The organism is Streptomyces sp. CC0208, assembly GCF_003443735.1.
Lineage (GTDB): Bacteria > Actinomycetota > Actinomycetes > Streptomycetales > Streptomycetaceae > Streptomyces > Streptomyces sviceus.
Genome location: NZ_CP031969.1, coordinates 5,935,028 through 5,992,698 on the forward strand (window position 1 = coordinate 5,935,028; position 57,671 = coordinate 5,992,698).

The 57,671-nt window shown below is 71.1% G+C and carries 49 protein-coding genes, 2 tRNA genes and 1 pseudogene (2 of these 52 running past the window's edge); 41 read left to right on the forward strand and 11 right to left on the reverse strand.

All coding sequences use genetic code 11. From position 1 onward, the window contains the following. Window positions 1-868, reverse strand: partial view of a hypothetical protein gene (locus D1369_RS27230; protein WP_050789699.1) — the 5' end (the start) only. 1,136 nt of this gene lie to the left of the window's left edge; only the first 868 of its 2,004 coding nucleotides appear in the window; it begins with the start codon at window positions 866-868; its stop codon lies beyond the left edge, outside the window. 292 nt (window positions 869-1,160) lie between these two features. Here D1369_RS27230 and proB point away from each other — a divergent pair, with 292 nt between their 5' ends. The 5 genes from proB to D1369_RS27260 all read left to right on the forward strand — a co-directional run bounded on the left by proB (window position 1,161) and on the right by D1369_RS27260 (window position 6,384). Further along, a complete protein-coding gene (proB, locus tag D1369_RS27235; RefSeq protein ID WP_037900010.1) occupies window positions 1,161-2,267 on the forward strand; it encodes a glutamate 5-kinase in 1,107 nt (368 codons plus the stop codon). Between the two features lie 445 nt (window positions 2,268-2,712). Next, window positions 2,713-3,138 (forward strand): hypothetical protein, encoded by a 426-nt coding sequence (locus D1369_RS27245; RefSeq protein ID WP_050789878.1) that lies wholly within the window; start codon window positions 2,713-2,715, stop codon window positions 3,136-3,138. Window positions 3,139-3,228: 90 nt separating this feature from the next. After that, on the forward strand, window positions 3,229-4,515 hold the full coding sequence (locus D1369_RS27250; protein ID WP_007381980.1) for a glutamate-5-semialdehyde dehydrogenase: 1,287 nt from the start codon (window positions 3,229-3,231) through the stop codon (window positions 4,513-4,515). Window positions 4,516-4,662: 147 nt separating this feature from the next. Then, the gene (locus tag D1369_RS27255) at window positions 4,663-5,229 is read left to right on the forward strand and encodes a hypothetical protein (protein ID WP_037900008.1); all 567 of its coding nucleotides are present in this window, start codon (window positions 4,663-4,665) and stop codon (window positions 5,227-5,229) included. Between the two features lie 78 nt (window positions 5,230-5,307). Then, a complete protein-coding gene (locus D1369_RS27260) occupies window positions 5,308-6,384 on the forward strand; it encodes a hypothetical protein (RefSeq protein ID WP_007381978.1) in 1,077 nt (358 codons plus the stop codon). 54 nt (window positions 6,385-6,438) lie between these two features. On the opposite strand, the gene D1369_RS27265 is transcribed toward D1369_RS27260, so the two are convergent. Continuing rightward, on the reverse strand, window positions 6,439-7,539 hold the full coding sequence (locus tag D1369_RS27265) for a M48 family metallopeptidase (protein WP_037903306.1): 1,101 nt from the start codon (window positions 7,537-7,539) through the stop codon (window positions 6,439-6,441). A gap of 161 nt (window positions 7,540-7,700) precedes the next feature. Between D1369_RS27265 and D1369_RS43095 the strand changes: the two genes are divergently transcribed. The 11 genes and pseudogenes from D1369_RS43095 (at window position 7,701) to D1369_RS27310 (ending at window position 13,012) form a co-directional block, all read left to right on the forward strand. Continuing rightward, a complete protein-coding gene (locus tag D1369_RS43095) occupies window positions 7,701-7,859 on the forward strand; it encodes a hypothetical protein (RefSeq protein WP_037900006.1) in 159 nt (52 codons plus the stop codon). Between the two features lie 128 nt (window positions 7,860-7,987). Then, a complete protein-coding gene (locus tag D1369_RS43100) occupies window positions 7,988-8,149 on the forward strand; it encodes a hypothetical protein (protein WP_037900005.1) in 162 nt (53 codons plus the stop codon). Window positions 8,150-8,228: 79 nt separating this feature from the next. Further along, complete coding sequence (gene nadD, locus D1369_RS27270; RefSeq protein WP_007381975.1) at window positions 8,229-8,867, forward strand: nicotinate-nucleotide adenylyltransferase; 639 nt, start codon at window positions 8,229-8,231, stop codon at window positions 8,865-8,867. Between the two features lie 16 nt (window positions 8,868-8,883). Further along, window positions 8,884-10,737 carry an LCP family protein gene (locus D1369_RS27275; protein WP_007381974.1) on the forward strand — a complete coding sequence of 618 codons (1,854 nt, stop codon included), beginning with the start codon at window positions 8,884-8,886 and terminating at the stop codon, window positions 10,735-10,737. Window positions 10,738-10,850: 113 nt separating this feature from the next. Next, window positions 10,851-11,294 (forward strand): ribosome silencing factor, encoded by a 444-nt coding sequence (rsfS, locus tag D1369_RS27280; RefSeq protein ID WP_037900003.1) that lies wholly within the window; start codon window positions 10,851-10,853, stop codon window positions 11,292-11,294. Next, a complete protein-coding gene (locus D1369_RS27285) occupies window positions 11,291-11,950 on the forward strand; it encodes a histidine phosphatase family protein (RefSeq protein ID WP_007381972.1) in 660 nt (219 codons plus the stop codon). The genes rsfS and D1369_RS27285 overlap by 4 nt, the downstream gene beginning before the upstream one ends. Window positions 11,951-12,032: 82 nt before the next feature. Next, a tRNA-Ala gene (locus tag D1369_RS27290) sits at window positions 12,033-12,105 on the forward strand. 112 nt (window positions 12,106-12,217) lie between these two features. Continuing rightward, a pseudogene (locus D1369_RS44025) lies at window positions 12,218-12,360 on the forward strand (MFS transporter); the annotation flags it as partial. A gap of 69 nt (window positions 12,361-12,429) precedes the next feature. After that, a complete protein-coding gene (locus D1369_RS27300; RefSeq protein ID WP_106433491.1) occupies window positions 12,430-12,603 on the forward strand; it encodes a hypothetical protein in 174 nt (57 codons plus the stop codon). A 3-nt stretch (window positions 12,604-12,606) separates the two neighbouring features. Continuing rightward, a complete protein-coding gene (locus D1369_RS27305; protein WP_003976229.1) occupies window positions 12,607-12,840 on the forward strand; it encodes a hypothetical protein in 234 nt (77 codons plus the stop codon). Window positions 12,841-12,939: 99 nt separating this feature from the next. Continuing rightward, window positions 12,940-13,012 (forward strand) — tRNA-Ala (locus D1369_RS27310). Window positions 13,013-13,127: 115 nt separating this feature from the next. Here D1369_RS27310 and D1369_RS27315 read toward each other — a convergent pair. Then, a complete protein-coding gene (locus D1369_RS27315) occupies window positions 13,128-14,741 on the reverse strand; it encodes an NADH-quinone oxidoreductase subunit NuoF family protein (protein ID WP_037900000.1) in 1,614 nt (537 codons plus the stop codon). Further along, a complete protein-coding gene (locus D1369_RS27320) occupies window positions 14,738-16,069 on the reverse strand; it encodes a cytochrome b/b6 domain-containing protein (protein ID WP_202476997.1) in 1,332 nt (443 codons plus the stop codon). The genes D1369_RS27315 and D1369_RS27320 overlap by 4 nt, the downstream gene beginning before the upstream one ends. Window positions 16,070-16,512: 443 nt before the next feature. On the opposite strand from D1369_RS27320, the gene leuS reads away from it, so the two are divergent. The 9 genes from leuS (at window position 16,513) to D1369_RS27370 (ending at window position 28,404) form a co-directional block, all read left to right on the forward strand. Next, window positions 16,513-19,389: a leucine--tRNA ligase gene (gene leuS / locus D1369_RS27325; RefSeq protein WP_037899999.1), complete on the forward strand. Its 2,877-nt coding sequence runs from the start codon at window positions 16,513-16,515 to the stop codon at window positions 19,387-19,389. Window positions 19,390-19,542: 153 nt separating this feature from the next. Beyond that, the gene (locus tag D1369_RS27330) at window positions 19,543-20,277 is read left to right on the forward strand and encodes a hypothetical protein (RefSeq protein WP_007381967.1); all 735 of its coding nucleotides are present in this window, start codon (window positions 19,543-19,545) and stop codon (window positions 20,275-20,277) included. 72 nt (window positions 20,278-20,349) lie between these two features. Continuing rightward, a complete protein-coding gene (locus D1369_RS27335) occupies window positions 20,350-21,195 on the forward strand; it encodes a DegV family protein (protein WP_007381966.1) in 846 nt (281 codons plus the stop codon). Window positions 21,196-22,025: 830 nt separating this feature from the next. After that, window positions 22,026-22,826 carry a ComEA family DNA-binding protein gene (locus D1369_RS44030; RefSeq protein ID WP_342364940.1) on the forward strand — a complete coding sequence of 267 codons (801 nt, stop codon included), beginning with the start codon at window positions 22,026-22,028 and terminating at the stop codon, window positions 22,824-22,826. Window positions 22,827-22,900: 74 nt separating this feature from the next. Further along, window positions 22,901-25,528, forward strand: coding sequence for a ComEC/Rec2 family competence protein (locus D1369_RS27350; RefSeq protein WP_118083154.1), 2,628 nt, complete (start codon window positions 22,901-22,903; stop codon window positions 25,526-25,528). Continuing rightward, entirely contained in the window at window positions 25,509-26,363 is an 855-nt protein-coding gene (locus tag D1369_RS27355; protein WP_118082653.1) for an arylamine N-acetyltransferase, read from the forward strand. Before D1369_RS27350 ends, D1369_RS27355 begins: the two co-directional genes overlap by 20 nt. Before the next feature lie 72 nt (window positions 26,364-26,435). Then, window positions 26,436-26,681, forward strand: coding sequence for a hypothetical protein (locus D1369_RS27360; RefSeq protein ID WP_007381962.1), 246 nt, complete (start codon window positions 26,436-26,438; stop codon window positions 26,679-26,681). A 193-nt stretch (window positions 26,682-26,874) separates the two neighbouring features. Continuing rightward, complete coding sequence (gene holA, locus D1369_RS27365) at window positions 26,875-27,864, forward strand: DNA polymerase III subunit delta (protein ID WP_202476996.1); 990 nt, start codon at window positions 26,875-26,877, stop codon at window positions 27,862-27,864. 141 nt (window positions 27,865-28,005) lie between these two features. After that, window positions 28,006-28,404, forward strand: coding sequence for a nuclear transport factor 2 family protein (locus tag D1369_RS27370; RefSeq protein ID WP_037903299.1), 399 nt, complete (start codon window positions 28,006-28,008; stop codon window positions 28,402-28,404). A 235-nt stretch (window positions 28,405-28,639) separates the two neighbouring features. On the opposite strand, the gene rpsT is transcribed toward D1369_RS27370, so the two are convergent. Beyond that, entirely contained in the window at window positions 28,640-28,900 is a 261-nt protein-coding gene (rpsT, locus tag D1369_RS27375) for a 30S ribosomal protein S20 (RefSeq protein WP_007381959.1), read from the reverse strand. Between the two features lie 261 nt (window positions 28,901-29,161). Here rpsT and lepA point away from each other — a divergent pair, with 261 nt between their 5' ends. Together lepA and D1369_RS27390 are read left to right on the forward strand one after the other, a co-directional pair. Beyond that, a complete protein-coding gene (gene lepA / locus D1369_RS27385; RefSeq protein WP_007381958.1) occupies window positions 29,162-31,036 on the forward strand; it encodes a translation elongation factor 4 in 1,875 nt (624 codons plus the stop codon). A 235-nt stretch (window positions 31,037-31,271) separates the two neighbouring features. Continuing rightward, window positions 31,272-33,146 carry an AMP-dependent synthetase/ligase gene (locus D1369_RS27390; RefSeq protein ID WP_007381957.1) on the forward strand — a complete coding sequence of 625 codons (1,875 nt, stop codon included), beginning with the start codon at window positions 31,272-31,274 and terminating at the stop codon, window positions 33,144-33,146. A 105-nt stretch (window positions 33,147-33,251) separates the two neighbouring features. On the opposite strand, the gene D1369_RS27395 is transcribed toward D1369_RS27390, so the two are convergent. Continuing rightward, complete coding sequence (locus D1369_RS27395) at window positions 33,252-33,794, reverse strand: response regulator (RefSeq protein WP_007381956.1); 543 nt, start codon at window positions 33,792-33,794, stop codon at window positions 33,252-33,254. Window positions 33,795-33,807: 13 nt separating this feature from the next. Continuing rightward, window positions 33,808-37,938 carry a HAMP domain-containing protein gene (locus tag D1369_RS27400; RefSeq protein ID WP_007381955.1) on the reverse strand — a complete coding sequence of 1,377 codons (4,131 nt, stop codon included), beginning with the start codon at window positions 37,936-37,938 and terminating at the stop codon, window positions 33,808-33,810. A 102-nt stretch (window positions 37,939-38,040) separates the two neighbouring features. Here D1369_RS27400 and D1369_RS27405 point away from each other — a divergent pair, with 102 nt between their 5' ends. Continuing rightward, window positions 38,041-40,038, forward strand: coding sequence for a SpoIIE family protein phosphatase (locus tag D1369_RS27405; RefSeq protein ID WP_202476995.1), 1,998 nt, complete (start codon window positions 38,041-38,043; stop codon window positions 40,036-40,038). 30 nt (window positions 40,039-40,068) lie between these two features. Next, a complete protein-coding gene (gene hemW, locus D1369_RS27410; RefSeq protein ID WP_037903297.1) occupies window positions 40,069-41,301 on the forward strand; it encodes a radical SAM family heme chaperone HemW in 1,233 nt (410 codons plus the stop codon). 82 nt (window positions 41,302-41,383) lie between these two features. Here the strand turns inward: hemW and D1369_RS27415 are convergent, their stop codons facing one another. Together D1369_RS27415 and D1369_RS27420 are read right to left on the reverse strand one after the other, a co-directional pair. Further along, window positions 41,384-42,190: a DUF3097 domain-containing protein gene (locus D1369_RS27415; RefSeq protein ID WP_007381952.1), complete on the reverse strand. Its 807-nt coding sequence runs from the start codon at window positions 42,188-42,190 to the stop codon at window positions 41,384-41,386. 34 nt (window positions 42,191-42,224) lie between these two features. Next, window positions 42,225-42,953, reverse strand: coding sequence for an MBL fold metallo-hydrolase (locus tag D1369_RS27420; protein WP_007381951.1), 729 nt, complete (start codon window positions 42,951-42,953; stop codon window positions 42,225-42,227). A 150-nt stretch (window positions 42,954-43,103) separates the two neighbouring features. On the opposite strand from D1369_RS27420, the gene hrcA reads away from it, so the two are divergent. The 10 genes from hrcA (at window position 43,104) to D1369_RS27470 (ending at window position 53,756) form a co-directional block, all read left to right on the forward strand. Further along, the gene (gene hrcA, locus D1369_RS27425; protein ID WP_007381950.1) at window positions 43,104-44,120 is read left to right on the forward strand and encodes a heat-inducible transcriptional repressor HrcA; all 1,017 of its coding nucleotides are present in this window, start codon (window positions 43,104-43,106) and stop codon (window positions 44,118-44,120) included. Beyond that, window positions 44,121-45,260: a molecular chaperone DnaJ gene (gene dnaJ / locus D1369_RS27430; RefSeq protein ID WP_007381949.1), complete on the forward strand. Its 1,140-nt coding sequence runs from the start codon at window positions 44,121-44,123 to the stop codon at window positions 45,258-45,260. A 53-nt stretch (window positions 45,261-45,313) separates the two neighbouring features. Then, a complete protein-coding gene (locus D1369_RS27435; RefSeq protein WP_007381948.1) occupies window positions 45,314-46,390 on the forward strand; it encodes a nitronate monooxygenase in 1,077 nt (358 codons plus the stop codon). Continuing rightward, a complete protein-coding gene (locus tag D1369_RS27440; RefSeq protein ID WP_037899988.1) occupies window positions 46,387-47,148 on the forward strand; it encodes a 16S rRNA (uracil(1498)-N(3))-methyltransferase in 762 nt (253 codons plus the stop codon). Before D1369_RS27435 ends, D1369_RS27440 begins: the two co-directional genes overlap by 4 nt. Window positions 47,149-47,165: 17 nt before the next feature. After that, window positions 47,166-47,558, forward strand: coding sequence for a VOC family protein (locus tag D1369_RS27445; RefSeq protein ID WP_007381946.1), 393 nt, complete (start codon window positions 47,166-47,168; stop codon window positions 47,556-47,558). A 111-nt stretch (window positions 47,559-47,669) separates the two neighbouring features. Beyond that, window positions 47,670-48,203, forward strand: a complete 534-nt coding sequence (locus tag D1369_RS27450) for a hypothetical protein (RefSeq protein WP_037899985.1) — start codon at window positions 47,670-47,672, stop codon at window positions 48,201-48,203. A 45-nt stretch (window positions 48,204-48,248) separates the two neighbouring features. Continuing rightward, window positions 48,249-51,449 (forward strand): S41 family peptidase, encoded by a 3,201-nt coding sequence (locus tag D1369_RS27455; protein WP_118082654.1) that lies wholly within the window; start codon window positions 48,249-48,251, stop codon window positions 51,447-51,449. A gap of 31 nt (window positions 51,450-51,480) precedes the next feature. Continuing rightward, window positions 51,481-51,834 (forward strand): histidine triad nucleotide-binding protein, encoded by a 354-nt coding sequence (locus D1369_RS27460; protein WP_037899981.1) that lies wholly within the window; start codon window positions 51,481-51,483, stop codon window positions 51,832-51,834. A gap of 6 nt (window positions 51,835-51,840) precedes the next feature. Then, window positions 51,841-52,746: a ribonuclease Z gene (locus D1369_RS27465; protein WP_007381941.1), complete on the forward strand. Its 906-nt coding sequence runs from the start codon at window positions 51,841-51,843 to the stop codon at window positions 52,744-52,746. A gap of 20 nt (window positions 52,747-52,766) precedes the next feature. Next, window positions 52,767-53,756, forward strand: a complete 990-nt coding sequence (locus D1369_RS27470) for an adenosine deaminase (RefSeq protein ID WP_007381940.1) — start codon at window positions 52,767-52,769, stop codon at window positions 53,754-53,756. Between the two features lie 67 nt (window positions 53,757-53,823). Here the strand turns inward: D1369_RS27470 and D1369_RS27475 are convergent, their stop codons facing one another. After that, window positions 53,824-55,011, reverse strand: a complete 1,188-nt coding sequence (locus D1369_RS27475; RefSeq protein ID WP_037899979.1) for an MFS transporter — start codon at window positions 55,009-55,011, stop codon at window positions 53,824-53,826. Between the two features lie 199 nt (window positions 55,012-55,210). Further along, the gene (locus D1369_RS27480; protein ID WP_007381938.1) at window positions 55,211-55,993 is read right to left on the reverse strand and encodes an IclR family transcriptional regulator; all 783 of its coding nucleotides are present in this window, start codon (window positions 55,991-55,993) and stop codon (window positions 55,211-55,213) included. Between the two features lie 115 nt (window positions 55,994-56,108). On the opposite strand from D1369_RS27480, the gene D1369_RS27485 reads away from it, so the two are divergent. After that, on the forward strand, window positions 56,109-57,047 hold the full coding sequence (locus D1369_RS27485) for a 5-dehydro-4-deoxyglucarate dehydratase (RefSeq protein WP_007381937.1): 939 nt from the start codon (window positions 56,109-56,111) through the stop codon (window positions 57,045-57,047). Continuing rightward, window positions 57,044-57,671, forward strand: partial view of a glucarate dehydratase family protein gene (locus D1369_RS27490; RefSeq protein ID WP_007381936.1) — the 5' end (the start) only. 662 nt of this gene lie beyond the right edge of the window; 628 of the gene's 1,290 nt are visible here — the first part of the coding sequence; its start codon is at window positions 57,044-57,046; its stop codon lies beyond the right edge, outside the window. Before D1369_RS27485 ends, D1369_RS27490 begins: the two co-directional genes overlap by 4 nt.

The window sequence follows — 57,671 nt, forward strand, 5'->3', positions numbered from 1 at the left end:
CGGCCTTGGGCACGCAGACCACGGGGACGCGGGTGCGGGCGAGGAAGCGGAACGAGGCCCGCTCGCGCAGGACGATCACCGGGCGCCGGTCGAGCTGCTCCAGCGTCTCGATCCACATGTTGACCTGGTACATGAAGTCCCGGGACACCGCGGCGAAGCTGAAGTACAGGGCCACCTCGGGCCGGTGTGCGGCCAGTTGACGGTTGACCTCGGCGATCACCGCGTCCCGGCCGGGCATCCGGCGGACCGCGCGGAACTGTCCCAGCAGGGCTGCCAGGGCGACCGAGGCGGCGCCGATCGTCAGCGCGTAGCCGGCGTAGGCCGCGTACCAGGTCCCGGTGGCCAGCGCGACGATCAGTCCCGCGTGGGCCGGCAGATCGAGGTGGAGCAGCTTGCGCAGGAAACGCCGGTAGAGCCAGGCGGGCGGGCGTTCGGGTATATCGATCCCGCTCATGTCGAGATTGCACACGACCACCGGCAGTACGCGCCGCCTGCGGATCGCGTGATGCAGCGCCGAATACATCATCACCAGCAGGAAATGGGCGCTGAGAACGGCGAGCCCGGTGATCAGCACCCCGTCCGGCGCGTCCGTCCGGTCGGCCAGGGCGAGCAGCATCACCGTCCGCACGGCGAACCGCATCGTGCGGCTGAGCTGCAGTGTCGCAAGGCGGCGGACGAATCCCGGGGCTCTGTTGTGCAGGGTCTCGTCCGCCAGATACGTCACGGCCCAGGCCGCCGTGAAGCCCCACAGGGACGGCAGCAGCGCCAGAACGGGAAGTGCCGCGAAACCCGCGGCGAAAAGGATCACCAGAAGAAGTTCGGTTTTCCCGCTGACGCGCAGGACGGCGCACAACCGACGGATCGTCATGGGCAGGGCTTTCTCGAGCTACGGCAATGACCTTGATGTCGGCCAGTTCGACACGAAGCGGAGGTGAATGGTTGTACATCTGTTCGTCGGAAAGAATTCACTTCCGATTAATAGGAGGGTGTAATTCCGCTTTTCTCGGAACGGGAACCGAACCGGCCCCCGAAGGCGTCCGGTACCGGGTCCGGGGATTGGACGGATGCGCGTCGCCGCGTCCCCTTCGCGTACATTGCGGGCGAGGTACCCACAGTGGCGCGAGGGGACAGGACACAAGGTGGCAGGGGCAAGGCAGGCCGTGGGCGAGGCCCGCAGGATCGTCGTCAAGGTCGGTTCCTCGTCGCTGACCACCGCCGCCGGCGGCCTCGACGCCGACCGGGTCGACGCGCTCGTCGACGTCCTCGCCAAGAGCCGCAGCGGAGGAGAGAAGGAGATCGTCCTCGTCTCCTCCGGAGCCATCGCCGCCGGACTCGCCCCGCTGGGGCTGCGCCGCCGCCCCCGGGACCTCGCCCGCCAGCAGGCCGCCGCCAGCGTCGGCCAGGGCCTGCTCGTCGCCCGCTACACAGCCTCCTTCGCCCGCTACGGCGTCCGCGTCGGACAGATCCTGCTGACCAGCGACGACATGAGCCGCCGCGCCCACCACCGCAACGCCTCCCGCACCCTCGACAAGCTGCTGGCGATGGGCGCCCTGCCGATCGTCAACGAGAACGACACCGTCGCCACCGACGAGATCCGCTTCGGCGACAACGACCGGCTGGCGGCCCTGGTGGCCCATCTGGTCCACGCCGACCTGCTCGTCCTGCTCTCCGACATCGACGGCGTCTACGACGGCGACCCGAGCAAGCCCGGGACCTCGCGGATAGCCGAAGTGCGCGGTCCCGAGGACCTGGCGGACGTCGAGATCGGCAGCGCCGGCAAGGCGGGCGTCGGCACCGGCGGCATGGTCACCAAGGTCGAGGCCGCCCGGATCGCGGCCGCCGCCGGCATCCCCGTGGTGCTGACCAGTGCGGTCCACGCGGCCGAGGCGCTGTCCGGCGGTGACACCGGCACCTACTTCCATCCCGCCGGCAAGCGCTCCGCCGACCGGCTGCTGTGGCTCCAGCACGCCTCCACCCCGCAGGGAGCGCTGATCCTGGACGACGGCGCGGTGAAGGCCGTCGTCGACCGCCGCACCTCGCTGCTGCCGGCCGGGATCGCCGCCGTCGAGGGCGAGTTCGTCGCGGGCGACCCGGTCGAACTGCGGGACGGCACCGGGCACGCCGTGGCCCGCGGGCTCGTCAACTTCGACGCCAAGGAGATCCCGCGGCTCATCGGCCACTCCACCCGGGAGCTGGCGCGCGAACTGGGGCCGGCCTACGAGCGGGAGGTCGTCCACCGGGACGATCTGGTGATCCTGCACCCCTGAGGGCCGCCCGGTGCCTCTCAGGGCCGGTGTGCCCGAAAACGGGGTGAACGCCCTGCCAAGAGCGTCGCCCTCAGGTGGACGTTCCGCAAAACCGCCCCGCGAGCCCTTGCGGCCTGCTCAACTTTGTCCCAGGGACAACAATCTCCCGACCCCGTGGGTCGACGTGTGCATGAAGGAGGCCGTCGTGAGACGAGTGCGCCCTGGGGCGGCCGCGTCCCGCGTTGGTGCGGCGGCTTCCCGCGGCGGGTCCGGTCCACCCGGAGGGACCGTGGCGCGGACGGCCGGTGGTGGTTCGGCCCCGGCCCTGGCCCCGTCCTCGACCCCGGTCCCGTCCTCGGCCGCGGACGAGGCCGGCGGCCCCGCCCCGCGGGCGGCCGGGTCCTCGGCCCGGGCGGCGGGCGAGGCGGGTGCGTCGGCCACGCGGGCGGCGGCGGAGGAGCGGGCCCTGACAAGTGTCGCGGCCGGTGAGGAGCGGGCCCTGACGAGCGTCGCGGCCGGCGACCGGTACCAGCGCGAGGAGCCCCAGGACCTGCCGCGTCTGTGGCACGTCACCCTCAGCGTCTCCGGCGACGAGGCCCCGCTGAAAGAGGTCCGGCGCGCCCTCGAACAGCTCGCCCACGACCACCCCTTCCTGCTGACCAGCCGCTACGCCAACGACCACGCGGAGATCCGCTACTGGGAGGAGGCCCGCGACCTGCACGACGCGGCCGCCGTCGCCCTGCGCCTGTGGGGCGAGCACCGGCAGACCGCGGGACTGCCGCCCTGGGAGATCGTCGGGCTGGAGGTCATCGACCGCCAGACCTACCACCAGCGCATCGCCGAGGGGTACGGCCCGCCTCCGGCCACGCCGGTCGGAGCCCACCCGTTCTGACGATCGCCCCTCGGGCGATGTCCCTTTGATCCCGTCTCGCGCTGTGGAACACGCGGTGGACGCCCCCTGTGGGCGCACTACCCTTCCGGTATGACCTCGCTCTCGCCGTACGACTCCATGACCCCGGTCGTCCAGGCCGCCTACCGGGCCAAGGCCGCCGCCGCCGACCTCGCCCCGCTGCCCAGGGCCGAGAAGGACGACGCGCTGCTCGCCATCGCGGACGCCCTGGAGGTCCGTACGAGCGAGATCGTCGAGGCCAACGCCAAGGACATCGCCAAGGCCCGCGAGGCCGGCACCAGCGAGTCGATCATCGACCGGCTGACCCTCACCCCGGAGCGGGTGCGCGCCATCGCCTCCGACGTACGGGACGTCGTGGCGCTGCCCGACCCGGTCGGTGAGGTCGTGCGCGGCTCGACCCTGCCGAACGGCATCGACCTGCGCCAGGTCCGCGTCCCGCTCGGTGTGGTCGGCATCATCTACGAGGCCCGCCCGAACGTCACGGTCGACGCCGCCGCCCTGTGCCTGAAGTCCGGCAACGCCGTCCTGCTGCGCGGCTCGGCCTCCGCGTACGAGTCGAACACCGCCCTCGTACGGGTCCTGCGCGACGCCGTGGGCGGCGCCGGACTGCCCGCCGACGCGATCCAGCTCGTGCCCGGCCAGTCCCGCGAGAGCGTGCAGGAGCTGATGCGCGCCCGCGGCCTGGTCGACGTACTCATCCCGCGCGGCGGCGCCTCGCTGATCCAGACCGTGGTGACGGAGTCGATCGTCCCCGTCATCGAGACCGGCACCGGCAACTGCCACGTCTACGTCGACGCCCAGGCCGACCTCGACATGGCGATCGACATCCTGATCAACTCCAAGGCCCAGCGGGTCAGCGTCTGCAACGCCGCCGAGACCCTCCTGGTCCACCAGGACATCGCCCCCGAGTTCCTGCCGCGCGCCCTGGACGCCCTCGCCGAGGCCGGCGTGACCGTCCACGCCGACCCGCGGGTGCTGGCGTACGCGAAGGACACCAAGGCGACCGTCGTCGAGGCCACCCTGGAGGACTGGGACACCGAGTACCTCTCCTACGACATCGCCGCCGCCGTCGTCGACTCCCTCGACAAGGCCGTCGAGCACATCCGGCTGTGGACCTCCGGTCACACCGAGGCCATCGTCACCACCTCCCAGCAGGCCGCCCGCCGCTTCACCCAGCTGGTCGACTCCACGACCGTCGCGGTCAACGCCTCCACCCGCTTCACCGACGGCGGCCAGTTCGGCTTCGGCGCGGAGATCGGGATCTCCACCCAGAAGCTGCACGCGCGGGGTCCGATGGGCCTGCCGGAGCTCACCAGCACGAAGTACATCGTCACCGGCGACGGTCACATCCGCCGCTGATCCGGGGCGCCAGGGGGCGCGCGGCCAGGGCATATGCATCCGGCAGGCGCCCCGGCTCGCTTCCGTGGCGGACGAGAGGTGTCTCACAGGGCGGATGAATTTCCCTACCGTCTGCCCAAATTGACCCCCCAGGTCTACTCTGGATTCGTGCCGGAGGACGTGGGGGGCACGCCGTTCCCTGACGGCTGGGAGCCCGACGACGACCACGACCGCGGGGTGTCGGACGAAGAGTTCGCCTCCGTGGTCTTCGACGAGGCCTTCGTACGGGCGGCCGTGGTGCACGAGCCGACCGCCGTCGAGCGCCTCCTGGCCGCGGCCCAGGCGAGAGCGGAGGCCTCCGAGGCCGAGGCCCGCCGCGCCCGCCCCAGAGCCGAGCGGTACGACGACGGCTACGGACCCAGCGGTTTCGGCCATGATCCCGAACTCGACGACCTGGACGACACCGAGATCCTCGAAGGCCGCTACGGCGCCCCCGGGACATACGGCAAACAGGTCCGCTGGCACCGTCCCGTCGCCTGGATGCTCGCCCTCGTGATGGGCATCGGCATGGTCGCGCTGGCCTTCACGGCGGTCTACCGGGGCTCCTCCTCCGGCAGCCGCGACCGGGTTCCGCCGCCCGCCTCGACCGGTCTGGAACAGGGGAGCACGGTGACGCCCTCCGCGTCCGCCGACTACTCCCAGCCAGCTGCCTCCGCGGTCCCGCGAACGCCCTGACGATCCTGGTGAGAACCTGTCAGAACTTGTCGCACAGCGGGGCGTTTACCTGAGCTTTCCGAGACCTACCCTGAAGATATGGGAGGGCCAGGAGAACCACCTGAGGGGACACCCGAGGGCGGCCCCGTGGGTGGTGAGGACGAGTACCGATCCGTCGTCTTCGACGAGTCGTTCGTCCGCGCTGCCCGCCTTCAGGAGTACTCCGCGCACGAGCGCATGTCCGACCACGCGCCCGCCGTCCGCCGCCGCCCGCCACTGCGCCGGGGACTGTCCCGGCAGGCGCTGATCCTGTTCCTGCTGATCGCCGTCGCCTTCGGCACCGCGATCTACATGGGTGTACGGCACCCCTACCCGAACGCCGCGATCCGGCAGCCCGTCGAACCCCTGCGGATGACCGTGATCCCGCTGGCCCCCGAGGGCAGGGTTCCGGGGCACGCCGACGCCGAGTACCTGTACGCGCACAGCCCCGCCGCCCAGTACCGCGTCGGCGCCGAGGGCATCCCGCTGCCCGCCTCCCGGCGCACCGCGCACTTCTCCGACAGCCAGGTCGTCTCCGCGCTGACCACCGCCAAGGACTACATCGTGCGGTCCTCGCTCGACCCGGACGTCCTCGCCGGCGGCCAGGTCCGCTCCGTGCGGGTGCTCCTGGACACGGACCAACTCGACCAGTTCGACCAGAGTTTCGCCCACCCCGCCGCCGACGGGCGGCACGCCCCGACCGGCTGGCTGGTGCGCTTCGACCCCGCCGAGGCGCGGCTGGCCGACGGCAGGATCCGGGTGCAGGGCAGTCTCCAGGCCGCCGAGACCGACTCGTCGACGCTGGAGGTCACCGCGGACCACACGTTCGTGTACGCGCTGCGGGCCGCCGGCGCGGGCGCGGTCGCCAAGGGGCAGGTGTCGCTGTTCACCGTCCGGCGTGAGCTGCACTTCCGCTTCGACCGGGACGACCTGCGGATGCACACGGCCCAGCTGGTCGTGTCGTACGTCCAGGCCGGCCCGCTGTCCTGCGCGGAGGACTCCACGAACCGGCTGCACCCGCTGCTGGCCGGGCAGACCGCGAAGGCCGGTGGACCGGCGGGGACCGATCCCTACGCGACCGGCAGTGCCACGGCGCTCTGCGGGTCGCTGGCCACCAGCGCGCAGCCGAAGGTGTGACCCGGGGGCAAGAGGCCGCACATCGACACAGCCCCGCGCCCCCTGGACGGAGTTTCAGCCCTCCTCGTTGTCCCGCGGGGTGTCCGTCGGGGGCTCGCCGTCCCGCGGTGCCGAGTTCGAGAAGCCGCCGAAGCCCCTGCGCACCCTGCCGCCCAGGTCGCCCGCCCCGCCCGCGATGTCGCTGACCAGCTTCATCAGGGGGTCCTTGGAGCTCTTGACGTTGGTCGCGTAGCTCGCCGCCGACTCGCGGAAGGAGTCGGTGACCGAGGTGTCCTTGTCCTCCGTGCGGCGCGGGTAGTGGCCGTCCATGATCCGCTGGTAGTCGCGGGACTCGGCCCACTTCTTCAGCTCGGCCGCCCGCACGGTGGTGAACGGGTGGGAGCGCGGCAGGACGTTAAGGATCTTCAGCACGGAGTCGCGCAGGTCGCCGCCGGCCTCGTACTCCTCGGCCTGCTTCAGGAACGCGTCCACGTTCATCTCGTGCAGATGGTGACCGCCGGCCAGCTTCATCAGGCCGCGCATCGAGGCCCGCAGGTCCTGGCCGACGAGGAGGCCCGCCCGGTCCGCCGACAGCTCCGACTTGCGGAACCACTCGCGCAGCGCGGTCACGATCGCCATGATCGCCAGATTGCCCAGCGGGATCCACGCCACCCTGAGGGCGAGGCTGGTCAGGAACAGCAGGATGGTCCGGTAGACCGAGTGGCCGGAGAGGGCGTGGCCCACCTCGTGGCCGACGACCGCCCGCATCTCCTCCTCGTCGAGCAGGTCGACCAGACCCGTGGTGACCACGATGATCGGCTCGTCCAGACCGATGCACATCGCGTTCGGCTGCGGGTCCTGGGTGACGTACATCGGCGGGACCTTCTCCAGGTCCAGGATGTAACAGGCGTCCCGCAGCATGTCGTTGAGGTACGCGAACTGCTGGTCGGACACGCGCACCGAGTCGGACAGGAACAGCAGCCTCAGGCTCCGCTCGGGGAGCAGGCCGCTGAGCGCCTTGAAGACCGTGTCGAATCCGCTCAGCTTGCGCAGCGCCACCAGGGCGGAGCGGTCGGCGGGGTGTTCGTACGCACGCGAGGAGATACCCGGGAAACGCCTGCGCTGCCTGCTCGGCACGTGCTCGTGTCCGTTGTTCTGATGGCCGTCGTCGGACATGTCTTCCCCCATGTGCGTCTTTGGCTGTGCCGTCTGCGGCTGTGCCTCCACGGCCGCTCTGATCCTTTGCGGACCCTTGTGCGGCCCTTTGCGCCCCCGAAGCAGAGCCCAGCCTAGGCGGAGATAGCGTGGACCGGCAGTACAGCGAAGGAGTCCACGTCATGGAGCACACCCGGGCCGCCTGGCTCACCGAGGCCGCTGGCGCCGCCGAGCAGCAAGGGTCCGGAAATCTGCTCCGGGTGGTACTGGTCGTGATGTTCCTGGGCTGTGCCTTCACCGCGTGGTTCGTGCTGCGGGGGTACAAGCGGAAGGACGACTGAGGAAGGGCGAAGGTTCCCCGGGTCCCGAGGGCGGCCTCCAATGGTGGAGTCGGCGTGAGGGCCCTCACCGCGCCCGCTTACGATGGGCCGACATCTTTATCCCGCCCACCGGATAGGTCCTGCCGAAGATGAGCTTCCACAGCACCGCTGCCCAGTTGGCCACCCTCGCCGCAGAGGGCGAGCACGGCGGCAACCACGAGAGCCTCGACCCCCTGGTGACCGGCGGCTCCGCATTCCTCATCCTGCTGCTCCTGCTGTGGATCACCACCCGTTTCAACCGCGACCGCTGAGGCGCCGAGTGCCCAAAGCGGGGCACTCCGGGCCGCCGCCGGCCGACGTCCTCAGGCCGGGCCGGTAGGGTCTGCACGCATGGGAGAGCAGGACATGCCTACCGGCCCGGGCAACAGCCCGTCGAACCCCGGCAAGCGCCGCATGGGCGTCATGGGCGGAACGTTCGACCCGATCCACCACGGACACCTCGTGGCGGCCAGCGAGGTCGCCGCGCAGTTCCACCTGGACGAGGTGGTGTTCGTACCGACGGGCCAGCCGTGGCAGAAGACCCACCGCAAGGTTTCCCCGGCCGAGGACCGCTATCTGATGACGGTCATCGCGACCGCCGAGAACCCGCAGTTCTCGGTCAGCCGCATCGACATCGACCGCGGCGGCGCGACCTACACCACGGACACCCTGCGCGACCTCAAGGCCCTCAACCCCGACACCGACCTCTTCTTCATCACGGGCGCGGACGCCCTCGGCCAGATCCTCACCTGGCGGGACGCGGAAGAGCTGTTCGCCCTCGCGCACTTCATCGGAGTCACCCGGCCCGGCCACACCCTGGCCGACCCCGGGCTCCCCGAGGGCGGCGTCTCGCTCGTGGAGGTCCCCGCCCTCGCCATCTCCTCCACCGACTGCCGGGCGAGAGTCGCCAAGGGCGACCCCGTCTGGTACCTGGTGCCGGACGGAGTCGTGCGATACATCGACAAGCGCGAGCTGTACCGCGGCGAGTGAGCCGAGAGGGGCACCGGTGAACGACCGATACGACGCGGGCTACGGCGACGACCAGGAGAACCAGTACGCACTCGTCGGCTACGACGACTACGGCCGGCCGGTGTACCAGCAGGTCCCGCCGCAACAGACCCCGCAACAGCAGGCTCAGCAGCAGTACGACCCCTACGCGCAGCAGGGCTACGGCTACGACCCGTACGCCACGGGCAGCCGGCAGGCCGCACCGTACGACACGGGCACCCAGAACCCCGCGTCCTACGACCCCTACGGCGCCGGCGACACCGGTCAGCAGGCGCCCGTGCCGCCGTACGACCCGTACGCCAACGGGGGCCCGCAGGGCGGCGGTGCGGCGACGGGGTACGACCCCTACGGCCGGGCCGCCGCGAGCGGCCAGCAGCCCCGCGTCGCCGAGCAGACCGCCTACATCCCGCAGCAGGGCGGGCCGGCCGGGGGGACACAGGCCGGGCAGGGGAACCGCGCCGGCTCTCCGACCGGTCAGGGCCACCGGGGCGCGGTCGACGAGGACCCTGCCCGCGCGGGTCGCCCCGGTGGCGGCCACGCCGGTGCGGAGGCCGCCGAGGGGGACGAACGGCAGTACCACACCGCGCAGTTCGCGTTCGTCGAGGAGCCCGACGGTGACTCCGAGGACGTCATCGACTGGCTCAACTTCACCGAGAACCGCACCGAGCGCCGCGAGGAGGCCAAGCGCCGCGCCCGCAGCCGGCTCGTCGCCCTGGTCGTCGTCCTCGCCCTGGTCGCGGTCGGCGGAGTCGGCTACCTCTGGTACGCCGGGAAGCTGCCCGGCCTCTCGGACACGGAGAGCAAGAAGGACACCACGATCGCGGCGAGCGCCCAGAACCGCGACGTGATCGTCGTCCATCTGCACAACACCGCGAAGGGCGGCACCTCCACGGCGCTGCTCGTCGACAACACCACCACCAAGCAGGGCACCACCGTCCTGATCCCCAACTCCCTCAACCTGACGGGCGACGACGGCTCCACGACGACCCTCGCCAAGTCCGTCGACGACGACGGCTCGTCCGGGACCGTCGACTCCCTCGACACCGTCCTCGGCACCGACATCGAGGGCACCTGGCGTCTGGACACGCCCTATCTGCAGAACCTGGTCGACCTCGTCGGCAACATCGACGTCGACACCAACGCCGCCGTGCCCGACCCGGCCGCCACGAAGAAGGGGCAGGCGCCCCTGGTGAGCAAGGGGAAGGACCAGACCCTCAGCGGCAAGATGGCCGTCGCCTACGCCACCTACCGTGCCTCCGGCGAGGCGCAGAACGCCCAGCTGGAGCGGTTCGGCCAGGTCCTCCAGGGCGTCCTGCGCAAGCTGTCCTCCGACCCGACGGCCGCGACCACCACCGTGCAGACCCTGGCCCAGATCCTCGACCCGTCCCTGACGGACAACGACCTCGGCACCTTCCTCGCCAAGCTCGCCGACCTCGCCAAGAGCGGTGACTACAAGACCGCGCTGCTGCCCGTCCAGCAGGACGGCACCCTGAGCGCGGCGGCCAGTGCGAGTGTCGTCAAGGACGTCCTCGGCGGCAAGGCGAAGAGCCCCGACAAGGACGCGGCCGTGAGCGTCTCGGTCCAGAACGCCACCGGTACCAGGGACAACACCGAGAAGGCCCGCGTCGTCCTCCTCAACGGCGGCTTCACCTTCGTCGACGGCGGCACACCCTCCTCGGCCCGGGCCACCTCCAAGGTCGTCTACGCCGACGCCGCCGACAAGGCGAACGCCACCGAGGTCGCCAAGACCCTGGGCCTGCCCACCAGCGCCGTCAGCAAGGGCACGATCGCCTCGAACGCGAACGTCTCCGTGCTCCTCGGCCAGGACTACAAGCCGGACTCCTCGTCCTAGGCCCTGCTCCGGGCCCCGAGTGCCACCCCACGTGCTGTCCAGCAGAACGTGGGGTGGCGTCGGCGGTCCGTGAGACCCTTGATGTCAATAGACCGCCGACCGAAAGCCTTGTAGTGACCGCGACTGACCGTTCTCTCGAGCTCGTCAACACCGCCGCGCAGGCGGCCGCCGACAAGCTCGCCCACGATGTGATCGCCTACGACGTCAGCGACGTCCTCTCGATCACCGACGCCTTCCTGCTGGCGTCCGCACCCAACGACCGCCAGGTCAAGTCCATCGTCGACGAGATCGAGGAGCGGCTCTCGAAGGAGCTCGGCGCCAAGCCGGTGCGCCGCGAGGGCGACCGCGAGGCGCGCTGGGTCCTGCTCGACTACGTGGACATCGTCGTCCACGTCCAGCACAGCGAGGAGCGGGTCTTCTACGCCCTGGAGCGGCTGTGGAAGGACTGCCCCGAGCTGGAGCTGCCGGCCGACGCCAAGGCGACCCGCGGCAAGGCGCAGGAGCACGCCGAGCTCCGGGCCGCGGAGGACGACGCCGAGTTCGGGGAGCCGCGTTGACCGCTCCCGCCGACCGCAAGGGCCGGGGCCGCCGCGTCATCCTGTGGCGGCACGGCCAGACCTCCTGGAACGTGGAGCGCCGCTTCCAGGGCACCACCGACGTCGAGCTCACCGAGACCGGCGTCGGCCAGGCCCGCCGCGCCGCCCGGCTGCTGGCCTCCCTGCAGCCCGACGCGATCGTCGCCTCCGACCTGCGCAGGGCCGCGAACACCGCCGCCGAGCTCGCCGCGCTCACCGGCCTGGACGTGGCCCACGACGAGGGCCTGCGCGAGACCTACGCGGGCGTCTGGCAGGGGCTGACGCACGAGGAGATCATCGCCCGGCACGGTGAGGAGTACGCCGCGTGGAAGCGCGGTGAGCCGGTCCGCCGCGGTGGCGGTGAACTGGAGACCGAGGTCGCCGACCGCGCCGCCCCCGTCGTGCTCCGGCACACCGAGAAGCTCCCCGAGGACGGCACGCTCGTCGTGGTCAGCCACGGCGGCACGATCCGCACCACCATCGGGCGGCTGCTCGGCCTGGACTCCCGGCACTGGGAGAGCCTTGGCGGCCTCTCCAACTGCTGCTGGTCCGTCCTCGGCCAGGGCGCCCGAGGCTGGCGCCTCCTGGAGCACAACGCCGGAACCCTCCCGGAGCCGGTGCTCGGCGACGACGACTGAGGGCGCCGGACCGGATTTCACTTTCCGGCAGGTCGCAGGCTAAAGTTCTTCTTGTTCGCCCCGCGGAGCGGGGGGAACGTCCGGGGCTATAGCTCAGTTGGTAGAGCGCCTGCATGGCATGCAGGAGGTCAGGAGTTCAATTCTCCTTAGCTCCACAGATCGACACTCTGCTGAGTCGTCAAAGATCGATGAGGATCCCGTCTCCTTCAGGAGGCGGGATTTTCTGTGTGTCCGCACCGGCGCGGCGGTGCCCCGCCGGCTCACCGGGGCACACTGTTCTTGAACCGACTTGAGTCACTGGGCCCTCTGAGGCGTATACCTCTGCGGAGGCGCTGTGGGCGTGCATGTTCGCGCTGGCCGGGACCGCCGCGGTGGGCGCCGTGTCCGGACTGGTACTCAGGCGTCGCTGACCGTATTGGTCCGGCCGTGGCAGAATCAAACGGCCGGAAGGGGGCGCGGCCCGACGGGAGGGAGTAGTGATGCCTGCGAGCATCCTCACGGAGGTCGGCCACCTCCGCGAAGCGGCGTCGACGAGGGACACGACGGTCCGCCTCATCTGCCCTTCCTGCGGTTCCGTCCACGTGGCCCAAGTACTCGGCGACAACGGCGGGGTCTCCTACGTGTGCACGGCCTGCGGCCACAGCTGGAGCTGATCGATGGGTGCACACAGGCGAAAATGCGACTGGTGCGGCAGTGGGACGCCGATCGTGCGGGACATGGAGCCGGTCAATCCCGACTACCAGTACTGGTGCGAGGAGTGCGCGCGGGCGCTGATCATAAAAGGCGACCCCATCGAGACGTACCGCGAACTGGAGGGTGAGCCGATCTACGGCCGTCTCCTCGAAGAACACTGCACGCTGAAGCGGTTCTACTCGTTCGTGACCGCGTGACGTCGTCCCTGCTGCCCGCAGGGAAACGATTTGGTGTTCCACCCGGTGGACCGTGTAATGTTGGCGTCGCCGCCAGGGAAACCGGGCGGAGCGCAGCACGGGGCTATAGCTCAGTTGGTAGAGCACCTGCATGGCATGCAGGGGGTCAGGAGTTCAAATCTCCTTAGCTCCACAGAGATCCCGCCAGATCATTCGATCCGGCGGGATTGTTGCGTTTCCAGGGGGAGTTGTTCGCATACGACGAAGGGGGCCGCCCGGGATCGGGCGGCCCCCTTCGTGACGTCGGCTCAGCGGCCCAGCGCACGCCTTCCACGGCCCTGGGAGAGGACCGGCAGGTTGCGGGCGGGACCCTTGTCGCGCGGGCTCTCCTCCTCCAGGCGCAGGGCGAGCGCGGGGCAGCGACGCACCGCGCGTAGAGCCTTCGCCTCGGCGTACCGCGGCACCTGGGCCTGGGCGACGGTCGGGAAGCCGTCGGCGCCGAGTTCGAAGACCTCGGGGAGGATGTCGGCGCACAGGCCGTGGCCCCGGCAGAGCGTCCAGTCGACGTAGATCTTCTGACGGCTGGGGCCGTTCTCCTCGGCCTCGGCGCCGCCCGGGATGCCCGTCGGCATCTTGCCGCCCTCGAAGAGCGGCAGAACGCCCTCCACGGGCCGTCCGCAGCCGTTGCCGAGGACATGGGCGGCCAGGTCGTCCGTGAACGCCTTGATGGTCGACTCCAGGAACATCGCGGAGCCGTCCGGGTGCGAGCACGCGCCGCGCCGCTTCACGTTCTTGGCGACCTGCTTGAGCGCCTCCAGGGCGGCCGGGCCGCCGCCGTTGAGGATGTCCTCCATGCCGCGCGCGGCGGCCGGCAGACCGAGGTAGCAGGGGCCGCACTGGCCCGCGCTCTCCTCGGCCAGCCACTGCGCCACCCGCAGCGACTCGCCCAGCGGGCAGGTCTCCTGAGTGATCGGCAGGATCGCGCCGGCGCCGAGCGCCCCGCCCACCGCGTCCAGGGAGTTGCGGGAGACGATCGCCTCGTTGACCGTCGCCGCGTCGATCCACTTGCCGTGGTAGCCGCCCGTCAGCACACCCTGCGGGACCGGCGGGGCGCCGGCCAACTGCAGGACGTAGCGCAGCGGTACGCCCGTCGGGACCTCGATCACCATGGGGCGCGCGACGGCGCCGGAGACCGTGAGCATGACGGTGCCCGGCTCGTCGTACAGACCGGTGTTGCCGTAGCGCTCAGGACCGATGCGCGCGGCGATCGCCAGCTGCGCGAAGGTCTCGGCGTTGGACAGCAGGGTCGGTGCGCCGCCGACGCCGTTCTGCGAGGCGCTGACCTTGCGGCCGGGCGGGATGGCCGGGCCGCCGTCGATGGAACGGATCAGCGAGGCCGCCGCTCCGGTGACCATGCGGACGGGATTGCGCTGCACGCGTGCGCGTAGCGCCGATCGGCGGCCGTTGCTGAGGCCGCGCTCGGCGAGGGCGGCCTCCATGGAGCGCTGCGTGGACTCCCGGGTGACCCCGATCACGAGCGTGCGGGCACCCAGGGCCTCGGCGGCCAGGAGAGCGCCGTCCAGGATGAGGTGCGGGGCCCGGTTGATGAGGACCGTGTCCTTGCGGCAGGCGGGTTCGTCCTCGCTGCCGTTGACGACGACGACCGGCCGCACACCGCGCTTGATCGCCGCTTCGGCGACCGAGCGCAGCTTCTTGTGGAAGGGGAAGCCGGCACCGCCGCGCCCCTTCAGGTTGATGGCTTCGGAGAGCTTCGCGAGTTGCTCGCCGCCCATGGGTTCGAGCGGCCCATGCACCTTCAGGTGCATGGGCAGGTCAAGTCGTTCGACAAGGTCGAAGCCCGACGTGAGTTGGGGAAGACCGACTACGCGGACTTCTGGTACGTCGGGCAGGGCCTCGTTCACCTATAGCCTCCGGAAGGCGTGTTCCAAGGTTCGCCCGATCCCGGTGAGTCGAAGTCGTACGACTGACCGGGCGCTGGATCAGTGGCGGGACCGCTGTTGTACGTGTCGTTCGGGTTGTACGTGCCGTACAGGGTGTTTGTCTCACCGGTGTCGCGTACATCACCTGAGAGGTAGCTGGCCGTGCCCGAATTACCGCCATAGGTCGGGATGTTGTAGCCCGTGTCCTGGAGCGGGTCGTAGGCGGAGGGGGGTGCTTCGCCGACCGGCGGCGGGGTGGGCACCGGCCAGCTGCCGGAGGTGCTGCCGCCGGGGTCCATGCGCGCGATGGGGTCGGTGGCGGCCTGCATGTCCATCGGCATGTCCATGCGGGCGGTCTGGCCGGTGTCGAAGGGCTGCTGTGCGCCCGGTGACATGGCGCGATAGGCGGCGGCGAAACCGCTGCCCGCGGGTTCCGGGGCCGGCGGGGCCTGGTAGGCGGGAATGGAGCCGGTCTGGGACAGGCCCTCGTAGCCCGGCAGGGAGGACTCCGAGCGCCGGCCGGCGGACTCGGGCGCCCTGCGGCTCTGGCGGCCCGGCGCGGCGCTCTCCGCGGCCCTCCTGGCCCGGCTGGCCTCCAGCTCCTCGCGGCCCGGTCGCTCCTCGGCGCCCAGGAGCATGGCGACCCGGTCGGTGACCTTGCGCTTGAACGGGCGCGGTGCCGAGCGCAGGGCGAGGGCCGCTATGACGCCGAGCACGCAGAGCGCGTACATGTAGGTGAAGATCGGGGCCTTCACCGCGCGGCCCGCGTACAGGCCGTGGATCAGCCCGGCGCACCACGCCGGGTAGGCCAGCATGTGCATCGCGCGCCAGCGGGCCGCGACCGGCGCCGGGGACGCGAACCGGTTGCGCAGGGCGCCGGTGATGCCGACGAAGATCATGAGCTGGCCGGCCAGGGTGCCGAGACCTATGAGGCCTCCGCTGCTGCTGAACCCGAGCCCGAACGGGATGAACGCGGCGATCCACGTGGTGTGGTCGAGGGTGAGTTTGATCCCGATGTGCAGGAGAAGGAACGCGATCGAGCCCACCGCGGTGATCCGGTGCACACCCTGGGCGACGATCCGTTGCCGGGTGTTGAGGATCAACCGGTCCTGCGCGACCAGCCCCCAGATCACGGAGCAGGTGAGCAGGACGAGCGTGACCACGCCCGCTCCGAAGTTGAGGAAGTCCTGGAGCCAGACACCTCCGTACACCACGACCAGAGGGATGGCCAGCAGGAAGACGGCCGTCGCCACCCCATAGGCCGACCGGCCCGTCCGGGGGAGCGTGTTGTTGCTACTGCGAGGGTTCATGGGGGCAACTCCGAGCGGTTCGGGAAGGCGGTCCCGCTGCCGCACTCTAAGTGGCGCCATACCGATGGGTACGACGTTTGAGTTATTGCGTTGTTATCAAACGGTCGTGGGGCTGTTGCGATGCCCTTTAGGAGCTGTTACGCGAAGTAATCATTGACCTTGGTTCAGTTCCTGTCGGTCGGACGTGGTCTCGACTGCGGTGGCGAGTGCGGCACCCGGTGCCAAAGAGGCATACGTAAGCTCGTCGCGGCTTGCTCAACGGCTGCGGTACTCTGACGCCATGCGTGCCGTACGCCTTCTGCTTAGCGAGCCGCGCTGATCAGTCCCGACCACCGGTGAAGACGTGGTCGGAATCGGCGCGGCGTCCCCTCCTGTGCGAGGGGTTTTTTCGTTTCCGGACGACACAGCCGCTGGCAGAGACGATCGATGGAGCTTTGAGGACCATGAGCGAGACGAACCCCGCAGCCCCCGCCGAGGTGGCCGCGCCGCACCGCTACACGGCCGCCGTCGCGGCCGAGATCGAGGCACGCTGGCAGGACTTCTGGGACGCCGACGGCACCTACGCGGCACCCAACCCCAAGGGTGACCTGGCGGGTGACCCCGAGCTGGTCGCCAAGCCCAAGAAGTTCATCATGGACATGTTCCCGTATCCCTCCGGTGCGGGCCTGCATGTCGGCCACCCGCTGGGCTACATCGCCACCGACGTCTTCGCCCGCTTCCAGCGGATGACCGGTCACAACGTCCTGCACACCCTGGGCTTCGACGCCTTCGGCCTGCCCGCCGAGCAGCACGCCGTGCAGACCGGCGAGCACCCCCGGGTCACCACCGAGGCCGCCATCAACAACATGAAGTCCCAGCTGCGCCGGCTGGGCCTGGGCCACGACAAGCGCCGGTCGTTCGCCACGATCGACCCGGACTACTACAAGTGGACCCAGTGGATCTTCCTGCAGATCTTCAACTCCTGGTACGACGACCAGGCGAAGAAGGCCCGCCCGATCTCCGAGCTGGTCGCCGCGTTCGAGTCCGGTGAGCGTGCGGTTCCCGGCGGCCGTTCCTGGGACGCCCTGTCCGCCGCCGAGCGTGCCGACGTGCTGGGCGAGTACCGCCTGGCGTACGCCTCCGAAGCGCCGGTCAACTGGTGCCCGGGCCTGGGCACCGTGCTGGCCAACGAGGAGGTCACCGCCGACGGCCGCTCCGAGCGCGGCAACTTCCCGGTCTTCAAGGCCAAGCTGCGCCAGTGGAACATGCGGATCACCGCGTACGCCGACCGTCTGCTGGACGACCTGAACGAGCTGGACTGGCCCGAGGCCATCAAGCTGCAGCAGCGCAACTGGATCGGCCGCTCCGAGGGCGCCCGCGTCGACTTCCCCGTGGACGGCGAGGCGATCACGGTCTTCACCACGCGCCAGGACACCCTGTTCGGCGCGACCTACATGGTGCTGGCCCCCGAACACCCGCTGGTCGAGAAGTTCACGCCGCAGGAATGGCCCGAGGGCACGCACGACGTGTGGACCGGCGGACACGCCACCCCGGCTGAGGCCGTCGCCGCCTACCGCGCCCAGGCCGCCTCCAAGTCGGACGTCGAGCGCCAGGCCGAGGCCAAGGACAAGACCGGCGTCTTCACCGGCGTGTTCGCGACCAACCCGGTCAACGGCGAGCAGATCCCCGTCTTCATCGCCGACTACGTCCTGATGGGCTACGGCACCGGCGCGATCATGGCCGTACCGGCGCACGACACGCGTGACTTCGCCTTCGCGCGCGCCTTCGAGCTGCCGATCCGCTGCGTGGTCGAGCCCAGCGACGACCGGGGCACCGACGCCTCGACGTGGGACGACGCCTTCTCCTCGTACGACGCCAAGATCGTGAACTCGCACGGCGAGGACGTCTCCCTGGACGGCCTGGGCGTCACCGAGGCCAAGGCGCGCATCACCGAGTGGCTGCAGAGCAAGGGCATCGGCGAGGGAACCGTCAACTTCCGGCTGCGGGACTGGCTGTTCAGCCGCCAGCGCTACTGGGGCGAGCCCTTCCCGATCGTCTACGACGAGGACGGCATCGCCCACTCGCTGCCCGAGTCGATGCTGCCGCTGGAGCTGCCCGAGGTCGAGGACTACTCGCCGCGCACCTTCGACCCGGACGACGCGGACACCGAGCCCGAGACGCCGCTGTCCCGCAACGAGGACTGGGTCAACGTCACGCTGGATCTGGGTGACGGCCGCGGTCCGCGCCGCTACCGCCGCGAGACCAACACCATGCCCAACTGGGCCGGTTCCTGCTGGTACGAACTGCGCTACCTGGACCCGCACAACAGCGAGCAGCTGGTCGACCCCGAGATCGAGCAGTACTGGATGGGCCCGCGCGCGGGACAGCCGCACGGCGGTGTCGACCTGTACGTCGGCGGCGCCGAGCACGCCGTGCTGCACCTGCTGTATGCGCGCTTCTGGTCCAAGGTCCTGTACGACCTGGGGCACGTCTCGTCGGCCGAGCCGTTCCACAAGCTGTACAACCAGGGCATGATCCAGGCCTTCGTCTACCGCGACAGCCGGGGCTTCCCGGTGCCTGCCACCGAGATCGAGGAGCGCGACGGCGCCTTCTTCCACAACGGCGAGCAGGTCAAGCGCGAGCTGGGCAAGATGGGCAAGTCCCTGAAGAACGCCGTCACCCCCGAGGCGATCTGCGAGGAGTACGGCGCCGACACCCTGCGCCTGTACGAGATGGCGATGGGCCCGCTGGACGTCTCCCGACCGTGGGACACGCGCGCGGTGGTCGGCCAGTACCGCCTGCTGCAGCGGCTGTGGCGCAACATCGTCGACGAGGCCACCGGCGAGGTGACCGTCGTCGACGCCGAGCCCGACGAGACCACGCTGCGCGCCCTGCACAAGGCGATCGACGGGGTGCGCCAGGACCTGGAGGGGCTGCGCTTCAACACGGCCATCGCCAAGGTCACGGAGCTGAACAACCACCTGACCAAGGCGGGCGGCCCGGTCGCGCGCCCGGTCGCCGAGGCGCTGGTCCTGCTGATCACGCCGCTGGCCCCGCACATCGCCGAGGAGCTGTGGCGCAAGCTGGGCCACACCGGCTCGGTCGTCCACCAGGACTTCCCGGTCGCCGACCCGCGGTACGTCGTGGACGAGACCGTGACCTGCGTGGTCCAGGTCAAGGGCAAGGTCAAGGCCCGCCTGGAGGTCTCGCCGGCCATCTCCGACGACGAGCTGGAGAAGGTCGCGCTGGCCGACGAGAAGGTCGTGGCGGCGCTGGACGGGGCGGGCATCCGCAAGGTGATCGTGCGGGCGCCGAAGCTGGTGAACATCGTTCCGGCGTAGTGCTTGTCCGGTGCCATGCGCCGGGTTTCGTCGCGGCCCCTAGGGGATGCGTGCGGGCAGGTTCGGGGTTCCTCCGGAACTCCGGGCCTGCCTGTTGCGTTTACCGTTGAAGAGCGGCGCGGGCAGTGCCGTGCCGGTCGGAGGAGGAGCGTTGTGGAAGCAGTGATCGCGATCGTGGCCCTGCTTTTCGTGCTCTTCGTGGCGCTCGGCGCCTACGCCACGGTGAAGGTGGTCGGCGCCGCCAAGCGCGGAGTGGACCGCACCATCACCCAGGCCCGGCGCACGGTCGAGGACCACACCCTGCGCGCCAAGTCGTTCGCCCAGCTCGGTCCGGCGGGTGAGCTGGCCCAGCTGCGGCTGAAGCTGCGCACCTCGATGCGGGCGACCCAGGACGTGCTCCACGCGAGCGCGGCGGGGGACGAGTCGCTCAAGGAGTCCCTCGGCCTCTTCCAGCGGCTCAGCGCGCACGGCCACGAGCTGGACGGCGAACTCAAGCGCCTGGAGTCCGAGCCCGACCGGGCGAAGCTGGCCGAGCGTCTGCCGGACCTGCGGGAGCGCACCGAGCGCATCACACAGTCGGCCGACTCCCTGCGCTGGGCGGCACGCGAGCGCGCCCACCGCTTCGCCGGCGACGACCTGGACACCCTGAGCGCGCAGATCGACATCGAGTCGGGCGCCCTGCGGCACTGGACGAAGACCGAGCCCGCCGCGACACCGCCCCCGTGGCCCGAGGCCCCCGCGGCCGACGCCGGTCCCGGGCAGCAGACCTGGCCCGAGACGCCCCGCTCCCGCACCGCCGAGGAAGCGACGCGGCCCGCCATCACCCCTCCGGGCCCTCGACCCGCCTATCCCTGGCAGAAGAAACCCCGTCCCGAGAGCACCACTTGATCCGCACACGGCAGCCCCGGGTGTCAGGGGCCGGGCTGCCACCCGGACGCTACGGCAGGTAACCTCCAGCTCATGTCCCGCCATGTCGCGATCGTCACGGATTCAACGGCCTACCTGCCGCAGGGGACGATGGAGCGGCACGGCATCACAGCGGTACCCCTGACCGTGGTCCTCGGTGACCGCGCGCTGGAGGAGGGCACCGAGATCACCGCCCGGTCGCTGGCCCAGGCACTCCAGAAGCGACGCCCCGTCACCACCTCGCGACCCAGCCCGCAGACCTTCGCGGAGCACTACCGCAAGGTCGCCGAGTCCGGCGCGACCGGCATCGTGTCGCTGCATCTGTCCGCCGAGCTCTCCGGCACCTACGACGCTGCGGTCCTGGCGGCGCGGGAGTCGCCGGTGCCGGTGCGCGTCGTCGACACCGGCATGATCGCCATGGCTCTCGGGTTCTGTGCGCTCGCCGCCGCCGAGACCGCGGAGACGGGCGGCACGATGGACGAGGCCGTCACGGCCGCGGAGAAGCGGGCCGCGGGCACGTCCGCCTACTTCTACGTCGACACCCTCGACTATCTGCGCCGCGGAGGCCGGATCGGGGCCGCGCAGGCCCTCCTCGGTTCGGCGCTCGCCGTCAAGCCCTTGCTGAAGCTCGCCGGCGGGCGGATCGAGCCCCTGGAGAAGGTGCGGACGGCGTCCAAGGCCATCGCCCGTCTGGAGGAGATCGCCGCGGACCGGGCCGGCAGTGCGCCGGTCGACATCGCCGTCCACCATCTGTCGGCCCCGGACCGGGCGTCGGCCCTCGCGGACCGTCTGCGGGCGCGGGTGACGGGACTTGCCGACCTGCATGTGAGCGAGGTGGGGGCGGTGATCGGGGCGCACACGGGGCCGGGGCTGCTGGGAGTCGTGGTCTCGCCGCGGTGAGGGAGTCGCACGGGATGCCTGAGTCACTCGTCCGGGTGGCGGGGTTTTCCACAACCGGTGGGTAATCCCCGGGAATTGACCAAGATCATCGCGAGAGGGCGGACGTGGCCGATCCTCGGCGCATGGCACTTCGATCACGCTCACATGCAGCGACGGCGACCAGCGGGCCGGGCCGCGGCCCTCATTCCGACGGACGCTCCCGGCACCGCCGACCGACCGCCACCCGGGGCCGGGGCCGGCATCGGCATGCCGCCTCGGCGGACGAACTCCAGAGGCGGGCGGAGGTGCTCTTCGCCCAACGGGCGGGGGAGCGGAGGGACTCGGGGAAGGGACCGCCGTCGGGTCGGCCGGGCGTGGACGACGGGGAGGTGGAGGTCGGTCCGGAGCGCCTGGAGGCCGCCGGGGCCGTCGACGTCGCCGGGGCCGTCGACGTCGCCGGGTCCGTGGACGTGGCTGAGGCCGGGTCGTCCGCATCGGCCGGGTACGTGGAGAGGGCTCCTCGGTGGGCGGGCGCTGCGGAGGACGGCCTGGGGGATGGTGGTTCTGCGCAGGGGGCCCGGTGGGACGGGGCGCTTGCGGAGAGGGTCCGGTCTGGTCGTGGTCCTGTCGAGGACGTCAGGCGGGGCGGTGGTGCTGCCGAGGATGCCTGGCGGAGTGATGGTGCTGCCGAGAACGGCCGGCGGAGTGGTGGTGCTGCCGAGAACGGCCGGCGGAGTGGTGGTGCTGTCGAGGAGGTCCGGCGGGACGGTGGGTCGCCGCAGGGGGCCCGGTGGGACCGCGGTTCCGTGGAGGGGGTTCGGCCTGACGACGGTCCTCGGGAAGGGGATTGGCTGGAGGCCGACAGCAGTAGTGGCGGCCGGCGGGACACCGATGCCGGGAGCGGGGACTGGCGGGAACGGGCCGGGCTGGCTCTGCGGGAGCGGATGCCGGTGTGGCTGCAGACGCGATACGGGCTGGAGCGGCGGAGCGTGGTCGCGCTCTCGGTACTGCTCGTCGTGGCCGCGGTGTTCGCCCTCCAGCACTTCTGGACGGGCCGGACACAGTCCGTCCAGGCGCCCGAAGTGGTGCGCGCGGCGGCCCCGTTCGGGGAGAGCGGTACGGAGAGCGGGCAGACCGGCGTCAGGGGACAGCGAGCTGCGGCCGAGGCGGCCGTCCCGGGCGGGGTCTCGAACACGGCGGGTGCGCCCGGAGCCCAGATCGTCGTGGACGTCGGCGGCAAGGTCCGTGAGCCTGGGATCCAGCGGTTGCCGGCCGGTTCGAGGGTCGCCGACGCGTTGAAGGCGGCCGGTGGCGTGCGCCCGGGCACGAACACCGACACGCTCAACCGCGCGCGGTTCCTCGTGGACGGCGAGCAGGTGGTCGTCGGCGGCCCGCCCGCACCCGCACCCGCGCCGGGCACGGGCGGTTCCGTCACCGGCGGTCCCGCCGGTACGGCGGCGGCTCCCGTCTCCCTGAACACGGCCACCGTGGACCAGCTGGACACCCTGCCCGGCGTCGGCCCCGTGCTGGCCCAGCACATCGTCGACTACCGCACCCGTCACGGCGGCTTCCGCTCGGTCGACGAACTGCGTGAGGTCAACGGCATCGGCGACCGTCGCTTCGCCGATCTGCGGAATCTCGTACGGCCATGAGGGACGACTCGCAGGCGCGCCGGAGGCATGAGGACGAGGCGCGGGCACGGGCAGGGGCACCGGCACGGGCCACGGTGCACGCCGCCTCAGGGAAGCGGCTCGGGGACGCTCACCCGCGGCAGGAAGGGCCTACGGATCTGCGGCTGGTACCGGCGGCGCTCGCGGCCTGGGGCACGGCCGCCGTGACCCTGGACGCGTCCCCGGGGTGGGTCACGGGGGTGGTCGCGGGCTGCCTGGTCCTCGCCTGCGTGCTGTTGGCGGGAGGGTGGCGCGGGGTGCGGGGTCGCCGTGGGGGCGGCCGGGTGCCGGTCGCCGCCGTGCTGCTCTGTGTCGCGGCGGCCGCCGCGTCCGCCGGGCTGCACGGAGCCGATCTGCGGCGGGGACCGGTGCCCGCGCTGGCCCGGCAGTACGCCACCGTGACCGCCGAGGTCCAGGTGACCTCCGACCCCCGGCTGACCCGCCCCCGGATCACGGGGGATCACGCCGCCCCGACGGCGGTCGTCATCGGCGCCGAGGTCCGGCGGGTGGAGACGGCGGACGGGAGGGTGGTGGCGACACGGGCGCCGGTGCTGTTGATCGTCGACGCCCGCGCGGGGGCCGGCTCGGGCACCCAGGTGGGGGCCGCAGGTCGTCCCGGGAGCGGCGGGGTGACGTCCGGCCCGACGCCCGCCGTGGAAGGTCCCGCTCGATCGCCCTGGCTCGGGTTGTTGCCGTCCACGCGGGTGCGGGTCACCGCGCGTGCCGCGCCGGCGCTGATGGGGGGTGACCGGGTCGCGGCCGTACTGCGGGTGCGGGACCGGGGAGGGCCCGAGGTCGTGGGGGAGGCGTCGGGGACGCAGCGGTTCGCGGGGCGGTTGCGGGCAGGGTTGCGGGAGGCCACCGACGGGTTGCCGGCGGATGCCCGGGCCCTGCTGCCGGGGCTGGTGGTCGGTGACACCGCGCGGATCACACCCGAGTTGGACGAGGCCTTCAAGGAGACCGACCTCGCGCACACGCTCGCCGTCTCCGGCAGCAACCTCACGATCCTGCTCGCCCTGCTCATCGGACCGCCCGGACTCGCCCAACTCGTCGAGCGACGGGGACTGGCGCCCCGCCTCGGAGTGTCGCTGCGGGCGACCGCACTGCTCGGCGGCGGGCTCACACTGGGATTCGTCGTGGTGTGCCGACCGGACCCGAGCGTGCTGCGAGCCGCGGCCTGCGGGGCCGTCGCACTGCTCGCCCTCGCGACGGGACGCCGCAGATCCCTGATCCCGGCGCTGGCGACGGCCGTACTGCTGCTGGTGCTGTACGACCCGTGGCTGGCCCGCAGTTACGGCTTCCTGCTCTCCGTGCTGGCCACCGGGGCCCTGCTGACGCTCGCGCCGCGCTGGAGCCTGGCGTTGCGCCGACGCCGGGTGCCGCCGCGGTTGGCGGAGGCGTTGGCCGCCGCTGCCGCCGCGCAGGCCCTGTGCGCGCCGGTGGTCGCCGTGCTGTCGGCACGGGTGAGCCTGGTGGCGGTGCCGTGCAATCTGCTCGTGGAGTTCGCGGTCGCCCCGGCCACGGTGCTGGGCTTCGCGGCGCTGGCGACGGCGCCCGTGGCGATGCCGATGGCCAAGGCGCTGGCCTGGTGCGCGAGTTGGCCCGCCGGGTGGATCGCGGACGTCGCCAGGACCGGGGCGTCGTTGCCCGGCGGGGGAGTGGACTGGCCGGGCAGCTGGACGGGGGCGGGGCTGCTCGCTCTCCTGACCGGGATCCTGCTGCTCGTCGGGCGGCGGTTGCTGAGGCATCCCTGGTGGTGTGCCGGCTGCGCGATGGTGTTCGTGCTGGCGGTCGTGCAGCCGCCACCGCTGGCCCGGGTGATCACGGGGTGGCCACCGCCGGGCTGGCGGCTGGCGATGTGCGACGTCGGCCAGGGCGACGCGATGGTGCTGGCGGCCGGTGAGGCCACGGGCGTGGTCGTGGACGCCGGACCCGATCCGGCGCTCGTCGACGGCTGTCTGCGCACCCTCGGTATCACCAAGGTGCCGCTCGTGGTGCTGACCCACTTCCACGCCGACCATGTGGCGGGGCTGGCCGGGGTGCTGCGGGGCCGCTCGGTGGGGGCGATCGAGACGACGGGTCTGGAGGAACCGGTGGACCAGGCCGAGTCCGTACTCCGGGAAGCGGCGGCCCGGCGCATTCCGGTGACGCGTGCCGTGGCCGGGGAGGAACGGCGTACGGGTGCACTGACCTGGCAGGTGCTGTGGCCGCCGGCGGATCCGGCGGCGCCGGCGTCGGACGGGCCCAACGACGCCAGTGTCACGCTGCTCGTACGGTCGGCCGGGCTGCGCTTCCTCCTGCTCGGGGACCTGGAACCCCCTGCCCAGCAGGAGCTGTTGAGATCACCTGCGGGTGCGCGGCTGGCCGGGGTGGACGTCCTCAAGGTCGCTCACCATGGTTCGGCCTACCAGGACCCGGAGCTGATACGCAGGGCCGCCCCGCGGCTCGCGCTCATCTCCGTCGGCGCCGACAACTCCTACGGCCACCCGGCTCCCGGGACGGTCGCCGCACTGCGGGCCGGGGGAGCGGTGGTGCTGCGCACGGACCGGGACGGGGCGCTGGCGGTCGCCGGGAGGGGCGGCGGAAACGGTGCCGGCGCGGACGGCCATGGCACCGGGAGTGGCGCGGGCGGTGGGGAGCTGTGGGTGGCGCGAGACTGGAGGAATGAATCCCACACAGGTTGACGCATATCTCCGCCGCCTGGGAGTCCAGCACCCGGCGTGGCCCACGGTGGAGGTCCTGCGGGAACTGCATCTGCGCCATCTGCAGACCGTGCCCTTCGAGAACCTGTCGGTGCACCTCGGCGAGGAGATCGTGCTGGAGGAGGAGCGCCTGGTGGAGAAGGTGGTGGGCGCCAGGAGGGGAGGGTTCTGCTACGAACTGAACGGGGCGTTCGGGGCGTTGCTGGCCGCACTCGGCTTCGACGTCACGCTGCTCGCGGGCAGGGTGTACGGGGAGGAGGGGCGGCTCGGGATCCCGTACGACCATCTCGCGCTGCGGGTACGGACGGTGGACGGGGGCGAGTGGCTGGCCGACGTCGGGTTCGGGGCGCACAGTCACTACCCGTTGGCGTTCGGGGGGCGGGGTGAGCAGGAGGACCCCGGGGGCACCTTCCGGATCGTCGAGGCGGGACCCGACGCGGCGGGGGTGCGGAGCGGGGACGGTGCGGTGAAGAAGGGAGGGGGTGACGCCGTGGATCTGGATGTCGTCGTGGGCGGCAGGAGTCAGTACCGGCTGGAGGTGCGGCCCCGGGTGCTCGGTGACTTCGTGGCCGGGGCCTGGTGGCACAGCACCTCGCCGGCCTCGCACTTCACGCAGTCCCTGGTGTGTTCCAGGGTGACGGAGGACGGCGGGCGGATCACGCTCAGCGGACGCGTCTTCAAGACGACGGCTGCCGACGGCGCGCGGGAGGAACGGGAGTTGGAGACGGACGAGGAGGTTCTGGAGGTGTACCGGGAGAGGTTCGGTATGGAGCTCGGCCGGGTGCCGACTGTGCGGAAGGCCGGCCGTCACGGTTGATCCGGTGCGGTTTCCGAGCCGGGTGGCAGGCGAGGATTCCGGGCTTGGGCGCGGTGCCTGGAAAATGGTGCCGTGAGCGATGTGAGACATGTGCTGGTGCTGCCCGATCGGGATGCCGCGGAGGAGGTCGTCGAGGCGCTCTCGGAGCGGTTCGGGGTGGATGAGGAGCCGCAGCTCGTTCGGGACGCGTTGGCGGGGGAGGACGACGCGGAGGACGCGCAGTGGCTGGTGGTGCTGCGGGATGCGGCGGGGCGGTTGGATCCCGGGGAGCTGGAGGAGTTCGTGGGGGAGTGGGACGGGTGGCGGGAGGAGCCGTGATGCGACGGCTCGACGGTTCGGCGGCTCGACGGTTCTCGGCGGCTCGGCGGCTTGAGTCGGGGTGAAGGGGAGCTGGTCCTCAGCCGCCCCCGCGATGTGAGCACACCCGCCCCAGGTCTCGGGGACCGCGCGGCCGGTCTCACCGGTGGCCGCGGGCGCGGCGCTGTCAGTGCCCCGTGCCATGCTGTACGCGATGGCCAAGAAGACTGCTCATGACGACCTCCTCGCCCCTGTGACCCTTGCCGTGGGGCAGGAGGAGCTGCTGCTCGACCGGGCTGTGCAGGAGGTGGTCGCCGCCGCTCGGGCCGCTGACGCGGACACGGACGTGCGGGATCTGACGTCGGACCAGTTGCAGCCGGGGACCCTTGCCGAGTTGACCAGTCCGTCGTTGTTCGCGGAGCGCAAGGTCGTGGTCGTGCGCAACGCGCAGGATCTGTCCGCCGACACCGTCAAGGACGTGAAGGCGTATCTCGGGGCGCCCGCCGAGGAGATCACCCTCGTCTTGCTGCACGCGGGGGCGGCGAAGGGCAAGGCGCTGCTCGACGCCGCGCGGAAGGCGGGGGCGCGCGAGGTCGCCTGCCCGAAGATGACCAAGCCGGCGGACCGGCTGGCCTTCGTGCGGCAGGAGTTCCGGGCGACCGGGCGGTCCGCCACGCCGGAGGCGTGTCAGGCGCTGGTCGACGCGATCGGGAGCGACCTGCGGGAGCTGGCGTCCGCCGTGTCGCAGCTGGTCGCCGATGTCGAGGGGACGATCGACGAGGCCGTCGTGGGGCGGTACTACACCGGGCGGGCCGAGGCTTCCAGCTTCACCGTCGCCGACAGGGCCGTGGAGGGGCGGGCCGCGGAGGCGTTGGAGGCGTTGCGGTGGTCGTTGGCGACCGGGGTCGCGCCGGTCATGATCACCAGTGCGCTGGCGCAAGGCGTGCGGGCCATCGGGAAGCTGTCGTCGGCTCGGGGCGGGCGGCCCGCCGATCTCGCGCGTGAGCTGGGGATGCCACCGTGGAAGATCGATCGGGTGCGGCAGCAGATGCGGGGATGGACGCCGGACGGTGTCGCTGACGCGCTGCGGGCCGTGGCCGAGGCGGACGCCGGAGTGAAGGGCGGAGGGGACGATCCCGCGTACGCCCTGGAGAAGGCCGTTGTGGCGATCGCTCGGGCGGCCCGGTCCCGGGGGCGGGGCTAGCGGCGCGAGCCGGTGGCGGACGGCCTCTCGGCATGGGGGGCCGCGCCCCCTCGGGCGCGGAAGTGGCTCCCCCTGCTCCCCGGGAGGACAATTGTTCCTGTCAGCCGAACATCGCCGGACAGCGGAGAGGTGGCGGTCGTCATGGCTGAACATCCGCACGCAGTGCTGATTCGTAAGGGGTTCGAGGCTTTCAGCCGTGGGGACATGGACACCCTGCGGGAGCTGATCGCGAAGGATGCCACGCATCACGTGCCGGGTAGCCATCCGCTCTCGGGTGACTTCAAGGGGCAGGACGCGATCATCGACATGTATCAGAAGCTCGGTGAGGAGACCGCCGGGTCGATGCGTCTGGAGATGCTCGGGATCGCCGTGGACGGGCGAGGCCACGCCGTCGGGATGTGCCGGGTCACGGCCGAGCGGCGGGGCAAGCACCTGGACGACACCGGATGCATCGTCTTCCGCATTGTCGGGGACAAGGTCACCGACCTCGACGAGTGCCTTGAGGACATCGACAAGAGCGATGAGTTCTGGGCGGAGTGAGCCCACCGACACGCAGGTCGCATGACGAAGACCCCGGTCGTCCCGCCCTGGGGAAGGGCGAGCGCACCGGGGTCCTCGGTTCGAGCTGTCTGTCGGAGCCACGCCCGCGTGGCGAACGCAGGCCGCGCGTGGCTCCTGGGTGCCGGTCGGGAGCGGATGAGAGAGGGCCCGCTCTGGGTCCTTCCGGCGGTTCGGCCCCGTGGAACGGGACCGGTCAGATCAGAGAAAGTAAGGCTTAGAGGCCCGCGACCTTCGAAGCAAGCGCCGACTTCTTGTTGGCGGCCTGGTTCTTGTGGATGACGCCCTTGGAGACGGCCTTGTCGAGCGCGCGCGCAGCAGCGCGCTGGTACTCGGTGGCCTTCTCGACGTCACCCGCGGCAGCGGCCTCACGGGCCTTGCGGATCGCGGTCTTCAGGGAGGACTTGACGGCCTTGTTGCGCAGCCGGGCCTTCTCGTTGGTCTTGATCCGCTTGATCTGGGACTTGATGTTCGCCACGAATGAGCCTCTACAGGTTCAGGCACGGAGCCAGGAGGATTCCGAGCAGAAGAGCAAGGAAGACCCAGGTTCCGTACCAGGTGATTTCTTGGAGTTGTGCCTCGCGCTGAGAGGGCATGAGACACAGCCACCCAGACTACCAGCGGCCCCGCGAGTGGCCCAAACCGGTCGCCGGTCCCCGCCCGTGGGACCATGGAGGCTACGTATCGATCCGACCCGAGACCGCAGACACTGCGGACGCCTCAAGAATCAGGACCCTGCGTGCCCGCGATCCCCAGCCACGTGCCCGAGCCGAGCCGTACCGACCCGGCTCTGATCCGCAACTTCTGCATCATCGCGCACATCGACCACGGCAAGTCCACGCTCGCCGACCGGATGCTCCAGCTGACCGGCGTGGTCGAGCAGCGCCAGATGCGTGCTCAGTACCTCGACCGCATGGACATCGAGCGTGAGCGCGGAATCACGATCAAGTCGCAGGCCGTGCGGCTGCCCTGGGCCCCGAACACGGGCCCCGACCAGGGCAGCACGCACATCCTCAACATGATCGACACTCCGGGGCACGTCGACTTCACCTACGAGGTCTCGCGGTCGCTCGCCGCCTGCGAGGGGACCGTCCTCCTCGTCGACGCCGCCCAGGGCATCGAGGCCCAGACCCTCGCCAACCTCTACCTGGCGATGGAGAACGACCTCAAGATCATCCCCGTACTGAACAAGATCGACCTGCCGGCCGCCCAGCCGGAGAAGTTCTCCGAGGAGCTCGCCAACCTCATCGGTTGCGACCCCGAGGACGTCCTCAAGGTCTCCGCCAAGACCGGTGTCGGCGTCGACGCCCTGCTCGACAGGGTCGTACGGGAGATTCCGGCGCCCGTCGGCGTCGCGGACGCCCCGGCCCGCGCGATGATCTTCGACTCGGTGTACGACTCCTACCGCGGTGTCGTGACGTACGTCCGTGTCATCGACGGCCAGCTCAGCAAGCGCGAGCGCATCAAGATGATGTCGACCGGCGCCACGCACGAGCTGCTGGAGATCGGGACGAACTCGCCGGAGATGCTGTCCGCCGACGGCCTCGGGGTCGGCGAGGTGGGCTATCTGATCACCGGTGTGAAGGACGTCCGCCAGTCCAAGGTCGGTGACACCGTCACCAGCCAGCAGAAGGGGGCCACGGAGGCGCTCGGGGGGTACAAGGACCCGAAGCCCATGGTCTTCTCCGGTCTGTATCCGCTGGACGGCTCCGACTACCCGGAGCTGCGCGAGGCCCTCGACAAGCTCCAGCTCAACGACGCCGCGCTGGTCTACGAGCCGGAGACGTCCGCCGCGCTGGGCTTCGGTTTCCGTGTCGGCTTCCTGGGGCTGCTGCACCTCGACGTGATCCGCGAGCGGCTGGAGCGCGAGTTCGGGCTCGACCTCATCGCCACCGCGCCCAACGTGGTCTACCGGGTCCTGATGGAGGACGGCAGCGAGCACGTCGTCACCAACCCGAGCGAGTTCCCCGAGGGCAAGATCAACGAGGTGTACGAGCCCGTCGTACGCGCCACGATCCTCGCGCCCACCGAGTTCATCGGCTCGATCATGGAGCTGTGCCAGACCCGGCGCGGCACCCTGCTCGGCATGGACTACCTCTCCGAGGACCGGGTCGAGATCCGCTACACGCTCCCCCTCGCGGAGATCGTCTTCGACTTCTTCGACCAGCTGAAGTCGAAGACGCGCGGCTACGCCTCGCTGGACTACGAGCCCACCGGCGAGCAGACCTCCAGCCTGGTCAAGGTCGACATCCTGCTGCACGGCGACAAGGTGGACGCGTTCTCCGCGATCACCCACAAGGACGCGGCCTACGCCTACGGGGTGCGGCTCGTCGCCAAGCTGCGCGAGCTCATCCCGCGGCAGGCCTTCGAGGTGCCCATCCAGGCCGCCATCGGCTCCCGGGTCATCGCCCGCGAGACCATCCGCGCCATCCGCAAGGACGTCCTCGCCAAGTGCTACGGCGGTGACATCTCCCGTAAGCGGAAGCTGCTGGAGAAGCAGAAGGAAGGCAAGAAGCGGATGAAGATGGTGGGTTCCGTGGAGGTTCCGCAGGAGGCCTTCATCGCGGTGCTCTCCAGCGATGACAGCGCGGGGTCGGGCAAGGGCAAGAAGTAACCGGGGGTTACACCCGGTTACCCGTCGAATCGGATGGAAAGGGGTCCGTCGTGCGAAAGTGCGGCGGGCCCCTACGCGTGCGTAACGTCGCGCTCTGTAGGAAGTGACAGGCCGTCGCCCCTTACGAACGGCTCGGTCGCGCTTTACTCTGATCTCTGCTCGATAGTTACTCGCGAGTTAAACAGCAGCCGCAAACCTGAGAGCCAGCCGCACTGTCGCGGGCCCGGAGGATGTCGTGAGCGACACACAGACACTGATCGAGAACCGCCCGCCGAGTGTGGCGACCCTCTTCCTGGAGCGCGTTGCGAGCACACCGGACGCCGAGGCGTACCGCTACCCGGTGCCGGCGGCTTCCGGCCAGGGCCCGGACGAGTGGAAGTCGCTCACCTGGGCGCAGGCCGCGGAGCGGGTGCACGCCATCGCGGCCGGGCTGATCGAGCTGGGGGTGCAGCCCGAGCAGCGGGTCGCCCTGGCCTCCTCGACCCGTCTCGACTGGATCCTCGCGGACCTCGGCATCATGTGCGCCGGTGCCGCCACGACCACGGTCTATCCGCAGACCAACGCCGACGAGTCGGCGTTCATCCTCTCCGACTCCGAGAGCCGGGTGCTGATCGCGGAGGACGCGGCCCAGCTCGCCAAGGCGGTCGAGAAGCGCGGTGAGCTGCCCGCGCTCACGCAGGTCGTGGTGATCGACCCGGCGGGCGTGGAGAGCAGCGACTTCGTGCTCACGCTCACCGAGCTGGAGGCCCGGGGCGCCGCCCGGCTGGAGAAGGACCCCGACCTGATCAAGGAGCGGGTCGGCGCGATCACCAAGGACCAGCTGGCCACTCTGATCTACACCTCCGGGACCACCGGCCGCCCCAAGGGTGTGCGCCTGCCGCACGACAACTGGGCGTACATGGCGAAGGCGATCGCCGCGACCGGCCTGATCAGCGGCGAGGACGTGCAGTACCTGTGGCTGCCGCTCGCCCACGTCTTCGGCAAGGTGCTCACCTCCGGGCAGATCGAGGTCGGTCACGTCACCGCCGTCGACGGCCGCGTCGACAAGATCATCGAGAATCTGCCGATCGTGCAGCCGACGTACATGGCGGCCGTCCCGCGCATCTTCGAGAAGGTCTACAACGGGGTCGCGGCGAAGGCCCGTGCGGGCGGCGGCGCCAAGTACAAGATCTTCCAGTGGGCCGCCGAGGTGGGCCGCGCCTACGCCAAGGAGAGCCAGGACAACTTCCGGCGCACCGGCACCGCGGGTGCGTCCTTCGGGCTGAGCGCCAAGCACAAGGTGGCCGACGCGCTGGTCTTCTCGAAGATCCGGGAGGCGTTCGGCGGGAACCTGCGGGCGTGTGTCTCCGGGTCCGCCGCGCTCGCCCCCGAGATCGGCTACTTCTTCGCGGGTGCCGGCATCCACATCCTGGAGGGCTACGGCCTCACGGAGTCCTCCGCGGCCTCCTTCGTGAACCCGGGCGAGGCCTACCGCACCGGTACGGTCGGCAAGCCGCTGCCCGGCACGGAGGTCCGTATCGCGGACGACGGGGAGATCCTGCTGCGGGGCCCGGGGATCATGGAGGGCTACCACGGGCTGCCCGAGAAGACGGCCGAGGTGCTCGAGGCCGACGGGTGGTTCCACACCGGGGACATCGGTGAGCTGTCGCCCGACGGCTATCTGCGGATCACCGATCGCAAGAAGGACCTCATCAAGACGTCCGGCGGCAAGTACATCGCGCCCGCCGAGGTCGAGGGGCAGTTCAAGGCGGTGTGTCCGTACGTGTCCAACATCCTGGTGCACGGGGCGGACCGGAACTTCTGCACCGCGCTCATCGCGCTGGACGAGGTGTCGATCCTGGAGTGGGCCAAGGAGAACGGGCTCGAAGGGAAGTCGTACGCGGAGGTCGTCGCCGCGCCCGTCACCGTGTCCATGGTCGAGGGGTATGTGAAGCAGCTCAACGAGGGGCTTCAGCGGTGGCAGACGATCAAGAAGTTCCGGTTGCTGCCGCGGGACCTGGACGTGGAGCACGGTGAGATCACGCCGAGTCTGAAGCTGAAGCGGCCGGTTGTGGAGCGGGAGTACAAGCACCTCATCGAGGAGATGTACGCGGGCTCTCGCGAGGCGTAGGGGGTGGCTGGGGGAGCGTGCGCGGCCGGCGGTGCGTTGTGGCTGGTCGCGCCCACGCGGCGGAGCCGCATATTGATACAGCCCCGCGCCCCTGGGTGAAACACCTCACCGCCTCTCCAGAAGGTGCCGGAGCTCCTTCACCTGGATGCGCTGAGCCTCCGTCAACTCGTCCTCCAGGGCTGCCAGTCGCCTGCCGACCTCCTCGTAGTCGGCCCGCTGCCGAGTCAGCAGCCGCTCCAGCTGCCGGTTCTTCCTGTGCAGCTCCAGGAACACGCTCACCTTCGCGCGGAGCACCCAGGGATCGAACGGCTTGGTCAGGTAGTCGGCGGCGCCGGTCGCGTAGCCGCGGAAGGCGTAGCCGGAGTCCTGCGTGCCGGTGAGGAAGATGATCGGGACGTCCTTCGTCTGGTCCAGGCGTTTGATGTTCGCGGCCGTCTCGAAGCCGTCCATGCCCGGCATGCGCACGTCCAGGAGGACCAGCGCGAACCGGCGGCGGAGCAGGGCCTTCATCGCCTCCTCGCCCGAACGGGCGCGGACCAGCGGTTCGTTGAGGGACCCCAGGACCGCCTCCAGCGCGATCAGGTTGTCCTCCATGTCGTCGACCAGGAGGATCCCGGCACTGTCGTCGGTCCTTGCCTCAGCGTTCATGTGACTGCCTCATTCAGTCGTCGGTGGGCGGTACCGCCGCCTCCTCGGTGTCGGTCCGCTCCCGCGGCGGAGCGCCCTCGGGGTCGAGGAGGGCGCATACGACGGTCAGCAGCTGGTCGACGTCCACCGGCTTGGGTACGTAGTCGTTGGCGCCGCGCGCGATCGACTTCTCACGGTCTCCGGGCATGGCCTTCGCGGTGAGCGCGACGATGGGCAGGCCGGTCCAGCGGGGGGTGCGGCGGATGGCGGCGATGGTCTCGTAGCCGTCCATCTCCGGCATCATGATGTCCATCAGGACGAGTTCGACGTCCGGGTTGCGCTCCAGGGTCTCGATGCCCTCGCGGCCGTTCTCCGCGTACAGGACCGGCATGCCGACGCGGCCCAGCACATGGGTGAGGGCGAAGACGTTGCGGATGTCGTCGTCGACGATCAGCACCCGCCGTCCGGACAGCACCTGGCCCGCCCGGCCCGACTTCCACGCCTCCAGCCTGGTGGGGGCCGGCCAGGAGTCCTCGGCGTCGTGGGCGGTCGGATAGGGCTCGGTGGACAGGTCCTCCAGGGCCGGCAGGAGGTCGTCCTCGGTGGTCGGTCCGGTCGCCGGGTGGCCGGGGCTGACGACGGGGACGTAGAGCGTGAACGTGGAGCCCCTGCCGGGTTCGCTCTCCGCGACGATACGGCCGCCCAGCAGGCCCGCGATCTCCCGGCTGATGGACAGGCCGAGCCCGGTGCCGCCGTACTTGCGGTTGGTCGTGCCGTCGGCCTGCTGGAACGCCTCGAAGATCACCGGGAGTTTCTCCCGCGCGATCCCGATGCCGGTGTCGGAGACCGCGAAGGCGACCACGTCGTCGCTGTCGCGCACGTACCGGTGATCGGGATCCTTGATGCGGTTCACGCGCAGCTCGACCCGGCCCGAGGCGGTGAACTTGATCGCGTTGGAGAGCAGGTTGCGCAGGATCTGCTGGAGGCGCTGCTCGTCCGAGTACATCTCGCGCGGCACGTCCTCGCCGACCGCCACCTCGAAGGCGAGCCCCCGGTCCAGGGTGAGCGGGCGGAAGGTGGCGTGGACGTAGTCGAGGAGCTTGATGAGCGGCAGCTTCTTCGGGCGTACGTCCATCCGGCCGGCCTCGATCTTCGACAGGTCCAGGATGTCGTTGATCAACTGGAGCAGGTCGGAGCCCGAGCGGTGGATCGTCGTCGCGAACTGCACTTCCTGGTCGGAGAGATGGCCGTCCGGGTTGTCGGAGAGCAGCCTGGCCAGGATCAGCAGGGAGTTCAGCGGGGTGCGCAGTTCGTGCGACATGTTCGCCAGGAACTCCGACTTGTACTGGGAGGAGGTCGCCAGCAGGGCTGCCTTCTCCTCCAGTTCGGCGTTCGAGCGCTGCAACTCCGCCTGCTGCATCTGGAGTTCGTCCGAGCGCTCCTGGAGCTGCATCGCCAGGCGCTGGGACTCGCCGAGCAGGGACTCGGTGCGGGAGTTGGCGATGATGGTGTTGATGGCGACGCCGATGGTGTTCACGAACTGGTCGAAGAAGGCCAGGTGGACGTCGGAGAAGCGGGAGAAGGACGCCAGCTCGATGACGCCGAGCAGCTTGTCCTCGAAGAGGATCGGGATGATGACGACACTGCTCGGGGCCGCCTCGCCAAGCCCACTGTTGATCTTGATGTAGTCCGGCGGTGCCTCCTCCACCAGGATCCGCTTCTTCTCGCGGGCCGCCTGGCGGACGAGCCCGTGGACCGGCATGCCGCCGGTGTCGACCGTCGCGCCCTGCGCCGAGCCGTAGCCCGCGATGAACGCCAGTCCCTTTGCAGGAACGGTTGTCCGCAAGGAGGCGCCGTCCTCGTCCGGGTCGGCCAGGAAGAACGCCCCGTACTGCGCGTTCACCAGCGGGGTCAGCTCGCGCAGGATCAGGTCGGCGACCTCCATCAGGTCCCGGTGGCCCTGCATCAGCGCGGCCAGCCGGGCCAGGTTGGACTCCAGCCAGTCCTTCGCGCGGGTCGTCTCGCGGAGGTTGGCCACCATCAGGTTGATGTTGTCCTTCAGCTCGGTGACCTCGCCCTGGGTCTCCACGGTGATGGAGCGGGACATGTCTCCCTGGGCCACCGCGGAGGCGACCTCGGCGATCGCGCGGACCTGGGTGGTCAGGTTCAAGGCGAGTTCGTTCACGTTGGTCGTCAGTCGCTTCCAGGTGCCGTACACGCCCTCGACCCGTGCCTGGCCGCCCAGTTGGCCTTCGGAGCCCACCTCGCGGGCCACGCGGGTGACCTCGGAGGAGAAGGAGGAGAGCGTGTCGACCATGGTGTTGATGGCGGTCTTCAGCTCCAGGATCTCGCCGCGCGCGTCCACGTCGATCTTCTTGGAGAGGTCGCCGTTGGCCACGGCCGTCGTCACCTGGGCGATGTTGCGGACCTGCGAGGTCAGGTTGTCGGCCATGTAGTTGACGTTGTCGGTCAGGTCCCGCCAGACCCCGGAGACGCCAAGGACCTGGGCCCGCCCGCCGAGCCGGCCGTCGGTGCCGACCTCACGGGCCACCCGGGTCACCTCGTCGGCGAAGGCGCGCAGCTGCTCCACCATCGTGTTGACGGTGTCCTTCAGTTCGAGGATCTCACCGCGGGCGTCGACCGTGATCTTCTTCGAGAGGTCACCGTTGGCGACCGCGGTGGTGACCTGGGCGATATTGCGGACCTGCGAAGTCAGGTTCAGGGCCATGAAGTTGACGTTGTCGGTGAGGTCCTTCCAGACGCCGGAGACGCCCCGCACCTGGGCCTGGCCGCCGAGGTTGCCCTCGGTGCCGACCTCGCGGGCCACGCGGGTGACCTCGTCGGCGAAGGCGGAGAGCTGGTCGACCATGGTGTTGATGGTGGACTTCAGCTCCAGGATCTCGCCCTTCGCCTCGACCGTGATCTTCTTGCCGAGGTCGCCCTGGGCCACCGCCGTCGACACCAGCGCGATGTTGCGGACCTGTGACGTCAGGTTGTCCGCCATGAAGTTGACGTTGTCGGTGAGGTCCTTCCAGACGCCCGACACGCCCCGCACCTGGGCCCGCCCGCCGAGGTTGCCCTCGGTGCCGACCTCGCGGGCCACGCGGGTGACCTCGTCGGCGAAGGCGGAGAGCTGGTCGACCATGGTGTTGATGGTCGACTTCAGCTCCAGGATCTCGCCCTGTGCGTCCACGGTGATCTTCTGACTCAGGTCGCCGTTGGCCACGGCCGTCGTGACCTGGGCGATGTTCCGTACCTGGGACGTCAGGTTCGACGCCATGAAGTTGACGTTGTCGGTGAGGTCCTTCCAGACCCCGGACACCCCGCGCACCTGGGCCCGGCCGCCCAACTGCCCCTCGGTGCCGACCTCGCGGGCCACGCGGGTGACCTCGTCGGCGAAGGCCGAGAGCTGGTCGACCATCGTGTTCACGGTCAGCTTCAGTTCGAGCAGCTCGCCCGTCGCCTCGACCGTCACCGTGCGGGTCAGGTCACCGCGGGCCACCGCCGTGGTCACCAGGGCGATGTCCCGGACCTGGGCGGTCAGCCGCGAGGCCATGGTGTTCACCGCCTCGGTCACATCGCGCCAACTGCCCGACAGACCGGTCACCTTGGCCCGCCCCCCGAGCCGGCCCTCGGTGCCGACCTCGCGGGCCACCCGGGTCACCTCGCCGGTGAACAGGGAGAGCTGGTCGACCATCTTGTTCACGGCCCGGCCGAGGCGCCGCAGATCACCGCGCAACTGCCGGTTGCCGTCGTGCAGGTCGACCCGCTGGGTCAGATCACCGCCGGCCACCGCGTCCAGGACCCGGGTCGCGTTGGCGGCCGGGGCCACCAGGGCGTCGAGCAGCTGGTTCACGTCGTCGACCCGGGAGGTCCACGTCCCCTGCCCGGGGCTGGGGGAGAGCCGTTCGTCCAGCCGGCCGTGCCGTACCAGCTCCCGCTTCACCCGGTTGACCTCGCCGGTGAAGTGGACATTGCGGTCCACCAACTGGTTGAAGACGGCCGTCAGTTCGGCCACGATTCCGTCCCCGGACTCCGGCATCCGGCGGAAGTCGCCGTCCCGGGCAGCGGTCATCGCGGCGAGCAGGGGCCGCAGCTCCGATGCTCGAATCCGGTCGGCATTGTGTCCCTCTTCGAGCACAGGCGTACCACTGTTCTCACTCATGGTGGCCCACTTCGGTAACTCGGCGCTTATGGGCGTGGCCAGTCTGTCACTCTGTCCGCGTCGGCTGAGGTGTATTCGTCCGAACTGCTCGGGGAGACGGACATGGGGGCCATACCTGCGCAACGGGAGTCCGTTGCCCATGCGTCCGATCCGCCCGCGCGCGGTGACGACGCGCTCCCGCCCGCCCCGGCGCACGCCCACGCCACCCTCCCCGGCGGTCCGCTCGCCCCGGGCTCGGCCCGGGCCCTGATGCGGGCGGCGGTCGCCGAGTGGGCCGAACTCGCCCTGCCCGGCACCGAGTTCCTCAGCGACCGGCAGGCCGACGACGCCGTGGTCGTGGTCAGCGAGCTCGTCACCAACGCCGTCGTGCACGCGGGCACCGACATCGAGCTGGACTGCCGACTGGAAGCGCACACCGGCGCGCTCGTCGTCGAGGTCCTCGACCACCACCCCTCGCGCGCCCCTCGCGACGGTGACCTCGAACCCGCGTACGGCACACCGGAGCACGGGCGCGGACTGCGTCTGGTCGCCGCCCTCGCCGAGACCTGGGGTATCACCTACCGCACCGGCGCCAAGACCGTGTGGGCGCAGCTACCGGCCGGAGGGAAGGACGCCCTCGACGGGATCCAGGCGTACGCAGGGGAGCAGGCGCACGAGCGGGGGCTGCGGGTCGCCGGGATACTCGCCCCGGCACCACCCCCGTCCCGGCCCCCGGCCGCGCCCGAGCCCGGGTCCTCCGGTGAGCCCGACCGGGACTGGCTCAACCGCGGTGCCCTGTCCTTCCTCGCCGAGGCCTCCGACCTGCTCGCCGGGCAGCTCGACGAGAACCTGGTCGCCGCGCTCGCCGGCCAGCTGATTGTGCCGCGGCTGGCCGACTGGTGCGCGGTGTGGCTGGAGGACGAGGTCGCCGGACGCTGGGGGTCTCCCCGCCCCGGTGAGGCCCGGAGCGACGGGACGGGCCGGGGCGAGAGCGGGGTGTCCGGGCCCCGGCTGGCCCGGGTGTGGCACTCCTGCGAGAACCGGATCGAGGACCTGCGGCGGGCGCTGGAGAAGGAGCCGCCGGGCTCGTCGGGCCCGGACCATCCCGGGCCCGCGCCGTTCCCCTGGCCCGGCGAGGCGCTCGGCCCGCACGGCACCCACGGCTCCGCGCTCGCCTACCGCCTCACCGCCGGCGGCCGTCCGCTGGGCACCCTGGTCATCGGCCGGGCCGGGCTGATGTCCTTCCCCGACGAGATCACCGGGCTCGTCGAGGACCTCAGCCGCCGGGTCGCGCTCGCCATCGGCGCGGCTCGCCAGTACGCCCGCCAGGCCACCATCAGTGCGGTGCTCCAGCGCGGTCTGCTGCCCGGCGCGGTCGCCGAGATCCCCGGCGTACGCAGCGCCCTGGTGTACGAGCCGTGCGACAAGGGCGGACCCAGCGGCGACTTCTACGACCTCTTCCCGGCCGGCGACGGCCGCTGGTGCTTCGCCGTCGGCGACGTCCAGGGAAAGGGCCCCGAGGCCGCCGTGGTGATCGGTCTCGCACGGCCCTGGCTCCGGCTGCTGGCCCGCGAGGGCTACCGCGTCGCCGACGTACTGGACCGCCTCAACCAGCTCCTCCTCGACGACGCGACGGAGGCCGCGGACGCGGCCGCACGAGCCCTGGCGGCCGCGGGCGGACGCCCCACGAACCCCGGCGACGGCCCGCAGACCCGCTTCCTGTCCCTCCTGTACGGCGAGCTCGCGCCCTTCGACGGCGGAGTGCGCTGCACCCTCGCCTCCGCCGGACATCCGCTGCCGCTGCTGCTCGGAGCGGGCGGCGAGGTCCGTACGGCCGCGCGGCCGCAGACCCTGCTCGGGGTCGTCGAGGACGAGACGTACACCAGTGAGACCTTCGAGCTGCGGTCCGGCGACAGCCTGCTGTGCGTCACCGACGGGGTGACCGAGCGGCGCAGCGGCCCCCGGCAGTTCGACGACGAGGACGGGCTCGCGGAGGCGTTCGCCGGGTGCGCCGGGCTGGACGCCGAACTGATCGCGGAGCGGATCAGACGGCTGGTGCACGACTTCGGGGCACGGCCGCCGGAGGACGATCTGGCCCTGCTGGTCCTCCAGGCGGAATAGGTGTCCGCGAGGTGCTGGACAATGGAGGACATGCCTTCCGCACTCCCCGACGGCGAACCCGTCCCCGACGACGGCTCGCTCCCCGCGTCCGCGCTCGCCGGGTCCGCCGACCGCCCCCTCGGCTTCTACCTGCACGTCCCGTACTGCGCGACCCGCTGCGGCTACTGCGACTTCAACACCTACACCGCGACCGAGCTGCGCGGTTCGGGCGGGGTGCTGGCCTCCCGCGACAACTACGCCGAGACGCTGATCGACGAGATCCGCCTGGCCCGGAAGGTCCTCGGCGACGACCCGCGCCCGGTCCGCACGGTGTTCGTCGGTGGCGGTACGCCGACCCTCCTGGCCGCCGGGGATCTCGTACGGATGCTGGGGGCGATCCGTGACGAGTTCGGGCTGGCCGCGGACGCGGAGGTGACCACCGAGGCGAACCCGGAGTCGGTGGACCCGGAGTATCTGGCGGCGCTGCGGGAGGGCGGCTTCAACCGGGTGTCCTTCGGGATGCAGAGCGCGCGGCAGCACGTACTGAAGGTGCTGGACCGCACGCACACGCCGGGACGGCCCGAGGCGTGCGTGGCGGAGGCCCGCGCGGCGGGGTTCGCGCACGTCAACCTCGACCTGATCTACGGAACTCCCGGCGAGTCCGACGACGACTGGCGGGCGTCCCTGGAGGCGGCGATCGGGGCCGGACCGGATCACGTGTCGGCGTACGCGCTGATCGTCGAGGAGGGCACGCAGCTGGCTCGTCGTATCCGTCGGGGCGAGGTCCCGATGACCGACGACGACGAGCACGCGGACCGGTATCTGATCGCGGACTCGATGCTGGCGGAGGCCGGATTCGACTGGTACGAGGTGTCGAACTGGGCGACCTCGGAGGCTGCCCGGTGCCTGCACAACGAGCTGTACTGGCGAGGCGCGGACTGGTGGGGGGCCGGTCCCGGGGCGCACTCGCACGTGGGCGGGGTCCGGTGGTGGAACGTGAAGCATCCGGGGGCGTACGCGGCGGCGCTGGCCTCCGGCAGGTCTCCGGGCGCCGGGCGCGAGCTGCTGCCGGAGGAGGACCGGCGGGTCGAGCGGATCCTGCTGGAGCTGCGGCTGCGGGAGGGGGTGCCGCTGTCCCTGCTGCGCGAGGAGGGGCTGGCTGCTTCTCGGCGGGCGCTGGGGGAGGGGCTGCTCGAGGGCGGGCCTTATGAGGAGGGACGGGCTGTGCTGACGCTGCGGGGCCGGTTGCTGGCGGACGCGGTGGTCAGGGACTTGGTGGACTGAGGGCGGCTGGGACCTCCCCAGGGGCGCGGGGAACCGCGCGACCAGCCCCCACCGGCCCGCAGGCGTACGACCGCCCGCATACTCACGGCGCCGTCACGAAGTCGATCAGCTCCTCCACCCGCCCCAGCAGCTCCGGCTCCAGGTCCCGGTAGGACCCCACCCGCTTCAGGATCGCCTGCCACACCGCGCCCGTGTTCTCCGACGGCCAGCCCAGGGCCTTGCACACGCCGGTCTTCCAGTCCTGGCCGTGCGGTACCCGCGGCCACGCCTCGATCCCCAGGGACGACGGCTTCACCGCCTCCCAGATGTCGATGTACGGGTGGCCCACCACCAGCGCGTGCTCGCTGGTCACCGACGCGGCGATACGGGACTCCTTGCTGCCCGGCACCAGATGGTCCACCAGGACGCCGAGCCGGGCGTCCGGGCCCGGCGCGAATTCGGCCACGATCGACGGCAGGTCGTCCACGCCCTCCAGGTACTCCACGACCACGCCCTCGATGCGCAGGTCGTCACCCCAGACCTTCTCCACCAGTTCCGCGTCGTGACGGCCCTCGACGTAGATACGGCCGGCGCGGGCCACGCGTGCGCGCGCGCCGGGCACGGCCACCGATCCGGACGCGGTACGGGAGGGTCGTACGGGAGACGCGGCCGACGGTCTGACCAGGGTCACCACCCGGCCCTCCAGGAGGAAACCGCGCGGCTCCAGCGGGAACACCCGGTGCTTGCCGAAGCGGTCCTCCAGGGTCACCGTGCCCGCCTCGCAGCGGACCACCGCGCCGCAGAAGCCGGTGCCCGGCTCCTCGACCACCAGGCCGGGCTCGGCGGGCACCTCCGGCACCGGCTTGGGCTTCTTCCACGGAGGGGTCAGGTCGGCGGAGTACTGGCGCATTCGGATGACGATAGGAGAACCGGTCCGAGGATCACTACGACACGCCGAAGCGGGCCGCCAGCGCGTCCCGCTGCGCCCGCACGAACGCCGCGTCCACCACCGCTCCGTGACCGGGCACGTACTGCGCGTCCTCGCCGCCCAGGTCTAGGAGGCGGTCCAGCGCGGCCGGCCAGTGCTGCGGTACGGCGTCCGGGCCCGCCTGCGGTTCCCCCGACTCCTCGACCAGGTCGCCGCAGAAGACGACCTCCGGGCTGCCGGGCACCAGGACCACCAGGTCATGGGCCGTGTGGCCGGGACCGACGTTCGCCAGCAGGACCTGGCGGCCGCCGCCGAGGTCGAGCGTCCACTCGCCGGAGACGTGGTGCCGGGGGGAGACGAGGGCGTCCACAGCCTCGTCGGCCACCGCCGGGTCCAGTCCGTTGCGCACGGCGTCCGCCCGCAGCTCCGCACGTCCGAGCCGCCCCGCCAGCACCGTCTCCACGCCCACCGCGCCGAACACCTCCGCCCCCGCGAACGCCGCCGCTCCGAAGACATGGTCGAAATGGGGGTGGGTGAGCGCGAGATGGGTCACACGGTGGCCGGCCAGTTCTCCGGCCTGCGCGCGCAGCCGGGCGCCCTCCGCGAGGCCGGAGCCCGCGTCGACCAACAGGGCCGTGCCCTCGCCGATCACCAGGCCCGCCGTACAGTCCCAGCCGGGCAGCCGGCACCGCCCCACGCCGGTCGCGACCCGCTCCCACCCGAGCTCTTCCCAAGTCACCGTCATACGGCGACGCTAGCCGTACGACCGGTCACGCGGGGACCAGCCTTGCCCGAGGAGTACCCCACCGCCGTACACTGGCCCGGGGACGCTGGCACTCGGACGGACAGAGTGCCAGGCAAGGCGCCAAGGGAACGACTTCTGGAGGTGTGCGCGATGCTGAGTGAACGCAGGCTTCAGGTGTTGCGCGCCATCGTCCAGGACTACGTCGGCACCGAGGAGCCGGTCGGGTCGAAGGCCCTGACCGAGCGGCACAACCTCGGAGTCTCCCCGGCGACCGTCCGCAACGACATGGCGGTCCTGGAGGACGAGGGGTTCATCGCCCAGCCGCACACCAGTGCCGGGCGGATCCCGACCGACAAGGGCTACCGGCTGTTCGTCGACAAGCTGGCGGGCGTCAAGCCGATGACCGCGCCCGAGCGGCGCGCGATCCAGAACTTCCTCGACGGTGCCGTGGACCTCGACGACGTCGTGGCCCGGACCGTGCGGCTGCTCGCGCAGCTGACCCGGCAGGTCGCCGTCGTGCAGTACCCGTCCCTCACCCGCTCGACCGTGCGGCACGTGGAGCTGCTCTCGCTCGCCCCGGCGCGCGTGATGCTCGTGCTGATCACGGACACCGGCCGGGTCGAGCAGCGCATGGTCGACTGCCCGGCACCCTTCGGGGAGGCCTCGCTCGCCGATCTGCGGGCGCGGCTCAACAGCCGGATCGCCGGGCGGCGGTTCGCCGATGTGCCGCAGCTGGTCGAGGACCTGCCCGAAGGCTTCGACGTCGAGGACCGGGGTACGGTCTCGACAGTGCTCTCCACTCTCCTGGAGACGCTCGTCGAGGAGAACGAGGAGCGGCTGATGATCGGCGGCACCGCCAATCTCACCCGCTTCGGACATGACTTTCCCCTCACCATCCGGCCCGTCCTGGAGGCCCTGGAGGAGCAGGTCGTCCTCCTCAAACTCCTTGGTGAGGCCGGAGATTCGGGCATGACCGTACGTATTGGTCATGAGAACGCCTACGAGGGACTCAACTCCACTTCGGTGGTGTCGGTCGGTTACGGTTCGGGCGGCGAGGCAGTCGCCAAGCTCGGCGTGGTCGGACCGACCCGCATGGATTACCCGGGAACGATGGGAGCGGTACGCGCAGTGGCACGGTACGTCGGACAGATCCTGGCGGAGTCGTAAGTGGCCACGGACTACTACGCCGTTCTCGGCGTGCGCCGCGACGCGTCGCAGGATGAGATCAAGAAGGCGTTCCGTCGGCTCGCGCGCGAGCTGCACCCGGACGTCAACCCGGATCCGAAGACCCAGGAGCGGTTCAAGGAGATCAACGCCGCTTACGAGGTGTTGTCGGACCCGCAGAAGAAGCAGGTCTACGACCTCGGCGGCGACCCGCTCTCGCAGGCCGGCGGCGGTGGCGCGGGCGGCTTCGGGGCCGGTGGGTTCGGGAACTTCTCGGACATCATGGACGCGTTCTTCGGTACGGCTTCGCAGCGGGGGCCGCGCTCGCGCACCCGGCGCGGCCAGGACGCGATGATCCGCCTGGAGATCGAGCTCGACGAGGCGGCCTTCGGCACCACGAAGGACATCCAGGTCGACACGGCGATCGTCTGCACCACGTGCAGCGGCGAGGGGGCCGCCCCCGGCACCTCCGCCCAGACGTGCGACATGTGCCGCGGCCGCGGCGAGGTGTCGCAGGTGACGCGGTCCTTCCTGGGCCAGGTCATGACGTCCCGCCCGTGCCCGCAGTGCCAGGGCTTCGGCACCGTCGTCCCGACCCCGTGCCCGGAGTGCGCCGGCGACGGCCGGGTCCGCTCGCGCCGCACGCTCACCGTGAAGATCCCGGCCGGTGTGGACAACGGCACGCGGATCCAGCTCGCGGGCGAGGGCGAGGTCGGTCCCGGTGGCGGTCCCGCCGGTGACCTCTACGTCGAGATCCACGAGCTGCCGCACTCGCAGTTCCAGCGCCGGGGCGACGACCTGCACTGCACGGTCACCCTCCCGATGACGGCGGCCTCCCTCGGCACCAAGGTCCCGCTGGAGACCCTCGACGGCATGGAGGAGGTCGACATCCGCCCGGGCACCCAGTCCGGCCAGTCGATCCCGCTGCACAGCCGGGGCGTCACCCACCTGCGCGGCGGCGGCCGGGGCGATCTCATCGTCCACGTCGAGGTCCAGACCCCCACCAAGCTGGACCCCGAGCAGGAGCGCCTGCTGCGCGAGCTGGCGAAGCTGCGCGGCGAGGAACGGCCCACGGGGCAGTTCCAGCCCGGGCAGCAGGGGCTGTTCTCGCGGTTGAAGGACGCGTTCAACGGGCGTACGTGAGCGGTGCGAAGGTCGGATTCGGACTTGTTCGGAGGACGTGACAACATGCCGTCATGTCCTCCGCACTGACCGATCTCTTCCCTCATCCGATCGTGCAGGCCCCCATGGCGGGCGGCGTCTCCGTGCCGCGGCTCGCCGCCGCCGTGTCCGACGCGGGCGGGCTCGGATTCCTGGCCGCCGGGTACAAGACGGCCGACGGGATGTACCAGGAGATCAAGCAGCTGCGCGGGCTGACCGGGCGCCCCTTCGGGGTCAACCTCTTCATGCCGCAGCCCGAATATGCCGATCCCGCGGCCGTCGAGGTCTACGCCCACCAGCTGGCCGGCGAGGCCACCTGGTACGACACCGAGCTCGGCGACCGCGACAGCGGACGTGACGACGGCTACGACGCCAAGCTCGCCGTCCTCCTCGACAATCCCGTGCCGGTGGCCTCCTTCCACTTCGGCATCCCGAGCAGCGACGCCCTGGAGTCGCTGCGCCGCGCCGGCACCTTCACCCTCGTCACCGCGACCACCCCCGAAGAGGCCCTGGCGGTGCAGTACGCGGGCGCCGACGCGGTCATCGCGCAGGGCATCGAGGCGGGCGGTCACCAGGGCACCCACCGCGACCTCCCCGAGCAGGACGGCTCGGGTCTAGGGCTCCTCTCCCTGGTCGCGCAGATCCGTGAGACGGTCAGCCTCCCGATCGTCGCCGCCGGCGGCATCATGCGCGGCAGCCAGATCGCCGCCGTCCTCGCCGCCGGCGCGAGCGCGGCCCAGCTCGGCACGGCGTTCCTCGCCTCGCCCGAGTCCGGCGCCCACGACGTGCACAAGCAGGCGCTGACCAACCCCCTCTACGTCCGTACCGAGTTGACCCGCGCGTTCTCGGGCCGGCCGGCCCGTGGCCTGGTCAACCGCTTCCTGCGCGAGCACGGGCCGTACGCCCCCGCCGCCTACCCCGAGGTCCACCACCTGACCGCCCCGCTGCGGAAGGCCGCCGCCAAGGCCGGTGACGCCCAGGGCATGGCGCTGTGGGCGGGGCAGGGACACCGGTTGGCACGCGAGCTGCCCGCGGGGCAGCTCGTGGAGATACTCGCGGCCGAACTCGACGCCGCCAGGACAGCGTTGTCAGCCAAGGGGGACCCGCGATGACCGCACCCGTGTTCGTCGTCGAGCACTTCGTCGAGCAGACCGAGCCGGGGACCGGCGGACGCTACGTCCTCGACGGCCCCGAAGGCCGCCACGCCGTCTCCGTGAAGCGGCTCCAGCCCGGCGAGGACGTCATCCTCACCGACGGCGCCGGGCACTGGGCCGACTGCGTGGTACTCGGCACCGAGGGCAAGGACCGGCTGATCGTCCAGCTGGACTCGGTGAACGAGGCACCTGACGTACAGCCCCGCATCACCGTCGTCCAGGCCCTCCCCAAGGGCGACCGCGGTGAACTCGCCGTCGAGACGATGACCGAGGTCGGCGTCGACGCCATCGTGCCCTGGCAGGCCGCCCGCTGCATCACCCAGTGGAAGGGCGAGCGGGGTCTGAAGGCGCTCGGCAAGTGGCGGGCCACCGCCCGCGAGGCCGGCAAGCAGTCCCGCCGGATCCGCTTCCCGGATATCGCGGACGCGGCAACCACCAAGCAGGTTGCCGCACTTCTCGCCAAAGCCGACTTCGCCGCCGTGCTCCACTCCGACTTCGAACGCGGCAGCGCGCCGCTCGCCACCGCCGAACTCCCCGACGAGGGCGAGATCGTGCTGGTCGTGGGCCCCGAAGGAGGCGTCGCCAAGGACGAGTTGGCGCTCTTCGAGGAGGCCGGCGCGCGTGCCTACGTCCTCGGGTCCACCGTGCTGCGTACGTCGACCGCCGGAACCGCGGCGACCGCCCTGCTCCTCGGCCGCACCGGCCGCTGGTCCTGACCCCTGGAAGGAAAGCTGTGGAACTCGCCCAAGTACGCCTGCTCGTCACCGACTTCGCCGCCTGCTACCGCTTCTACGCCGACGTCCTCGGCCTGAAGCCCCAGTCGGGGGCCAAGGACGGGCCGTACGAGAAGTTCAGCCCCGCCACCGGCTCCGCGGGCATCGCCCTCCAGGACCGGTCGATGATGGCGCAGGTCCTCGGCGAACTGGGCGGCACGGTCACCGGCCACCGCTCCCTGGTCGTGCTGCGCGTCGACGACCTGGACACCTACTGCGAGCAGATCGTGTCCCGCGGAGCCACTCTGCTGCACGGCCCGTCCCCCATGACGGACCGCATGCGCGTCGCCCACCTCAAGGACCCGGAGGGGAACCTGGTGGAGCTTCAGCAGTGGCTGATGCTGCGCGGTTGACGGTACTTCTCGACGCGGCGGTCATGTCAACGCCGGGTCACTCACAACCGGCGCGCTCAATGACCGTATGCGCCCTACCGCCGGACGGCACGCGGTGGCAGGCTGCCCTTCATGGTGGCGTTGAGACGGAACCGGCGTCGGCCGCGCGGGGTGCGAGTGGCGGGTGCGGTCGGGGGTGTCGTGCTGGCCGTGGGCGGGGTCGCCGCGTGTGATCCGACCGGCGCGGTCAGCTCCGCGACCGTCTCCTACACCACCGACCAGCTGGTCACCAAGGAGCTGAACCAGCAGAAGGCCGACGTGAGTTGGCTGACCTGCACGGCCTCGTACGACAACGGCGACCGGACGCCGAGCGCGACCGTGAACACCGTCGCCACCGTGAACTGCGAGGGCAAGACGCGGGACGGCAAGGACATCACCGTCAAGGGCAAGGTGACCCGGACCGTCAGCGGCGCGTGTGTGCGCGGGAACCTCACCGCCACCGTCGGCGGCAGACAGTGGTTCCACGTCGACGGGCTCGGCGACTGCACCGCCACACCCACCCCGCGGGTCAACAACCCGGGGCAGCCCGGTCCCACCGTCACCGTGACCGTCACCAAGACGATCTGGTGCCAGAACGACCCGCAGTGCTGGCCCGACGGCAAGTGATCGAAACCTCTGTGCACGAGCACCGCCCGTGCGTAGGGTAATCGGGTGACACAGCCTGCGACGTCTGCATATCTCCGGTTTCCGCATCTGCGGGGCGAGTTGGTGGCCTTCACCGCCGAGGACGACGTGTGGCTCGCGCCGCTCGACGGCGGACGCGCCTGGCGGGTCAGCGCGGACAACGTGCCGGTCACCCACCCCCGGATCTCGCCCGACGGCACCACCGTCGCCTGGACCTCCGCCCGCGACGGCGCCCCCGAGGTGCACATCGCCCCGGTCGACGGCGGCCCGGGCCGAAGGCTGACCCACTGGGGCAGCGCACGCACCCAGGTGCGCGGCTGGACCCCGGACGGCGAGGTCCTCGCGATCACCACCCACGGCCAGGCAAGCCTGCGCCGCAGCTGGGCCCGGACCGTCCCGCTCGACGGCGGCCCCGGCACCACCCTGCCGTACGGCCCCGTCGGCCATGTCGCCCACGGCCCCGCGACCGTGATCCTCTCCGCGCCCATGGGCCGGGAGGCCGCCTGGTGGAAGCGGTACCGGGGCGGCACGGCGGGCAAGCTGTGGATCGACCGCGACGGCGACGGCGAGTTCGTACGGCTGCACGACGACCTGGACGGAAACCTGGAGTACCCCGTGTGGGCGGGCGACCGGATCGCCTTCCTCTCCGACCACGAGGGCACCGGGGCCGTCTACTCCTCCCTCGCCGACGGTTCCGATCTGCGCCGGCACACCCCGCTCGACGGTTACTACGCCCGGCACGCGGCCGGCGACGGCACCCGGGTCGTCTACACCTCCGCCGGTGAGCTGTGGATCCTCGACGACCTCGACGGCGCCGAACCGCGCCGCCTGGAGGTCCGGCTCGGCGGCCGGCGCGCCGACCGGCAGCCGTTCCCGGTGGACGCCTCCCGCTGGTTCGGCTCGGCCGCCCCCGACCACACCGCGCGCGGCAGCGCGGTCGCGGTGCGCGGGGCCGTCCACTGGGTCACCCACCGTTCGGGCCCGGCCCGCGCGCTCGCCGACGAACCCGGCGTCCGGGCCCGGCTGCCCCGCACCTTCCGCACCGAGGGCGAGGAGTGGGTCGTCTGGGTGACGGACGCGGAGGGCGACGACGCCCTGGAGTTCGCGCCCGCCACCGGACTCGCCCCCGGCGCCACCCCGCGCCGCCTCGCCGCGGGCCGCCTCGGCCGGGTCCTCGGGCTCGCCATGGCCCCCGACGGCAGCCGGGCCGCGGTCGCCGCGCACGACGGCCGGGTGCTCCTCGTCGAGCGGGAGACCGGTGAGGTCCGCGAGGTCGACCGCAGCGAGGACGGCGACGTACGGGGACTGACCTTCTCGCCCGACTCGGCCTGGCTCGCCTGGTCGCACCCCGGCCCCGACCCGCTCTGCCAGCTCCGCCTCGCCAACACCACCGACCTGTCGGTCACCGAGGCGACCCCGCTGCGCTTCCAGGACTACGCCCCCGCCTTCACCCTCGACGGCAAGCACCTGGCCTTCCTCTCCAACCGCTCCTTCGACCCGGTCTACGACGAGCACGTCTTCGACCTCGCCTTCGTGGTCGGCGACCGCCCGCACCTGATCACCCTGGCCGCGACCACCCCGTCCCCCTTCGGCCCGCAGCGCCACGGCCGGCCCTTCGAGGCCCCCGACAAGGACGAGACCCCCGACAGCGAGGGCACCCCGACCACCCGGATCGACCTGGAAGGTCTCGCCGACCGGATCGTGCCGTTCCCGGTGGAGGCCGGCCGCTACTCCAACCTGCGCGCGGCCAAGGACGGCGTGCTGTGGCTGCGCCACCCCGTCCAGGGCGTCCTCGGCTCCTCAAGGGCCACCCCGGACGACCCCGACCCCAAGACCGACCTCCAGCGCTACGACCTCGCCCAGCAGCGCCTCGAACACCTCGCCGCCGACGCCGACCACTTCGCCGTCAGCGGCGACGGCAAGCGGGTCCTGCTGTGGACCGACGGCCGGCTGAAGGTCGTACCGAGCGACCGCCGCGCCTCGAACGACGACGACAGCGACACGAACATCTCCGTCGACCTCGGCCGCATCCGCCAGACCGTCGACCCGTCGGCCGAGTGGCGGCAGATGTACGAGGAGACCGGCCGCATCATGCGGGACCACTTCTGGCGCCCTGACATGAGCGGTGTCGACTGGACCGGTGTCCTCGACCGCTACCGCCCGGTCCTGGACCGTCTGGCCACCCACGACGACCTCGTCGACCTCCTCTGGGAGGTGCACGGCGAACTCGGCACCTCCCACGCCTACGTCACCCCCCGCGGCGGCCACGGTCACGGCCCCCGGCAGGGCCTGCTCGGCGCCGACATCTCCCGTCACGAAGACGGCAGTTGGCGCATCGACCGCATCCTGCCGACCGAGACCTCCGACCCCGCCGCCCGCTCCCCGCTCGCCGCACCGGGCGTGGCGGTCCGCGCCGGGGACGCGATCGTCGCGGTGGGCGGCCGTCCGGTCGATCCCGTCACCGGCCCCGGCCCGCTCCTCGTCGGCACGGCGGGCAAACCGGTCGAGCTCACCATCTCCCCCTCCGGCGGCGGCGATCTGCGGCACGCCGTCGTCGTCCCCGTCTCCGACGAGGAGCCCCTGCGTTACCACGCCTGGGTCGCCGACCGCCGCGCCTACGTCCACGAGAAGTCCGGGGGCCGGCTGGGGTATCTGCACGTCCCGGACATGCAGGCCCCTGGCTGGGCGCAGATCCACCGCGACCTGCGCGTCGAGGTGGCCCGCGAGGGCCTGGTGGTCGACGTCCGCGAGAATCGCGGCGGCCACACCTCCCAGCTGGTCGTCGAGAAGCTGGCCCGCAAGATCGTCGGCTGGGCGCTGCCGCGGGGGATGCGCGCGTCCAGCTACCCGAGGGACGCGCCGCGCGGCCCCGTCGTCGCCGTGGCCAACGAGTTCTCCGGCTCGGACGGCGACATCGTCAACGCGGCGATCAAGGCACTGGGCATCGGCCCGGTCGTCGGCACCCGCACCTGGGGCGGGGTCATCGGGATCGACAGCCGTTACCGGCTGGTCGACGGCACGCTGATCACCCAGCCGAAGTACGCGTTCTGGCTGGAGGGGTACGAGTGGGGCGTCGAGAACCACGGGGTCGACCCGGACGTGGAGGTCCCGCAGCGGCCGCAGGACTACGCGGCGGGCCGGGACGCCCAGCTGGACGAGGCGGTGCGGATCGCTCTGGAGGCGCTGGAGGCCACTCCGGCGAAGATTCCGCCGACGCTGCCTCGTTAAGATGCCTCAGGACCTCTACGGAAGGAACGACATGGCAGGGGAACCCCAGGACGACTGCCTGTTCTGCAAGATCGTCGCAGGTCAGATCCCGGCGACCATCGTCCGCGAGACAGACACCACCCTCGCCTTCCGGGACATCAACCCGCAGGCCCCCACCCATGTTCTGGTGATCCCCAAGGCCCACTACGAGACCGCGGCAGCCCTCGCCGCGGCCGAACCGCAACTGGCCGCGGATGTTCTCGGAGCGACCCAGGCCGTCGCGGAGGACGAGAAGCTGGAGAGCTACCGCACCGTCTTCAACACCGGCAGCGGCGCCGGCCAGACCGTCTGGCACGCCCACGCCCATGTGATCGGCGGCCGCGGCCTCCACTGGCCCCCCGGATAACCCACCGTGTCCGTACGCGAGTTGGTCGTCCTCGGCACAGCCAGCCAGGTCCCGACCAGGCACCGCAACCACAACGGCTACCTGCTGCGCTGGGACGGCGAGGGCCTCCTGTTCGACCCCGGCGAGGGCACCCAGCGCCAGATGCTGCGTGCCGGGGTCGCCGCCCACGACCTCAACCGGATCTGTGTCACCCACTTCCACGGCGACCACTCCCTCGGCCTCGCGGGCGTGATCCAGCGCATCAACCTCGACCGGGTCCCGCACGAGGTCACCGCCCACTACCCGAAGTCGGGGCAGCGCTTCTTCGACCGTCTGCGGTACGCGACGGCGTACCGGGAGACGGTCCGGCTCACCGAGGCACCGGTCGCGGCCGACGGGGTGCTCGCGCGGACCGGCGGCTACACGCTGGAAGCCCGCAGGCTCTCCCACCCCGTCGAGTCCTACGGCTACCGCCTCACCGAACCCGACGGCCGCCGCATGCTCCCCGACCGCCTCGCCGCGCACGGCATCAAGGGGCCCGACGTCGGACGGATCCAGCGCGAGGGCTCCCTGAACGGCGTCCAGCTCGACGAGGTCAGTGAGGTCCGCCACGGCCAGCGGTTCGCGTTCGTCATGGACACCCGCCTCTGCGACGGCGTCCACGCCCTCGCGGACGGCTGCGACCTGCTCGTCATCGAGTCGACCTTCCTCGACGAGGACGAGCAACTCGCCGTGGAGCACGGCCATCTGACCGCCGGTCAGGCCGCGACCGTCGCCCGCGACGCCGGCGTACGGCATCTCGTGCTCACCCACTTCAGCCAGCGCTACTCCGAGCCGGAGGAGTTCGAACGGCAGGCGCGGGCGGCCGGGTACGAGGGCGAGCTGACCGTGGCCCACGACCTCCTCAGGGTCCCGGTTCCGAAACGGCGGTAAAGCGGCCGTACGATGCTTTGATGTCCCTCCCCAAAGCTGAACTGCACCTGCACATCGAAGGCACCCTGGAGCCGGAGCTGGCTTTCGAGCTGGCCGCTCGCAACGGCGTCGAGCTGCCGTACGCCGACACGGACTCGCTCCGCACGGCGTACCAGTTCGAGGATCTCCAGTCCTTTCTGAACCTGTATTACGAGCTCATGGCCGTCCTGCGCACCGAGCGCGACTTCGAGGACCTGGCGAACGCCTATCTCGCCCGGGCCGCCGCGCAGGGGGTGCGGCACGCGGAGATCTTCTTCGACCCGCAGGCACACCTCGCGCGGGGCGTGGAGATGGGCACGGTGGTGGAGGGGCTGTGGCGGGCGCTGGGCAGCAGCGCGCGCAACCATGGCGTCTCGACGCAGCTGATCATGTGCTTCCTGCGGGACGAGTCCGCGGAGTCCGCGCTGGAGACCCTCGATGCCGCGAAGCCGTATCTGGACCGGATCGTCGGGGTCGGGCTCGACTCCGCCGAGGTGGGGCACCCGCCGGTGAAGTTCCGCGAGGTGTACGAGGCCGCCGCGGCGCTCGGGCTGCGGCGGGTGGCGCACGCCGGGGAGGAGGGGCCGCCGGAGTACATCGTCGAGGCGCTGGACGTGCTCGGGGTGGAGCGGATCGATCACGGGCTGCGGTGCGTGGAGTCGCCGGAGCTGGTCGCGCGGCTGGTGCGGGACCGGGTGCCGCTGACTCTGTGTCCCTTGTCCAATGTGCGGCTGCGGACGGTTGACGTGCTGGGCGATCATCCGTTGCCCGCGATGTTGGATGCCGGGTTGATGTGCACGGTGAACTCCGACGATCCGGCTTACTTCGGCGGATACGCGGGGGACAACTTCGAGGCCGTTCAGCAGGCTCTGGGGCTGAGTGAGGAGCGGTTGCGGGAGCTTGCCCGCAACTCCTTCCTCGCGTCCTTCTTGGAGCACGACGAGGAGTTGCGGGCTCGGTATCTTGCGGAAGTTGATGCTTACGAGTTCTGAGGCGCGTTGTCGGGTGCGCGCCGGTGGGGGCTGGTCGCGCAGTTCCCCGCGCCCCTGACGGGGCGCTTCACGCTGCCGTTGCTTTGTCGTATGCGGGTGCCTCCACCTGGATCTCCACCACCGGGAGTTGACGCCTTCCTGTACCCATCGCCACCGCGGTCATCGGCGCCGCGATCACCAGCAGGCCGATCGCCAGGACCGTGCCCATCACGGGGAAGCCGGCCTCGGATGCGAGCAGGCTTCCCGCCAGGGGACCCGCTGCCGTGCCCAATGACGATGCCGAGCCGACCAGGACCGCCCAGCGGCCGCGGGGGTCCAGGGAGGCGGCCAGGCCGATGACGTACGACAGGACGATCGGGTAGAGCGTGTTCCAGGCGATCTCGCCGGTCGCGAAGGACGTCAGGTCGGTCGCGGAGGCGCTGAGGGTGATGCAGGCGGCGATGAGGACCGTGCCGCCGCCGACGGGGAGCGCGCGGCCCAGCCGGGGGCCGAGGGCGCCCGCGCCGACGACGCCCAGCAGGCCCGCGCCCAGCGCGAGCGCGAAGACCGCGCCGACCGTCGCCTCGGAGAGGTGGGCCTGGGTGAGGCCGATGCGGCCGCTGACGCCCCAGAGGGCGTTCTGGGCGAGGGACCAGCACAGGAGGGTCGCGGCCAGGAGGAGACCGGCGCGGGGGTGGGGGAGCGGGGTGCGGGTCTCCCGGCTGCGGGCGGGGGCCGTGCGCAGCGGGAGACGGCTCGTCAGGGGCCAGACCGCCAGCGCGGTGAGGGCGATCGCGGCGAGGGGCTGGCCGTGGCCGGGGCCCAGGTGCGGGACGGTCAGGTAGACGGCGCCGGCGAGCGCGGAGACGCCGAGCAGGCCGACCGTGGTGGCGCGGTGCGGGTCCGGCTGGGCGGCGATGCCGGTGGCGGCCACCGCCGTCGACGTACCGGATCCGAAGCCGCCGATCAGGGCCCCCACGACGACCGCGGGGACGGCGTGGGCGAGGGCGGCGCCGCCGTAGCCGAGGACGGCGAGGGTGAGGCCGACGCGGGCGAGGGTGCGGGGGCCGACGCGGTCGACGTGGGAGGCGAGCAGGAAGCCTGCCGCCGCCGAACTCAGCAGCAGCGCGCTGCCGACGGCACCCGCCTCGGTGGCGGTGAGGGCAAGCCCGGAGTCGAGTCTGCCGACGGTGGTCGGCAGCAGGTAGGGGGCGAGGTACCCGGCCGTGAAGAGGGCAATGAGGGGCCAGGGCAGGGTGGAGCGACGGGCGAACACGGGCGTTCCCAGGGCATGCGAAAGAAGCGGCTCGAAAAGGGGGTTGGGCGCAGGCCGTCGACGGACAGGAACGCGCGAAGAATTTGTATCAAGCACGCGGTTGCGGAAACAGCCCGGGTGGTGTGATCTGAGCCACGTTCCGTTTGGGGTGCGGGCTGTCGGGTAGACGAGGCCCTTTTTCGGCGCCTTTTCGGTGCCCCTAGCGCCAGCTGGGAGCGCCCCCCGCACCCGGTGCCGTCGCCTCGATCTTGCCCCTGATCTCGCGCATGACCGTGACGATCTGCTGTTCGTGGTCCGGTGTCAGACGGGCGACCGGGACCGAGCAGCTGATGGCGTCCTGGGCGGGGGAGTCGTAGCGCAGGGCGAAGCCGAAGCCGACGATGCCGAGGACGCCCTCCTCCCGGTCGATCGAGTAGCCACGGGCGCGGACCTCGGCGAGGTCGGTCAGCAAGGAGTCGCGGGTGGTGTGGGAGTTCGGGGTGAGTGCCTCGTACGGCCCCTCGGGGAGCCGTTCGTCGGGCCATTCGGCCAGCAGTGCCTTGCCCAGCGCGCCGACGTGCGCGGGCAGCCGGCGGCCGACCCTGCTGATGGTCCGCAGGTACTCGTGCGACTCGCGGGTCGCCAGATAGGCCACGTCCCGGCCGTCGAGCCGGCCCAGGTGGATCGTCTCGCCCAGCGCCTGGGACGCCTCGTCGAGATACGGCCGTGCGACCCGGACGCGCGGGTCGGAGTCCAGGTAGCTGGTGCCGGTGAGCAGGGCGTGGATGCCGATGCCGTAGAGCGAGCCGGTGACGTCGGTGCGGACCCAGCCGCGCGAGATCAGGGTCTGGAGCAGCGCGTACATCGAACTGCGCGGCACGCCCAGCTCGTCCGCGAGCTCCTGGAGCCGGGCCGGGCGGTCGCCGCGCGCGGCCAGCAGTTCGAGGAGTTCGACGGTGCGGGCCGCCGACTTCACCTCGCGGACACCACCGGTCTCTGACATGCGCTGATGGTAATCGGCCCGCCAAACCTCGCGGCGACCCATTGACGGACAGGGTTCGCCTATCTAATCTCCATCTTCATACGTAGATTACGTCTACATGGGGAGATGAGCGAGGGTGACCCTCGACCCGGACACGGCCCGACGACTGCGGGACGGCATGGCACACGGCGTGCTGTCGTTCCCGCTCACGAGCTTCCATGACGACGGCACCCTCGACCCCGACGGCTTCCGCGCCCACGTCGCCGCCCAGATCGCCACCGGCCCCGGCGCGGTCTTCCCGGCCTGCGGCACCGGCGAGTTCTTCTCGCTGGACGAGGACGAGTACCGGCAGGTCGTCACCATCGCCGTCGAGGAGGCAGGCGGGCGCGTGCCCGTCGTCGCCGGGATCGGCTACGGCTGGGCGCAGGCCGTCCGCTTCGCCCGGATTGCCGAGGAGGCGGGAGCGGACGCGCTGCTGGTCCTCCCGCACTACCTGGTCGCCGCCCCGCAGGACGGCCTGGTCGCACAGCTGGAGCAGATCGCGGCGCGGACACGGCTGCCGCTCATCGCCTACCAGCGCGGTCAGGTCGCCTTCGGCGTGGACGCGTTCAGGCGGGTCGCCGCGATCGACGGGGTCATCGGACTCAAGGACGGGCACAGCGACCTCGACCGGCTCCAGCGCCTCACCCTCGCCGCCCCCGAGGACTTCCTGTTCTTCAACGGCGCCTCCACCGCCGAGATCCAGGCCCGCGCCTACGCCACCGTCGGCGTCCCCGCCTACTCCTCCGCCGTCCACGCCTTCGCCCCCGAGATCGCGAACGCCTTCTTCACCGCCCTGCGCGACGGCGACGACGGGACCCTGGAGAAGCTGCTGCGCGACTTCTACGTCCCGCTCGTCGAGCTCCGCGACCGGGTGCCCGGGTACGCGGTGTCGCTGGTGAAGGCGGCGGCACGGTTGCGGGGGCGGCCGGTGGGGCCGGTGCGCGCACCGCTCACCGACCCGTCGGACGCCGATCTGGCGGACCTGCGCGTGTTGTTGACCACCGGTCTCGACCTCGTAGGCGCCGCGCTGTGAACCTCACGATCACCGATGTCCGCCTGACGCCGATCCTCGTCGCCGATCCGCCGCTGTTGAACACGCAGGGCGTGCACCAGCCGTACACGCCCCGGCTGATCGTCGAGGTGGAGACCGGGGACGGGGTCGTGGGGGTCGGGGAGACGTACGGCGACACCAAGTACCTGGAGCTGGCCCGGCCCTTCGCGGCGAAGCTGATCGGACGTCAGGTCGCGGATCTGAACGGGCTGTTCGCGGTCGCGGACCAGGTGGCGGTCGACTCCTCCCGGGTCTTCGGACAGGTCGACGTCGGTGGACTGCGGGGCGTGCAGACCGCCGACAAGCTGCGGCTGTCCGTCGTCTCCGGGTTCGAGGTGGCCTGCCTCGACGCGCTGGGCAAGGCGCTCGGTCTGCCGGTGCACGCGCTGCTCGGGGGCAAGGTCCGGGACGCGGTCGAGTACAGCGCGTACCTGTTCTACAAGTGGGCCGCTCATCCGGAGGGCGTCGCCTGCGAGAAGGACGACTGGGGTGCGGCCGTCGATCCCGCGGGGGTGGTGGAGCAGGCCCGGCTGTTCACGCAGCGGTACGGCTTCACGTCCTTCAAGCTCAAGGGCGGGGTCTTTCCGCCGGACGAGGAGATCGCGG

Bases quoted from the DNA above. Each gene is read 5' to 3' on its own strand.
- D1369_RS27250 (WP_007381980.1), top strand. From the start codon at position 3,229: ATGACCTCGCTCTCGCCGTACGACTCCATGACCCCGGTCGTCCAGGCC.
- D1369_RS27260 (WP_007381978.1), top strand. From the start codon at position 5,308: ATGGGAGGGCCAGGAGAACCACCTGAGGGGACACCCGAGGGCGGCCCC.
- D1369_RS27265 (WP_037903306.1), bottom strand. From the start codon at position 7,539: ATGTCCGACGACGGCCATCAGAACAACGGACACGAGCACGTGCCGAGC.
- D1369_RS43095 (WP_037900006.1), top strand. From the start codon at position 7,701: ATGGAGCACACCCGGGCCGCCTGGCTCACCGAGGCCGCTGGCGCCGCC.
- D1369_RS43100 (WP_037900005.1), top strand. From the start codon at position 7,988: ATGAGCTTCCACAGCACCGCTGCCCAGTTGGCCACCCTCGCCGCAGAG.
- nadD (WP_007381975.1), top strand. From the start codon at position 8,229: ATGGGAGAGCAGGACATGCCTACCGGCCCGGGCAACAGCCCGTCGAAC.
- D1369_RS27300 (WP_106433491.1), top strand. From the start codon at position 12,430: ATGCCTGCGAGCATCCTCACGGAGGTCGGCCACCTCCGCGAAGCGGCG.
- D1369_RS27305 (WP_003976229.1), top strand. From the start codon at position 12,607: ATGGGTGCACACAGGCGAAAATGCGACTGGTGCGGCAGTGGGACGCCG.
- D1369_RS27320 (WP_202476997.1), bottom strand. From the start codon at position 16,069: ATGAACCCTCGCAGTAGCAACAACACGCTCCCCCGGACGGGCCGGTCG.
- leuS (WP_037899999.1), top strand. From the start codon at position 16,513: ATGAGCGAGACGAACCCCGCAGCCCCCGCCGAGGTGGCCGCGCCGCAC.
- D1369_RS27335 (WP_007381966.1), top strand. From the start codon at position 20,350: ATGTCCCGCCATGTCGCGATCGTCACGGATTCAACGGCCTACCTGCCG.
- D1369_RS27355 (WP_118082653.1), top strand. From the start codon at position 25,509: ATGAATCCCACACAGGTTGACGCATATCTCCGCCGCCTGGGAGTCCAG.
- holA (WP_202476996.1), top strand. From the start codon at position 26,875: ATGGCCAAGAAGACTGCTCATGACGACCTCCTCGCCCCTGTGACCCTT.
- D1369_RS27370 (WP_037903299.1), top strand. From the start codon at position 28,006: ATGGCTGAACATCCGCACGCAGTGCTGATTCGTAAGGGGTTCGAGGCT.
- D1369_RS27395 (WP_007381956.1), bottom strand. From the start codon at position 33,794: ATGAACGCTGAGGCAAGGACCGACGACAGTGCCGGGATCCTCCTGGTC.
- D1369_RS27400 (WP_007381955.1), bottom strand. From the start codon at position 37,938: ATGAGTGAGAACAGTGGTACGCCTGTGCTCGAAGAGGGACACAATGCC.
- D1369_RS27405 (WP_202476995.1), top strand. From the start codon at position 38,041: ATGGGGGCCATACCTGCGCAACGGGAGTCCGTTGCCCATGCGTCCGAT.
- hemW (WP_037903297.1), top strand. From the start codon at position 40,069: ATGCCTTCCGCACTCCCCGACGGCGAACCCGTCCCCGACGACGGCTCG.
- D1369_RS27415 (WP_007381952.1), bottom strand. From the start codon at position 42,190: ATGCGCCAGTACTCCGCCGACCTGACCCCTCCGTGGAAGAAGCCCAAG.
- D1369_RS27420 (WP_007381951.1), bottom strand. From the start codon at position 42,953: ATGACGGTGACTTGGGAAGAGCTCGGGTGGGAGCGGGTCGCGACCGGC.
- hrcA (WP_007381950.1), top strand. From the start codon at position 43,104: ATGCTGAGTGAACGCAGGCTTCAGGTGTTGCGCGCCATCGTCCAGGAC.
- D1369_RS27435 (WP_007381948.1), top strand. From the start codon at position 45,314: ATGTCCTCCGCACTGACCGATCTCTTCCCTCATCCGATCGTGCAGGCC.
- D1369_RS27440 (WP_037899988.1), top strand. From the start codon at position 46,387: ATGACCGCACCCGTGTTCGTCGTCGAGCACTTCGTCGAGCAGACCGAG.
- D1369_RS27450 (WP_037899985.1), top strand. From the start codon at position 47,670: ATGGTGGCGTTGAGACGGAACCGGCGTCGGCCGCGCGGGGTGCGAGTG.
- D1369_RS27460 (WP_037899981.1), top strand. From the start codon at position 51,481: ATGGCAGGGGAACCCCAGGACGACTGCCTGTTCTGCAAGATCGTCGCA.
- D1369_RS27470 (WP_007381940.1), top strand. From the start codon at position 52,767: ATGTCCCTCCCCAAAGCTGAACTGCACCTGCACATCGAAGGCACCCTG.
- D1369_RS27480 (WP_007381938.1), bottom strand. From the start codon at position 55,993: ATGTCAGAGACCGGTGGTGTCCGCGAGGTGAAGTCGGCGGCCCGCACC.